The sequence below is a fragment of the Bacillus sp. R86525 genome (assembly GCF_042466195.1).
Lineage (GTDB): Bacteria > Bacillota > Bacilli > Bacillales > Bacillaceae_G > Bacillus_A > Bacillus_A nitratireducens.
Map to the genome: position 1 here is coordinate 5,053,014 of NZ_JAXHPX010000007.1, position 41,987 is coordinate 5,095,000.

Annotated in this window: 39 protein-coding genes, 2 rRNA genes and 2 riboswitches (2 of these 43 cut by a window edge); of the genes, 9 read left to right on the plus strand and 32 right to left on the minus strand. The window is 37.2% G+C overall.

Features of this window, described 5'->3' with window-relative positions:
- The 9 genes from SJY24_RS28610 to SJY24_RS28650 form a co-directional block, all read right to left on the minus strand.
- Window positions 1-500: the start of a sigma-54 interaction domain-containing protein gene (locus SJY24_RS28610; protein WP_377867066.1), read on the minus strand. Its footprint begins 883 nt before the window's first position; only the first 500 of its 1,383 coding nucleotides appear in the window; it begins with the start codon at window positions 498-500; its stop codon lies beyond the left edge, outside the window.
- Between the two features lie 115 nt (window positions 501-615).
- Window positions 616-1,980 carry a 4-aminobutyrate--2-oxoglutarate transaminase gene (gene gabT / locus SJY24_RS28615; protein WP_377867067.1) on the minus strand — a complete coding sequence of 455 codons (1,365 nt, stop codon included), beginning with the start codon at window positions 1,978-1,980 and terminating at the stop codon, window positions 616-618.
- A 154-nt stretch (window positions 1,981-2,134) separates the two neighbouring features.
- Window positions 2,135-2,881: an HAD family hydrolase gene (locus SJY24_RS28620; RefSeq protein ID WP_377867068.1), complete on the minus strand. Its 747-nt coding sequence runs from the start codon at window positions 2,879-2,881 to the stop codon at window positions 2,135-2,137.
- Window positions 2,882-3,028: 147 nt separating this feature from the next.
- Entirely contained in the window at window positions 3,029-4,159 is a 1,131-nt protein-coding gene (locus SJY24_RS28625) for an RNA-guided endonuclease InsQ/TnpB family protein (protein WP_377867069.1), read from the minus strand.
- Window positions 4,160-4,967: 808 nt separating this feature from the next.
- Complete coding sequence (locus tag SJY24_RS28630; RefSeq protein WP_000977668.1) at window positions 4,968-5,873, minus strand: diacylglycerol kinase; 906 nt, start codon at window positions 5,871-5,873, stop codon at window positions 4,968-4,970.
- A 510-nt stretch (window positions 5,874-6,383) separates the two neighbouring features.
- A complete protein-coding gene (gene gatB / locus SJY24_RS28635) occupies window positions 6,384-7,811 on the minus strand; it encodes an Asp-tRNA(Asn)/Glu-tRNA(Gln) amidotransferase subunit GatB (RefSeq protein ID WP_128856104.1) in 1,428 nt (475 codons plus the stop codon).
- Between the two features lie 14 nt (window positions 7,812-7,825).
- Window positions 7,826-9,283 (minus strand): Asp-tRNA(Asn)/Glu-tRNA(Gln) amidotransferase subunit GatA, encoded by a 1,458-nt coding sequence (gatA, locus tag SJY24_RS28640; protein ID WP_000051449.1) that lies wholly within the window; start codon window positions 9,281-9,283, stop codon window positions 7,826-7,828.
- Window positions 9,284-9,297: 14 nt separating this feature from the next.
- Window positions 9,298-9,588, minus strand: a complete 291-nt coding sequence (gene gatC / locus SJY24_RS28645; RefSeq protein ID WP_000086999.1) for an Asp-tRNA(Asn)/Glu-tRNA(Gln) amidotransferase subunit GatC — start codon at window positions 9,586-9,588, stop codon at window positions 9,298-9,300.
- Window positions 9,589-9,729: 141 nt separating this feature from the next.
- Window positions 9,730-9,966 carry a YiaA/YiaB family inner membrane protein gene (locus SJY24_RS28650; RefSeq protein WP_001254393.1) on the minus strand — a complete coding sequence of 79 codons (237 nt, stop codon included), beginning with the start codon at window positions 9,964-9,966 and terminating at the stop codon, window positions 9,730-9,732.
- Window positions 9,967-10,197: 231 nt separating this feature from the next.
- Between SJY24_RS28650 and SJY24_RS28655 the strand changes: the two genes are divergently transcribed.
- The 4 genes from SJY24_RS28655 to SJY24_RS28670 all read left to right on the plus strand — a co-directional run bounded on the left by SJY24_RS28655 (window position 10,198) and on the right by SJY24_RS28670 (window position 12,668).
- Window positions 10,198-10,680: a MarR family winged helix-turn-helix transcriptional regulator gene (locus SJY24_RS28655; RefSeq protein WP_000942491.1), complete on the plus strand. Its 483-nt coding sequence runs from the start codon at window positions 10,198-10,200 to the stop codon at window positions 10,678-10,680.
- Between the two features lie 76 nt (window positions 10,681-10,756).
- Window positions 10,757-11,938: an ArsA family ATPase gene (locus SJY24_RS28660; protein WP_377867070.1), complete on the plus strand. Its 1,182-nt coding sequence runs from the start codon at window positions 10,757-10,759 to the stop codon at window positions 11,936-11,938.
- Window positions 11,931-12,122: a DUF3926 domain-containing protein gene (locus SJY24_RS28665; RefSeq protein WP_002091335.1), complete on the plus strand. Its 192-nt coding sequence runs from the start codon at window positions 11,931-11,933 to the stop codon at window positions 12,120-12,122. The genes SJY24_RS28660 and SJY24_RS28665 overlap by 8 nt, the downstream gene beginning before the upstream one ends.
- Window positions 12,123-12,185: 63 nt before the next feature.
- The gene (locus SJY24_RS28670; RefSeq protein ID WP_377867072.1) at window positions 12,186-12,668 is read left to right on the plus strand and encodes an HXXEE domain-containing protein; all 483 of its coding nucleotides are present in this window, start codon (window positions 12,186-12,188) and stop codon (window positions 12,666-12,668) included.
- Between the two features lie 167 nt (window positions 12,669-12,835).
- Here the strand turns inward: SJY24_RS28670 and SJY24_RS28675 are convergent, their stop codons facing one another.
- From SJY24_RS28675 to SJY24_RS28685, 3 genes are read right to left on the minus strand one after another with little or no spacing between them, the layout of a single operon-like run.
- Entirely contained in the window at window positions 12,836-13,690 is an 855-nt protein-coding gene (locus tag SJY24_RS28675) for a MetQ/NlpA family ABC transporter substrate-binding protein (protein ID WP_377867073.1), read from the minus strand.
- A 21-nt stretch (window positions 13,691-13,711) separates the two neighbouring features.
- The gene (locus SJY24_RS28680; RefSeq protein ID WP_001261864.1) at window positions 13,712-14,377 is read right to left on the minus strand and encodes a methionine ABC transporter permease; all 666 of its coding nucleotides are present in this window, start codon (window positions 14,375-14,377) and stop codon (window positions 13,712-13,714) included.
- Entirely contained in the window at window positions 14,367-15,386 is a 1,020-nt protein-coding gene (locus SJY24_RS28685; RefSeq protein ID WP_377867074.1) for a methionine ABC transporter ATP-binding protein, read from the minus strand. The genes SJY24_RS28680 and SJY24_RS28685 overlap by 11 nt, the downstream gene beginning before the upstream one ends.
- 126 nt (window positions 15,387-15,512) lie before the next feature.
- A riboswitch (SAM riboswitch) is annotated at window positions 15,513-15,617 on the minus strand.
- A 242-nt stretch (window positions 15,618-15,859) separates the two neighbouring features.
- Between SJY24_RS28685 and SJY24_RS28690 the strand changes: the two genes are divergently transcribed.
- On the plus strand, window positions 15,860-16,405 hold the full coding sequence (locus SJY24_RS28690) for a cysteine hydrolase family protein (protein ID WP_377867076.1): 546 nt from the start codon (window positions 15,860-15,862) through the stop codon (window positions 16,403-16,405).
- Window positions 16,406-16,718: 313 nt separating this feature from the next.
- On the opposite strand, the gene pruA is transcribed toward SJY24_RS28690, so the two are convergent.
- The 6 genes from pruA to pcrB all read right to left on the minus strand — a co-directional run bounded on the left by pruA (window position 16,719) and on the right by pcrB (window position 25,468).
- Window positions 16,719-18,266 (minus strand): L-glutamate gamma-semialdehyde dehydrogenase, encoded by a 1,548-nt coding sequence (gene pruA / locus SJY24_RS28695; protein WP_000259543.1) that lies wholly within the window; start codon window positions 18,264-18,266, stop codon window positions 16,719-16,721.
- 152 nt (window positions 18,267-18,418) lie between these two features.
- Entirely contained in the window at window positions 18,419-19,189 is a 771-nt protein-coding gene (locus SJY24_RS28700) for a TSUP family transporter (RefSeq protein WP_071747201.1), read from the minus strand.
- A gap of 95 nt (window positions 19,190-19,284) precedes the next feature.
- Complete coding sequence (locus SJY24_RS28705; RefSeq protein WP_377867078.1) at window positions 19,285-20,481, minus strand: CamS family sex pheromone protein; 1,197 nt, start codon at window positions 20,479-20,481, stop codon at window positions 19,285-19,287.
- A 16-nt stretch (window positions 20,482-20,497) separates the two neighbouring features.
- Window positions 20,498-22,507 carry an NAD-dependent DNA ligase LigA gene (gene ligA, locus SJY24_RS28710; RefSeq protein ID WP_377867079.1) on the minus strand — a complete coding sequence of 670 codons (2,010 nt, stop codon included), beginning with the start codon at window positions 22,505-22,507 and terminating at the stop codon, window positions 20,498-20,500.
- A 15-nt stretch (window positions 22,508-22,522) separates the two neighbouring features.
- Complete coding sequence (pcrA, locus tag SJY24_RS28715) at window positions 22,523-24,766, minus strand: DNA helicase PcrA (RefSeq protein WP_128856113.1); 2,244 nt, start codon at window positions 24,764-24,766, stop codon at window positions 22,523-22,525.
- A 12-nt stretch (window positions 24,767-24,778) separates the two neighbouring features.
- The gene (gene pcrB / locus SJY24_RS28720; RefSeq protein WP_377867080.1) at window positions 24,779-25,468 is read right to left on the minus strand and encodes a heptaprenylglyceryl phosphate synthase; all 690 of its coding nucleotides are present in this window, start codon (window positions 25,466-25,468) and stop codon (window positions 24,779-24,781) included.
- A 296-nt stretch (window positions 25,469-25,764) separates the two neighbouring features.
- Here pcrB and SJY24_RS28725 point away from each other — a divergent pair, with 296 nt between their 5' ends.
- The 3 genes from SJY24_RS28725 to SJY24_RS28735 all read left to right on the plus strand — a co-directional run bounded on the left by SJY24_RS28725 (window position 25,765) and on the right by SJY24_RS28735 (window position 27,392).
- Window positions 25,765-26,142, plus strand: a complete 378-nt coding sequence (locus SJY24_RS28725; RefSeq protein WP_377867081.1) for a YgaP family membrane protein — start codon at window positions 25,765-25,767, stop codon at window positions 26,140-26,142.
- A 223-nt stretch (window positions 26,143-26,365) separates the two neighbouring features.
- On the plus strand, window positions 26,366-27,211 hold the full coding sequence (locus SJY24_RS28730) for an SPFH domain-containing protein (protein ID WP_000660693.1): 846 nt from the start codon (window positions 26,366-26,368) through the stop codon (window positions 27,209-27,211).
- A 16-nt stretch (window positions 27,212-27,227) separates the two neighbouring features.
- On the plus strand, window positions 27,228-27,392 hold the full coding sequence (locus SJY24_RS28735; protein ID WP_001085172.1) for a type II toxin-antitoxin system antitoxin: 165 nt from the start codon (window positions 27,228-27,230) through the stop codon (window positions 27,390-27,392).
- 34 nt (window positions 27,393-27,426) lie between these two features.
- Here SJY24_RS28735 and purD read toward each other — a convergent pair whose 3' ends face one another.
- The 12 genes from purD to purE all read right to left on the minus strand — a co-directional run bounded on the left by purD (window position 27,427) and on the right by purE (window position 40,639).
- Entirely contained in the window at window positions 27,427-28,698 is a 1,272-nt protein-coding gene (gene purD / locus SJY24_RS28740; protein ID WP_377867082.1) for a phosphoribosylamine--glycine ligase, read from the minus strand.
- 379 nt (window positions 28,699-29,077) lie between these two features.
- Window positions 29,078-30,613, minus strand: coding sequence for a bifunctional phosphoribosylaminoimidazolecarboxamide formyltransferase/IMP cyclohydrolase (gene purH / locus SJY24_RS28745; protein ID WP_377867083.1), 1,536 nt, complete (start codon window positions 30,611-30,613; stop codon window positions 29,078-29,080).
- Between the two features lie 24 nt (window positions 30,614-30,637).
- Entirely contained in the window at window positions 30,638-31,225 is a 588-nt protein-coding gene (gene purN / locus SJY24_RS28750) for a phosphoribosylglycinamide formyltransferase (protein WP_000088583.1), read from the minus strand.
- Window positions 31,222-32,262 carry a phosphoribosylformylglycinamidine cyclo-ligase gene (purM, locus tag SJY24_RS28755; protein ID WP_377824953.1) on the minus strand — a complete coding sequence of 347 codons (1,041 nt, stop codon included), beginning with the start codon at window positions 32,260-32,262 and terminating at the stop codon, window positions 31,222-31,224. The genes purN and purM overlap by 4 nt, the downstream gene beginning before the upstream one ends.
- Window positions 32,263-32,363: 101 nt before the next feature.
- Window positions 32,364-33,779 (minus strand): amidophosphoribosyltransferase, encoded by a 1,416-nt coding sequence (gene purF, locus SJY24_RS28760; protein ID WP_071747191.1) that lies wholly within the window; start codon window positions 33,777-33,779, stop codon window positions 32,364-32,366.
- Window positions 33,764-35,983 carry a phosphoribosylformylglycinamidine synthase II gene (purL, locus tag SJY24_RS28765; protein WP_000055548.1) on the minus strand — a complete coding sequence of 740 codons (2,220 nt, stop codon included), beginning with the start codon at window positions 35,981-35,983 and terminating at the stop codon, window positions 33,764-33,766. Before purL ends, purF begins: the two co-directional genes overlap by 16 nt.
- Window positions 35,967-36,650, minus strand: a complete 684-nt coding sequence (gene purQ, locus SJY24_RS28770) for a phosphoribosylformylglycinamidine synthase subunit PurQ (protein ID WP_000666771.1) — start codon at window positions 36,648-36,650, stop codon at window positions 35,967-35,969. Before purQ ends, purL begins: the two co-directional genes overlap by 17 nt.
- On the minus strand, window positions 36,647-36,901 hold the full coding sequence (gene purS / locus SJY24_RS28775; protein ID WP_000278821.1) for a phosphoribosylformylglycinamidine synthase subunit PurS: 255 nt from the start codon (window positions 36,899-36,901) through the stop codon (window positions 36,647-36,649). Before purS ends, purQ begins: the two co-directional genes overlap by 4 nt.
- On the minus strand, window positions 36,894-37,613 hold the full coding sequence (purC, locus tag SJY24_RS28780; protein WP_001170543.1) for a phosphoribosylaminoimidazolesuccinocarboxamide synthase: 720 nt from the start codon (window positions 37,611-37,613) through the stop codon (window positions 36,894-36,896). Before purC ends, purS begins: the two co-directional genes overlap by 8 nt.
- Before the next feature lie 88 nt (window positions 37,614-37,701).
- A complete protein-coding gene (gene purB / locus SJY24_RS28785; RefSeq protein WP_000610751.1) occupies window positions 37,702-39,009 on the minus strand; it encodes an adenylosuccinate lyase in 1,308 nt (435 codons plus the stop codon).
- On the minus strand, window positions 39,006-40,157 hold the full coding sequence (gene purK, locus SJY24_RS28790) for a 5-(carboxyamino)imidazole ribonucleotide synthase (protein ID WP_377867084.1): 1,152 nt from the start codon (window positions 40,155-40,157) through the stop codon (window positions 39,006-39,008). Before purK ends, purB begins: the two co-directional genes overlap by 4 nt.
- Window positions 40,154-40,639, minus strand: a complete 486-nt coding sequence (gene purE, locus SJY24_RS28795) for a 5-(carboxyamino)imidazole ribonucleotide mutase (protein WP_002010008.1) — start codon at window positions 40,637-40,639, stop codon at window positions 40,154-40,156. Before purE ends, purK begins: the two co-directional genes overlap by 4 nt.
- Before the next feature lie 110 nt (window positions 40,640-40,749).
- Window positions 40,750-40,851, minus strand: a riboswitch (purine riboswitch).
- A 272-nt stretch (window positions 40,852-41,123) separates the two neighbouring features.
- Between purE and SJY24_RS28800 the strand changes: the two genes are divergently transcribed.
- Window positions 41,124-41,405, plus strand: a complete 282-nt coding sequence (locus SJY24_RS28800) for a hypothetical protein (RefSeq protein WP_377867085.1) — start codon at window positions 41,124-41,126, stop codon at window positions 41,403-41,405.
- 43 nt (window positions 41,406-41,448) lie between these two features.
- On the opposite strand, the gene rrf is transcribed toward SJY24_RS28800, so the two are convergent.
- Both rrf and SJY24_RS28810 read right to left on the minus strand, forming a co-directional pair.
- Window positions 41,449-41,564, minus strand: a 5S ribosomal RNA gene (rrf, locus tag SJY24_RS28805).
- 49 nt (window positions 41,565-41,613) lie between these two features.
- Window positions 41,614-41,987: ribosomal RNA gene (locus SJY24_RS28810) — 23S ribosomal RNA — on the minus strand; it runs 2,548 nt beyond the window's last position.

The following is a 41,987-nucleotide window of genomic DNA, read 5'->3' on the forward strand; positions in this document are numbered from 1 at the left end:
ACGGAAACTTTTTTGATTGTTTCGACTATTTTTTGCATAGCAATACTTTTAAAAATAAGCCCTTCATGCTCATATGTTTCTCTTAATTCTTTCTTATATGTCTTTAACTGATTATCCATCTCCTCTACCTTCTTACGTAATTGGTAGAGTTCTGTAAGATCTCGGGAATAACTAATAACTCGTCTTAAATTACCTTGTTCATCAAATACTGGACGCGTGCGAACGTGTAAATATTCTCCTGATTTTGTTGTTTGAACAAGTTCAACTGGCCTTTTCTTTTCAATTACTTCTAGCGTTGCAGACGGATAAAAAATTCCTTCTTTCTGTAGTTCTTGTACATGCTTTCCTACTAATTCCTTAGCAGCGAGCTGGTAATGTCTTTCACACATACTATTTACACGTACAACGATTCCTTTATCATCTGTAACAAAAATTTCGTCAAATGCATATTCAAATACATCTTGTAAATCCATCAACACTCGTTCCTTTTCTGCAACCATCCTAGCCACTCCCTACTTCATATCCATCGATTCACTTTACTACCTTTATTATAAAGTGAATTTTCTGCGTTTTATATAGAGTAAGCTAGAATGTTTGCGATTTATAATTCAGTTTTTAAACACGAGCGATGTTTGCTTGCTCATAACAAGCTTGCAATGATTCTTCAACTATTGTTAAACCTTCCTCTAGCTGCTCATCTTTAATAACTAATGGCATTAACACGCGAATAACATTTCCATATGTTCCTGCTGATAGTAGAAGTAATCCGCGTTTATTTGCTTCCGCACATAAATTAGCTGCCAATGTTTTGTCAGGCGCTTTCGTCTTACGATCTTGAACGAGCTCAAATGCACACATTGCCCCTAAGCCGCGCACATCACCAATGCAATTATATTTATTTTTCATCTCTTCAAATCGGTTCATTACGACTTTTCCTAATTCTATCGCTCTATCATTTAATTTCTCTTTTTCAATTACATCAAGCACAGCTAATGCAGCCGCACATCCTAGTGGGCTTCCTGCATATGTTCCGCCCAGTTCTCCCGGTGCAGATTCATTCATAATTTCTTTACGCCCAATAACACCACTAATCGGTACACCAGCACCTAATGATTTAGATACCGTAATTAAATCTGGAACGACATCATAATGATCAATTGCAAAGTATTTTCCAGTACGACTAAATCCTGTTTGAATTTCATCCGCTACAAATAAAATACCGTGCTCTGAACAAATGCTGCGTACTTCTTGAACAAATTTCTTACTTGGAACGATAAATCCACCTTCCCCTTGAACAGGTTCCATTACAACGGCTGCAATTGTTTCTGGTGCTACTTCTGATATGAAGAAGTTTTTAAACTCTTCAATGATAAAATCATCATACTGCTCTTCTGTTAATCCTTCTGGACGACGGTATTCATATGGGAATGGCGCTTTATATACTTCTGGAGCAAATGGGCCAAATCCAAATTTATATGGTTTTACTTTACTTGTCATCGTCATTGTCATTAATGTACGCCCATGAAACCCTTTAGAAAATGCGATAATCCCAGGTCTCTTCGTATATTTACGAGCGATTTTCACCGCATTCTCAACTGCTTCTGCACCACTGTTTAAAAACAGGACTTGCTTATCAAAACTCCCTGGCGCTAATGCAGCAAGCTTTTCCGCTAATTCAATATACGGCTCATACATCATGACATTAAATCCCGTATGAATATATTGATCTACTTGTTTATGAAGCGCTTCTTTAACAGCTGGATGACAATGTCCTACGTTAATTGTCCCTATTGCTCCTGCAAAATCAATGTACTGATTACCATCAACATCTGTTACAAGAGCTCCATCTGCAGACTGTACAAATGTTGGAATCCCATTACTTACTCCTTTTGGTACTATATTTTGGCGGCGTTCTAATAAAGACGCTGCTTTCGGTCCTGGAATTTGTTCATTTACTTTAGCAAATTTTTTTGTGTTCATTGTGTACCCCATCCTTTTCTATACAATGTTTTCTCTTTATATTGCAAGATGTATGCCAACTTCCCCTTTCTAGTATTCATCCCATTCTCTTAATATCGCGGCATAAAAAATAAGTCTATAGAGACTCATAAAGAGTCTTTATAGACTTATCCGTTTATACATTAGACTTTGCTTGTTCCCAAATAAACTCACCTGAATGAGAAATAAAATCCCCAACAGATTGTACTACTAAATCCGCAAGTGGTTCTAAAGTTTGACGATCTCCTGTGCCAGACAGTACTCCAATTGCATAGCAATCGCCGCCATTTCTCGCTAAATATAAATCAGTTGGTGTATCTCCAACGATGGCTACTTCACATGCTTCTAAATGAAACTTCTCACAAAAAGATTCTACAATTCTTTTATCTGGTTTTTGTGCCGGAAACGTATCTGAAGCTACAACATAATCAAAAAAAGACTCTAATTGATACTGTTTTAAAAACAATTCTGTCGGTGCAAAATCATCAGCTGTAACAACACCTAAAATAAATCCTCTATCCTTTAAACCTTGTAAAATTCTCGGTAAATCCGCCGTCATTTTCATATAGGAACGATGCTCATACATAAGAGAAAACAACTTTTCACTTACCCATTCATGCATCTCCTCTTCCTTAGATGACGTAATATACTTACAAAGCCCCTTTGCAACATCAAGGCTCGTTCCAGCAGCTATTGCGCTACGAGGATGAACAAATGCCCCATCCACACCGATTTCTTTTAATAAAGCCTGCTGCATTGACTGTGGGAGTTGATATAATTTTATACATTCAGCGACAAGCTCTTCAGCCACTTTTATCCAAATTGAATGAAAATCCATTAATGTCCCGTCTTTATCAAATAATATTGCTTTTACCTTCTCCATAGCACCGATACGATAAACTTAACTAAATCTATACAATTCAATCAAATTTACACAAGTTAGTGCTTCATCGTGTTCTCGCAATCCCGAAGGGACGAGGGGTATAACACTCCACACGAGGCAGTATCGTTACCTCATATTATCAAGCTTTTATTTTACCCATCTTGATAAATTTATCGAAGCATTTAAATCTCTATCGTGATGGCTATTGCACCCAACACAACGCCACTCACGTATTTTTAAACTCCACTGTCCTTCTGTTTGAACTGAATGGTCGTATTTTACTCCGCAACATGAGAAAATCTTGCTTGAGGCGAACCATTTATCAGCTTTTACATACTCAATGCCATACTTCTCGCACTTGTATGACAAACATTGAAAGAAGAAGTTTAATTTTTGAAATGAAAATGCTTTCGATAGTTTTTTGTTTTTTAACAGGTTTGAGATGTGTAAGTCTTCCACAACAATTCTCATTGGTTTGGTTTTCACCAATTTAGCTGTTGCTTGATGGATATGGTTATTTCGGATATTCGTAATTTTCCTAGATAACCGCAGGTGCTCAGTTTTAGCTTTTTCATATCCGGCATAATGAATTTTTACACCTTTTTTAAATCTCCTAGACATATCTCTTTGCGCTGACTTTTTCCTTTTCAAAAGTTTTTTAACCTTAGCATCTTTGTTTATATTTCGTTCTTTCGTACCATTAGAAGCTACAAACAGCTCTTTTAAACCAACATCCACACCAATCGACTCATTGGTTAGTTCTTGGGATTCAAAATCTTCTTGGAACCCTACACTAATCCACCAGTGACGACCATCAAATGTAACTCTTGGATTGGATGGTTTTTTGTTTCTTGGTAGTTGTTGGCTTGTTTTCACTTCTCCAATAGACTGAATATCAACTACTTTCTTTCCTATAATCAGTCTTTCATAATTGGCATAAAATCCTTGAATTAAATCTTTTTTGGATTTATAAGAAGTGTGATAACCATTTTTGTACTTTTTGAACGAATGTTTCCTCGCCTTCTCAAAATCTTTTGAAGCCTGTTTGGGAACTTGTGCGTTGATGTCATTTAACCACTCGTATCTCTTTCGCTTCTTGATCTTTGTAAATCGTTTCTGTAAAGCTAACTGTGAAACAGATTTTCCAAATAGCTTATAGTATCTATCACTCATTCTTTTACAATAGTTATAAGCAAATCTTGCAGCACCGGCATGGTTTCTAAGCACTTTTTCTTGTTCAGGCGTTGGAATCAGTCTGACTTTCTTCGCCAATATCATCAGAATTTAACTCCTTTACTGTGCGATTATTCGGGCACTCACCTTTCAGATAATGAAAGATTTGTTCTTCTGAATAGTAGCGTGTTCCATCAGCATTCTCCTAAGACTACTAGGATACAAACCTGTTAATTCCGATACTTGACTAACTCGTGAAAATTTCATTATTATTCTCACCTCATTGAATTTACCATAATGCATAGGTTCGATAGATTCATTAAAGTTTGATAGATTTAATTAAATTTATCTCGTTCAACTAAGGGCGCAATTCCTTAGCCAGTTCTCTTATGAACTTCTCATGTTTTCACATGAGCGCAGACTATATGTTTATCTCTTTAGAGATAGAGGATTTTTCCATCACCATAGGCTTGTGATGTACTCTCGTCAGTTATACGAGATAGTCGTTGAACGTTCATCTTATCAATTTTGACTTAGACGATTCGATGCGGAAGACCCATTATTCTAGTGTTTAGGATTTAACCTTGCACGATCTGATTGATTTTTTCTGCTTTCGCGACATTCACGCTCGCTATTTCTAGCCACGTTGTAGTTCAATCAGCTTTAGGGATTGCCCGCAGTTAACCCTCACTACTAGCCAATCACTTGACTAGCAGGGCTTACTGATATATTTAATTAACTTTAGTTATAATTGGTTAAATAAATCGTAACAGTTAGTTACCCTACCTCTCGTTTCTTATCTCCTCCAGTGTATCAATAAAGTATGGATATAACATAAACGAATTGTAAAAATACCATAAAAATCAAACTAACTTCCAATTTACAATTCCTCTATATAATAAAAAAGATGCCCTTACAGGGCATCCTCTTGATGTTCGGGAACAAATAGTTCCAGACAATGATATATATTTTCGAATTCCATCGGTGCATCTCCACCATATTCACCATCTAAATTAATCATTAGTTTATCTGGTGAATGCACTTTAATTCGATTCGCTTGTGTATATAGCACTTTTGGATTGTTAATATGTTCCCCACGCTGCGCTTGTGTTGCTGCTTTAATTAAATCAGCGATAGAACCTTTTTTAAGCACTAATAAATCAAATAACCCATCATTAATAGACGCATATGGTGCTACCTTTTCAAATCCACCAACTGAACGAGTATTTGTAATTAAAAACATCGTAATTTCTTCTTGTAGTAACTTCCCATCATACTCGATTTCAACATATGTTGGATGTAATGATGGTAACATTTCGATTCCTTTTAAATAGTAAGCAAGTTGACCTAATACTGTTTTCAGCTTACTTGGTACTTCATATGTTAATTCTGTAATACGGCCGCCACCAGCGATATTAATGAAATATGTATCATTCGCTCTACCAAGATCTAACGGAACTGTTTTCCCTTCACAAATAATATCTGCAGCCTCTTCAATAGCACGAGGTACACCGATCGCACGCGCAAAATCATTTGTCGTTCCAACTGGAATAATTCCAAACTTTGGACGATGTTCATGTCCTACTAAACCGTTCACCACTTCATTTAATGTACCATCACCACCAGCTGCGATAACAACATCAAACTTACGATCCGCAGCTTGCCTCGCCGCCACAGTTGCATCTCCAGGACCAGTTGTCGCATGACAAGATGCTTCATATCCAGCTTGTTCTAATTTTTGTAATACTTCTGGTAAGCTCTTCTTAAATAACTCGCGTCCAGAAGTAGGGTTATAAATAATCCTTGCTCGCTTCATCATTTATTAGCACAGGAAATTTCTTTATGTATCGAAAAAGAACATACCGAACATCTATTCAGTATTCCCATGCCTACCTCCTCTCATCTTCCTATCCTTCTTTTATCTCGCTCAAACAGGCAGTAAGAACCCGATTCGTGTAGCCCATCAAAAGTAAATATTCATTTTCAATGGTTTTGTTTTATTTGACAAAAAAATTTATGTCCATCTATTTCCTCACAACAATTTACATATAACGAATAATAATTATCTATTATTTCATGAGATGAAAAAAACCTCTATGTCTAGATTTATCATTATTCCCACCTTTTTGCAACTATCATACCATAGTTGCTATACAAACATTTTTTCACCTTTGACAGTTAATCAAACGTTTATTTAAATTATTTTTCACCATTTAAACAAACGTTTGATTAACTCAGAAAAAACACCCAAATATGGGTGTTTTTTCTGTTTAATCTTTAAGAATCTATACTATTTTAGCGCTCGAAAATAAGCATTCCTCTTTTATTTTTATCGCTTATTAATCTCTTCAAGTAAGATTTTGTTAACAAGCGGTGGGTTGGCTTGTCCTTTTGTCGCTTTCATAATTTGACCAACTAAGAAGCCAATTGCACGGTCTTTACCGTTTTTAAAGTCTTCGATAGATTGCTCATTATTATCAAGAATTTCTGTTACAACCTTACGAAGTGTACCTTCGTCAGAAATTTGAACAAGACCTTTCGCTTTAACGATTTCTTCTGGGTCTCCACCTTTTTCAATTAATTCGTTAAATACTTTCTTCGCGATTTTAGAAGAAATTGTACCTTTTTCAATTAATTGAACCATTTTAGATAAACCAGCAGGCGTTAATGCAACGTCTTTTAATTCTTTTTGCTGTTTGTTTAAGTATGCAAGCACTTCACCCATTAACCAGTTTGATGTTAATTTCGCATCTGCTCCATCTTCAATTGCTGCTTCAAAGAAATCGGACATCTCTTTCGTTAATGTTAATACGTGTGCATCATAAGCTGGCAAGCCAATTTCTGCAACATAGCGAGCTTTACGTGCATCTGGAAGTTCTGGAATAGAAGCACGAATTTCTTCTTTCCACTCATCATCGATGTAAAGTTCAACTAAGTCTGGCTCTGGGAAGTAACGGTAATCGTCAGATCCTTCTTTTATACGCATTAAGATTGTTTTCTTCGTTGCTTCATCATAACGACGTGTTTCTTGTTGGATGATACCGCCAGATAATAATTCTTTTTCTTGGCGCACTTGCTCATGTTCAAGACCTTTTTGCACGTAAGTGAATGAGTTTAAGTTTTTCAGTTCTGCTTTTGTACCGAATTTCTCTTGTCCAACAGGACGAAGTGAAATATTCGCATCACAACGAAGAGAACCTTCTTCCATCTTACAATCAGATACGCCTGTATATTGAATGATTGATTTTAACTTCTCTAAGTATGCATATGCTTCTTCTGGAGTACGCATATCTGGCTCAGATACGATCTCGATTAAAGGCATACCTTGACGGTTGTAATCTACTAATGAACCGTCAGCTGTATGCGTTGATTTACCAGCATCTTCTTCTAAATGAAGACGTGTAATACCGATACGTTTCTTTTTACCGTCTACTTCGATTTCAATCCAACCATTTTCACCAATTGGCTTATCAAATTGAGAGATTTGGTAAGCTTTCGGATTATCTGGGTAGAAATAGTTTTTACGGTCGAACTTCGTTTCCGTTGCGATTTCACAGTTTAATGCCATTGCAGCTTTCATTGCAAAGTTAACTGCTTCTTTATTTAAAGTAGGAAGTACCCCTGGGTATCCTAAGTCAATTACACTTGTTTGTGTATTTGGCTCCGCTCCGAATTCTGTTGGACTCGCAGAGAAAATTTTCGAATTTGTTTTTAACTCAACGTGAACCTCTAAACCAATAATTGTTTCTAAATTCATCTATGCTCGCCTCCTTACAGACTTGCTTTTTTTGTATGATAGTCTGTTGCTTGCTCAAACGCATGTGCAACGCGGTAAATTGTCGCTTCATCGAAGTGTTTACCAATGATTTGTAGACCAAGTGGCATGTTGTTAGCACCGAATCCACATGGGACAGAAATCGCTGGAACACCCGCTAAGTTTACTGGGATTGTTAAAATGTCATTTGCATACATTGTCATTGGATCGTCCACTTTTTCGCCCACTTTAAATGCCGGAGTTGGCGTTGTTGGTCCGATAATAACATCATAGTTAGCAAATACATTTTCAAAGTCGTTTTTAATTAATGTACGTACTTGTTGTGCTTTTTTGTAATATGCATCATAGTAACCAGAGCTAAGAGCAAATGTACCAAGCATAATACGACGTTTTACTTCATCTCCGAAACCTTCGCTACGTGTGTTTTTGTAAAGATCTAATAAGTTATTTACATTATCAGAACGAACACCGTAACGTACGCCATCAAAGCGTGAAAGGTTAGCAGATGCTTCAGAAGAAGATAATAAGTAATACGTTGCTAGAGCGTATTTAGAGTGTGGAAGAGATACTTCTTCCCAAGTTGCGCCCATACCTTCTAATACTTTTAACGCAGCTAGTACTGACTCACGAGCTTCTTCGCCAACACCTTCGCCTAAGTATTCTTTCGGTACAGCAATACGTAAACCTTTAACGTCGCCTGTTAAACCAGCTAAGTAGTTTCCTACTTCAACGTTTGCAGAAGTTGCATCCATACGGTCAATACCTGAAATAGCTTGTAATAAGTATGCATTGTCTTCTACTGTACGTGTAATCGGTCCGATTTGGTCAAGTGAAGATGCGAATGCTACTAATCCGTAACGAGATACACGTCCGTAAGTTGGTTTTAAACCTACAACGCCGCAATATGCAGCTGGCTGACGGATAGAACCACCCGTATCAGAACCTAGAGAGAATAATACTTCTCCTGCTGCTACAGCTGCTGCAGAACCACCACTAGATCCGCCTGGAACATAATCTAAGTTCCATGGGTTTTTCGTAGCGTAGAAACCTGAGTTTTCATTTGAAGAACCCATTGCGAACTCGTCCATATTTAATTTACCGATTGTAACTGTGTCAGCAGCTTTTAGCTTTTGTACAACTGTCGCATCGTAAATCGGATCGAAGTTTGCTAACATTTTGCTCGCACAAGTTGTACGAAGGCCGTTAGTTACAATGTTATCTTTTACACCGATTGGCATACCGAATAATAAACCATTATCCTCAGCACCAATTTTTGCGTCTAATTCTTTCGCTTTCGCACGGGCATTTTCTTCATCTAATGTAAGAAAAGCTTTTACGTTATCTTCAACATCCGCAATACGTTTGTAAGATTCTTCTACTAAATCCGTAACGGAAATTTCTTTGTTGTTTAACTTCTTATGTAACTCTGATACCGAATGATCAAATAATGACATCGAAATTCCCTCCTCTATTCTAATACTGCTGGAACACGGATTTGATTATCTTTGTGATCCGGTGCATTTTTTAATACTTCTTCTACTGGTAAACCTTTTTCTGGTACATCTTCACGCATAACATTTTTCATAGTTAATACGTGAGTTGTTGGTTTTACATCAGTTGTATCTAATTCATTTAACTGTTCTGCAAATGTAACAATTGCATCTAGTTGTTTTTGGAATTTTTCTGCTTCTTGATCAGTAATTGCAAGACGTGCTAAATGTGCTACGTGCTTTACATTCTCAACGGAAATTCTTGACACGGCTAGGCCACCTCCATAATATATCGTTCAATCTACAATACTATTGATGATACCAAATTTTCAGTACTTCAAGCAAGTCAACACACGGCACTTACGGTATTTTTACATAAAAAAAGAAAGGCAAATGCCTTTCTTTACGATTTACTCTTTATCTAACGGTTTATTTTTCGGAAATCTCTCGTTATCCTCTTCATTATCACGAATTGTTTTTTGTAATACAAAACAAGACATTGTTAAAAATAATGTTCCAATTAAATAGTATCCTTTTACACTAAGCGTTTCATCTAACGTATAAATCCCAATTAGCATACCGGAAAGCGCGCAAACAAATGAAGTCCATGCTAAAAACGTGAACGCTTGCGTATTTCGTCTTCTCATCGTTCTCCCCCTCGTTAGCTGTACACCCATTATAGATAAATATATTTATCATGATGGATTTTTATGTAAATTCTATTTTGCTATTTATAAATCTATCATAAAAAAATATTATTTTAAAGATAATTTTCTGCCTAATCTGAAAAAACAGTTAAAATGATTGACATTTATTTCAATTCCACATAAAATAAAAACAAATATTACGAACCTCGAAATATACGGGAGTGGAAATAATTGCTGCAATATGAACATTTTTTAGACTTACTGCTAGATAACGCCAAGAAACTTTTCTATCCTGAAGAATGGGTAAGCCTTGATTTAACACTTTCTAAAACAGAAGTATTTTGTTTACTTTGGATGGAGCGGAATACAGATATTACAATGACAAAAATCGCCGATCTTCTTGATATACCGATGAGTACAACGACAGGCGTTGTAAACCGTCTTGTAAAAAAGGGGTATATTGAGCGCTACCGGAATGAAAGCGATCGACGTATTGTATTAATTCGCTTAACAGAAAACGGCGTAATGCTCGTTCAAGAAGTAAAACAAAATGCAGCCCATTACTTTAGCCTAGTGACAGACGCATTGTCAGAAGAAGAAAAAGCATTCTTACTACAAATATTCCAAAAGATCATGAATCACATTGCTACGTCACAGCAAAAAACAGAAGAAAAGGTTTCTACACCTAAAATGAAAAACATTCCGATTGAATAAGACCCTAGTTGGGTTTTTATTCAATTAAATATTTCGACACTCGTAATATTCGATATTCGAAACAAAGGGGATATTAATGATGAGAATTATTCTGTATACAGGTAAAGGCGGCGTAGGAAAAACTAGCATTTCAGCAGCAACAGCAATCCAAAGTGCAAAACAAGGATTAAAAACATTGGTAATGAGTACAGATCCTGCTCATAGTTTAGGAGATTCATTTGGCATAAAACTATCTTCTGAGCCACTAGAAATTCGCGAAAACTTGTGGGCACAAGAAATTAACACCATTTATGAAATGGAAAAAGGCTGGGGGAAATTGCAGAAATATATTACACTACTCTTCACTTCCAAAGCAGCTGATGATATTACAACAGAAGAATTAACGATGTTCCCTGGTATGGAAGATTTAATTAGCTTACTTCGAGTACTCGATTACTATAAAAACAACACTTACGACGTCATCATTATTGATTGCGCACCGACTGGAGAAACTTTAGCAATGCTTAGCTTTCCAGACATGCTCGGCTGGTGGATGGAAAAACTCTTTCCTATTAAAAGGAAGATTTTAAAAGTTGTTCGTCCTGTAGCTCAACCACTTCTTGGTGTCCCCCTTCCAACCGATGATATTATGGACGAATTAACAAATACACTTGAACAGCTTGGAGAAATGAGAGATATTTTATCAAACCGAGAGGTAACAAGTATCCGCATCGTTGTAAATCCTGAAAAAATGGTCATTAAAGAAGCTCAGCGCAGCTTTACGTATTTAAATTTATACGATTATAACGTTGATGCCATTATGATTAACCGCGTCATCCCTAACACTGTTACCGACCCTTACTTTCAGGCATGGAAAGATACACAAAAGAAATATAAGGCGTTAATTAAAGATAGTTTTCAGCCACTTCCTATTTACGAAGCTCCGATGTTTGAACAAGAAGTTGTTGGTTTACCTATGTTAGAGCGTGTAGGAAATGCTTTATTTAAATCAGACCCTTCTCCTACTGAAGTGAAATTTAATGGCCGCACACAATATGTTAAAAAAGATGGCGATGAGTATATTTTCATTCTGTCAATTCCCTTCTCAAACAAAAGTGAACTTTCATTAAATCAAAAAGGTGATGAACTTATTATTCGAGCCGGCTCTATGAAGCGAAATATCACCTTGCCAAAAACATTAACGCACCTTTCTATTCAAGGAGCTAAGTTTGAAGATGATGTACTAAACATTCGGTTTGGAGGTGTAGTACATGCATGATGAATTACTAAGAAAGGTAATTCGTACAAAAATAAAAATCGGTATGCGTATATTAGAAGAGCTACCGAATCCGATTCAGCAATCAGCTAAGCACGCACTAAATATTTTGCAAGAGGAGCTCTCCTCTTATGCGGAAGAACAACCGCAACCTGAAAGTAATTTAAAAAGCATCATAATTGAATAACTATACCCTTGTAGAAAGCCTTTTCTTATAGGCTTTCTATCCTTTTATTGGAGCTGATATAAGTTGATAAAAACATCTTCAACAAGACATTTCACCACTAATATATTCTGGCTAATCCCCCTTCTATTCTTTTTTCATAACCTTGAAGAAGCTTTCCAAATGCCACAATATATTGCTAATCGATTTTCGATCCATTTCATAACTAACAAACAATTTTTCATTGCAATTTCCATATTAACAACCTTTGTTCTACTCATAGTCATTCTATACCAATTACAAATCTTATCTTCTATTTACTGGGTTATTTTTATTCAAGGAGCTATTTTCTTTAACGCTGTTCAGCATATTATTTTATTTGTTATTTATCGTTCTTATAATCCCGGAGTAATCTCAGCATCTATCATTATCCTATTTTCTCTTTTCTTATTTTCATCAAGGAAACTATTAATCCCTAAAAAGAAATTAGCAAGTACACTCATTTTTAGTTTAATCTCTTACCCAATCATAATTTGGATTTCCTTATTATTAGCTAGCTGCTTTAATTAAAAAAAGACCAGGAAAACTCCTGGTCCATCACTCTACTTAACAAACATTGGATTCTATGTTATACAAAATTGGAAGGTACAGAATTAGGGTTTTGTTTGTTAAGTAGATTATATGTTGAACGAGCTAACAGCGGAGGGGTTCCTACTGCTAGTCGTTAAACCCAATAATTATTTTGCGATTTTTGCAAGCTCATCCAGTGAAAGATCTACTGAAATTGAACCATCATTCGTTTCTTTCTTAATTGCATCTGTTACTTCTTTTGAATGATACAATTCAATTACTTTTTTCAGCGTTGGATCATCTTTGTCTTTCGTACGAGCTGCGAAAATATTAATATAAGGTTTCGCATTTTCATTCTTTGGATCTTCTAAGAAAATAGGATCCTTCGCTGGATCTAATCCAGCTTGACCAGCAACACCGTTATTAATAACTGAAGCTGCTACATCTTTTAATACACGAGGTGTTTGCTGTGCGATAACCGGTGTAACTTTTAGCTTCTTCGGATTTTCAGCGATACCGCTTGGATCCCCAAATAGACCAAAATCTTTCTTAAGCTTTAATAATCCAGCTGCATCAAGAAGTTTTAATGCACGTGCTTGGTTCGTTGGATCATTCGGAATAGCAATTTCCGAACCATCTGGGATTTCATTTGCTTTCTTATATTTTTCAGAGTATAAGCCCATCGGTGCAATTTGCGTTGTACCAACAGCTGTAATATCTAACTTATGCTCCTTTTTAAATTGCTCTAAGAAAGCAATGTGCTGGAATGAGTTTAGTTCAATATCTCCATCAGCTAACGCTTTGTTGGGCGTTGTGTAATCAGAGAACTCAACCAGTTTAATTTTAATCCCTTCTTTTTCAGCTTTTTTCTTTAAAATTTCCCAAGCGTCTCCATCTGTTCCAGTTACACCGACGCGAACTACTTTCTCTTTCGCTCCTGCACCTGTGTCTCCACCTGAGCAGCCGCTTAAAGCTGTAATTCCTACGATCGCTGATAATGCAAATGCTAAAATTTTCTTCATTTTCTTTTCCCCTCTTCCCTTTTATGATCTACGTAAAAAGACTTTTGCAAAGTAGTTTCCTAAATTTTGAGCTATTTGTACGAGAATAATAAGTAAAACAACCGTTACAAACATAACTGACGTATCAAAACGTTGATAACCATATGTCATTGCTAAGTCACCAAGACCGCCACCACCGACAAGCCCAGCAACTGCAGAAAATTCAATTAAACCAACTGTCATAAACGTAACACCCAAGATTAATGGCGCTAACGCTTCTGGCACAAGAATTTCAAAAACAATTCTAATTGGTGAAGCTCCCATTGCTTGCGCTGCTTCAATTACCCCTTTCGGAACAGAAACCAGATTTGTTTCAACCATTCTAGCAATACCAATTGATGCAACTAACGTCATTGGGAAGATTGCTGCTGCCGTTCCAATCGTCGTTCCGATAACACTTCTTGTTAGTGGGCTTAAAGCTACTAAAAAGATAATGAATGGAACCGGACGAATTGTATTAATTATGATATTAAGAATAGAAAAGACCCATTTATTTTCTAAAAAGTTTCCTTTTCTCGTCACATACAATAGTAAACCTAGAGGTATACCAAGAATTGTAGCGAATATAAGGGTTACAATTACCATTAAGAGGGTATCCCCCGTCGCATCTAATATGCGAGGCCAAAATATACTCCAATCAACTCGCATGAGCTTCTACCTCCTTCAGCTGCACTTGCAATCTTAGATGTTGTAATGCTTTTTGAATCTCTCTTTGTTCACCTTGTAGTTCTACTAGAAGATTTCCAAATAGAACATTTTGGAGTTCAATAATATTTCCGTAAAGAACATTTACATCAACGTTATAATTTTTCGCAATATATGATAGTACAGGCTGTCCTGTCTCCTCACCAGTAAACGTTAAGCGGTAAATCTGACCTCCGTTTTGAATTTTCGCTAGCACACTTTCTGGTAAGTGATCATTAATGACAGAGCGTACAAAATTTTGAGTTGTTTTCGTTTTTGGCTGTGTAAAAACGTCAAATAGTTTTCCTTCTTCAATAACTTTTCCCTTCTCCATAACAGCTACACGATGACAAATTTCCTTCACAACGTGCATTTCATGTGTAATAAGTAGAATCGTTAAATTGTACTCTCTATTTACTTTCTTTAATAAGTTCAGAATTTCTGTCGTTGTTTCTGGATCTAAAGCTGATGTTGCCTCATCACATATGAGAATATCCGGCGATGTCGCCAGTGCTCTTGCAATCCCAACGCGTTGCTTTTGTCCACCTGATAACTGTTCTGGATAATAGTTCGCTTTATCTTCTAGGCCAACAAATTTTAGTAATTCATTCACTCTTTCTTTTATTTCATCCTTTGGCAATTTCGCTAACTTTAATGGATACGCAATATTTCCAAATACAGTTCTTGAATTAAATAAATTAAAGCTTTGAAAAATCATTCCAATTCTTTTTCTTAGCTTTCTTAATTCTTTTGTTGTTAATGATGTAATATCTTTATCATCTATTGAAATCGTTCCCGCAGTTGGTCTTTCTAACATATTTACTAGACGTAATAATGTACTCTTTCCAGCACCACTAAATCCGATAATGCCAAAAATTTCTCCCTTTTCAACTGATAGCGTTACATCCTCAACCGCATGAACAGATTGCCCACCTGATTCATATACTTTACTCACATTGTTAAAAGATATCATTTTCTTCCCTCCTATATGCTGTAAAAACTTGAAGTAGAGCTTTCGAGGTAAAATAAAAAGTGCTCTCCTTCTTATCAGTAATAAAAGATAAGAAGGAGAGCACTTTTATATGTACTCATTCACATCTTCTCATCTTCCAAGCCTTTATAGGCTTGCTGGAGTTAGCACGGTATTAAAAAACCCGTTGCTGAGGTATCGTAGGGCCAGTCCCTCCACCTCTCTGGATAAGAGTGTATCGATTTAATTGTCGTTTAATTAAGTCTTATTATAGAACTCAGAATAATGAGAGTCAATACAATTTTTAGAAAAAACATTAATTATTTCTCTATTTAAATTTTTAAATAAGAAGTAACAATACAATAGTGATTTTTAAAGTTATGTAAAATCCTTCTCACTCATACTTTTAAAAAGGAGAATCTTCTCTACTCATTGAATAACATTATTTGAATATGAAATTGGAGGAAGATGAATATATGAAAACAGCCCTTTTGCTCGTCGATATTCAAAATGACTATTTTCCAAATGGAAAGATGGAATTACGTAACCCAGTAGAAGCAAGTGAATATGCTAATCAGCTACTGCAACATTTTAGAATAAGAAACGAACCTATTTTTCATATCCAGCATGTAGCTATAAAAGATAACGCTACTTTTTTCCTACCCAATACAGAAGGTGTCCATATTCACGAAAATGTCCGCCCACTTAGAGAGGAAACCGTTATCCTTAAACATTATCCAAATAGCTTCCGCGAAACTGATCTTCTAGAACAATTACAACGTTCAGGAATTGAGCACGTCGTAATATGCGGGATGATGACCCATATGTGTATTGATGCTACGGTAAGGGCTGCTTTTGATTTTGGCCTTCACTGTACCCTAATACACGATGCTTGTGCTACAAAAGATCTTTCATTTAAGAATGCTACTATCCCAGCTGTTTATATTCATAATACAATTTTGGCGAGTTTAAATGGAGCATACGCAAATGTAATGAGTACAGCAGAGTTTTTGGCGACGTAAAAAAAACACCCCTTTCAGTGAGCAAAACCGAAAGGAGTGTTCTCTTGTCTAACCATAGATTTTCTTTCAAATTGTATTATACAGGAAATTCTCAAAATGAATACTAAAAAATATGACTAATAAGTCAATTTTTCTCGCTGTTTTGTTTCTATTTGCATGTTTATCCCACTATTAATAGGGTTTAACTAATTCAAAAGAGGAAATAGTAATATTTGGTAATCTTTTCTTAATTGAAATTAACTAGCTTCTATTATAGAGAGTTTCTCAAAAAGAAAAGATCTTCACAGTCTGTGAAGATCTTTTCTACTATTTCTTATAAAGTTTCAGAAGTAGTTTTTGCTTGCATGTGAAGTGCTAAGTAATCAGGGCCACCAGCTTTAGAGTCTGTACCAGACATGTTAAAGCCACCGAATGGTTGGTAACCTACGATTGCACCAGTACATCCACGGTTGAAGTATAAGTTACCAACGTGGAAGTCTTCACGTGCTTTTTCAATATGGTCACGGTTGTTAGTAACAACTGCTCCTGTTAAACCGTATTCTGTATTGTTTGCAATTGCAAGTGCATGATCAAAGTCTTTTGCTTTACAGAATGCTACTACTGGTCCGAAGATTTCTTCTTTCATTAAGCGAGCATCTTCTGCAACGTCAGCAACGATTGTTGGTTGGATGAACCAGCCTTTAGAATCGTCTCCTTCGCCACCTGATACGATTTTACCTTCTTCTTTACCAATTGCAACATAGCTCATTACTTTATCGAATGCAGCTTGGTCATTAACAGGTCCCATGTTGATATCTTTTGCCTCTGGGTTACCTACTGTTAATTCTTTTGTTAATTCAACAGCACGATTTAATACGTGATCGTATACATCTTCGTGGATTACTGCACGAGAACATGCAGAACATTTTTGTCCTGAGAATCCGAATGCTGATGCAACGATAGATTTAGCTGCTAATTCAAGATCTGCTTCTTTATCAACAACGATTGTATCTTTACCGCCCATTTCAGCGATAACACGTTTTAACCAAATTTGGCCTGGGTTTACTTTCGCTGCACGCTCATAAATACGGATACCTACATCACGAGATCCAGTGAAGCTAACGAAACGTGTACGAGGGTGATCTACTAAGTAGTCACCAACTTCAGAACCATTACCTGGAACGAAGTTTACTACGCCAGCTGGTAAACCAGCTTCTTCTAATACTTCCATAAATTTCGCTGCTACTACAGGCGTTGTACTAGCTGGTTTTAGTAATACTGTGTTACCAGAAACTAAAGCAGCTGTTGTCATACCTGCCATAATTGCGAATGGGAAGTTCCAAGGAGAAATGATAACACCTACTCCTAATGGAATGTAAGAGAAACGATTATATTCAATTGGACGGCTTTCTACTGGAATACCGTCTTTTAATTTTAACATTTGACGAGCATAATATTCCATAAAGTCGATTGCTTCTGCTGTATCAGCATCTGCTTCATTCCATGGTTTACCTGCTTCTTTTACAAGAATAGCAGAGAACTCATGTTTTCTACGACGAACGATTGCTGCAGCACGGAATAAAATGTCTGCACGCATTTCTGGTTTTGACTTTCTCCAAGTTTGGAATGTTGCATCCGCTACTTGCATTGCTTTTTCAGCTAATTCACGGCTTGCTTTTGAAACGCGACCAACAAGTTCCTCTTTATTTGCAGGGTTTACAGAAACAATTTTGTCTTCTGTAGTGATTTTTTCTCCCCCGATAATTAATGGATAGTCTTGTCCAAGATAAGATTCTACTTTCTTTAAACCCTCTTCAAACGCTAATTTGTTAGCCTCTACTGAAAAATCTGTAAATGGCTCATGTTTGTATGCTACTACCATTTTTTTAGCCTCCCCTTAGAAAAACGTTTACATTTTACAACATTATTCTACACGATAATTTAGATTTATTCAAATATTCCTAGACTTATATTTTAAAAATTAATAAATTTTTAAAATATAATAAAAAAAGAGATTCATACATACGTATGAATCTACAAAATATGAGTATATTCCAAAACATTTTTCCCTATTAATAAAATAGTAACTAATAAAAATAAAGTCCTTACATATCCAACACCTTTTTGAACCGCAAACTTCGATCCAAAATAAGCACCTAAAATCATTGATAACCCCATAATAATACCGTATTCAAAATGAATCACATCTAAAAATAAAAAAGTAATTAAAGATACGATATTACTAACGAAATTCAAAAGTTTTCCAGATGCTGCCGCTTGAATAAAATCCAAACCAATTAATAAAAATGCAAAAATTAAAAAGGATCCTGTCCCCGGTCCAAAAAATCCATCATAAAACCCGATCATTAAAATAACAAAGAAAAACATTAATGTTTTTCCTTTTGTCATCTTTTTATAGGTAGATGCACTTCCCCAATCTTTTTTCGCAATAATATAAATGGCAATAAAAACCAACATCACAAGTACTAGTGGACGCAAAATATCAGGCGGAATAAACTTTACTACTAAAGCACCTGCAACTGCTCCAACAATAGTTAATGGGATTAACTTTCCTACAATTCGAAAATCAACCTTACCTGATCGAATAAAATAAATTGTACTCGTAAGCGTCCCCATCGTTGCAGCTAATTTATTTGTTGCGATTGCCGAAGCTGGTGATAACCCAACAAACATAAGTGCAGGAAGCGAAATTAACCCTCCTCCTCCAACAACCGAATCAATAAAAGCAGCTAAAAACCCGAATGCAATTAATAAAATAATGACTTGAAAGCTTAGTTCTTCCATGATCTTACCCCTTACCCCTTTATTTGTAACATTTAAAATTATAACAAAATTCCTCAAGAAAAAAAGCTGTTCCTTTATAGAAACAGCTTTCATCTTTAATCTAAAATTTTCACAAGTGGTTCATCTTGCTTCGCTTCACGTATAATAATTGCTTCTGGACGTTCCACTGATTTAATTGTCACTTGTACTCTCATATAATTTGGGAAGTATTCCATAACAAGTCCCGCTACATATTGTGTAAAGCCAATCACTTCAGCTTCCCCATTGAATTGGACAGGAATATCGAGCTTCATTTCTTTTAATTCATCGTCTCTATACATTCCAGTACCGATAACAGCTGTATAATCGCCTTGGAAATACTCACTTAATTTCGCTTTAAAATTTGACACCCTTGCAAGATCTTCACGTTTATTATCTGATTTTGCTTGTTCAGACGGGAACAGATAGTATTTCTCATTAATCGGCTTCCAATCCTCAACCGTTTCACTACCTTTTTCTACCTTAGCATAAGAAACAAAATTCCCTGGCACAAGTGAAGACTTGGGACCTTGACGATAAATTGCAAATGTAACCGGAACATCTTTTATTCCAGGCTTTTTTTGCTGCATGACTTTCAAGATTTCTTGTGCCATTTTTTTCCCTTCAGCTAACATCTTTTCTTGCTCGATTTTAGCCTCACGCGGATAACCATGCTCTTCCTCGTAATAATGAACCGAATTCATCGCTAATCCAACTACAACACCATCAGGCTCAGTACTTTTATTACCATTTTGTAAGTAATAGTCATGTTCTAAAATATTTGAGATATACATTGGATTTTTTGTATTTTTTGCTTCTAATAATTCTGATCCTTCACCTAAGGTCGGATTTAACCCTATATTTGGAAATTTAACTGCATCTTTTTTCAACTTATCCTCTAGCTCTTTTTGTTCAGCATCTGTACGCTTTCTTTTCACAAGCATTTGAATCGTTTGTGTGTCTAAAACGTCTCCACCTTTAAAGAAATAATCTTTCGTGCTAAATGATTCTTTCGCAATGCGCATTAGTCCCGTTTCAAATTCATCTATATCTAGACGATTGTTCAAACTTTGTCCAACTAAACCACGTGCATGACCTGGATCAAATGGAAATGTTGTCTTATAATATTCATCCGAAATGGAATATTTTGAGATAACAGCTTGCTCTTTCGCTTTCCCTGATTTCTCAACTGTTTTTTCATCTTTGTTAGAACCCATGCTACACCCACTTACAAGTAGGCTAAGACTTAATACCGCTAACGCTATTTTTTTCATCGTAAGTTTGCACCTCTTACTTATTCAGCTCTTGTAAGAACCTCTCTTCATTCCAAACTTCAACATTGTGCTTCTCTGCTTGTGCTAATTTCGAACCAGCAGCTTCACCAGCAACAAGTAAATCCGTACTTTTACTAACACTTCCTGTTACTTTTCCACCTAATGCCTCAATTTTCTTCTTCGCTTCACTGCGGCCCATAACTTCTAACTTCCCTGTTAAGACGACAGTTTTTCCTGCGAAGTACGATTCAACATTTTGTAAATCAGTAATTTTTATACCTTTGTATGCCATGTTCACGCCATACTCTTTAAATTGTTGTAATAGCTCTAATACGTCTTCATTATCGAAATACGTTACAACGGATTGAGCCATTTTTTCACCAATCTCATTAATTGTTTTTAGTTCTTCTTCCGTCGCTTTCACAAGCTCATCCATCGTTTCGAAATGCTCAGCAAATGTACGTGCCGCTTTCGCACCGACATGACGAATACCCAGACCGAATAATAATCGCTCTAATGAGTTTTCCTTAGAATTCTCAATTGCTTGGACTAAATTTGTTGCCGATTTTTCACCGAATCGTTCTAGCTGTAATAATTGCTCTTTCGTCAATGAATATAAATCAGCAAACGTACGAATATAATCCGCATCAAAGAGTTGTGTAATTACACGTTCTCCAAGTCCGTCAATATTCATTGCATTTCTTGAAACGAAATGAATTAATCCTTCACGAATTTGAGCTGGACAAGCCGGATTTATACATCGAAGTGCTACTTCTTCTTCTAAACGAACAAGTTCACTCTCACACGCTGGACAATGCGTTGGCATATGATATTCTTCTTCCTCACCAGTACGCTTATCAAAAATAACGTTCACAACTTCAGGAATGATATCTCCAGCTTTTTTCACAACAACGTAGTCACCGATTCGAATATCTTTTTCACGAATCAAATCTTCGTTATGTAAAGAAGCACGACGAACAATAGTTCCAGCTACTCGCACTGGCTCTAGCTCTGCAGTTGGTGTTACAACCCCTGTGCGGCCGACACTTAATTCAATCCCTGTTAATCTCGTAACAACTTCTTCAGCCGGGAATTTATAAGCAATCGCCCATCTTGGACTCTTTGCTGTAGTTCCTAAGCTTTCTTGAAGAGCAACATCGTCTACTTTTATAACGATTCCATCAATCTCATAATCAAGATGCGGGCGTTTTTCTTGCCATTCTTCTACATAGGCTATTATATCTTCGATTGTTTCACATGTACGACGATTTGGATTCGTCTTAAATCCAAGCTCACCTAAAAAATCCAGTGATTCACTATGAGATGGAATTGTTTTTTCTTCTACATTAGAAAGACCATACACAAACATAGATAAATTACGCTTCGCTGCAATTTTCGGATCAAGTTGACGTATCGAGCCTGCTGCCGCATTACGTGGATTTGCAAATACATCTTCACCATTTTGTTCTTTCTCTTCATTCAACTTAACGAATGAACGCTTCGGCATATAAGCCTCGCCTCGTGCTTCTAACGTTACTTCTTCATTTAAACGCAGCGGGATAGCTTTAATCGTTTTTAAGTTTTGGGTAATATCTTCACCCGTTATACCATCACCACGTGTTGCTCCTTGAATGAAGCGTCCTTTTTCATAATGAAGTGAAACAGCAAGTCCGTCAATTTTTAATTCGCATATATATCTTACATTCGCATCATCAATTCCTTGGCGTACTCGTCGGTCGAAATCACGTAAATCTCCTTCGTTAAATGCATTTCCTAAACTTAACATCGGTGACTTATGTGTTACTTTTTCAAATATATCAAGAACAGTCCCCCCAACGCGAATGGAGGGAGAGTCTTCACTCATAAACTCTGGGTTCTCTGCTTCTAATTTTATAAGCTCCTGCATATTACGGTCATACTCCGCATCAGAAACAGAAGGATTGTCTAATACGTGATATTGATAGTTAAATGTATTTAACAAATCACGTAGTTCTTCTATACGTTTTTTTGCTATCTCTTTTGACATATCCTCATTCCTTTCCTATTGTTTCGTCACAGGTGCAAATTTTGCTAATAAACGTTTAACACCAATTGGGCTTGGGAACGCAATATCTAATTCTTTTGCATCACCTTCACCTTTTACACTTACAACTGTACCGACTCCCCATTTTTGGTGGGAAGCTTTATCACCTACTGCCCAGCCAATTTGTTCGCCGCCCGTTGTCTTAGCTGCAGGACGTACGAAAGCTGAACGAGAACGTGTTGTAGTTGTACTTGTTGTTGTACTTTTCGTTCTTCCTTTTGCCCCAAACGAAGTTTCACGCTTCGGCGCTGTTTCATTTAATGATTCCACTAGTTCTGCCGGGATTTCTGTAATAAATCGAGATGATGCGTTCATACTTGTTCTACCAAATAAAGTACGCATTTGTGCATTGGATAAATATAATTCTTCTTCTGCACGAGTAATACCTACATAAGCAAGACGACGTTCTTCTTGCATTTCATCCTCTTCCATAAGAGAACGAGTATGCGGGAATATCCCTTCCTCTAAACCAACAATAAAGACAACCGGGAACTCTAATCCTTTTGCTGAGTGCATCGTCATTAAAATAACTTCTTCACCAGCAGTTGGATCTTCATCTACACGATCAATATCCGCAACAAGAGCTAAGTCTGTTAAGAATGCAACAAGGCTCTTATCTTCACTTTGAGATTCGAATGTTTGTGTAACAGATAGAAACTCGTCTAAGTTCTCTAGACGACCTTCTGCTTCTAAAGTACGCTCATTTTTCAGCATGTCGCGATAGCCTGTCTTTTCAATAACTTCTTCAACCAATTCTGTAACAGATAAATACTCTTGCATATTTACCCAGTTGTGTAATAAACCTGCGAATTCTTTTACTGCCTTTGTAATTTTCGCACTTACTCCAACATGTTCAATCTCATCGAATACAGCAGTTAATGAAATTCCATTTTGTACACCGTAATTAATAATTTTATCGATAGAAGTCGCACCAATTCCGCGCTTCGGCATGTTAATAATACGCGCGAAACTAATTTCATCATCTGGATTCCCAATTAATCGTAAGTACGCCAAAATATCTTTAATCTCTTTACGGTCGTAGAACTTCGTACCGCCGACAATTTTGTAAGGAATATTAGATTTCAGGAAAATCTCCTCGACCATACGAGACTGAGCATTTGTACGATATAACACTGCAAAATCAGTATATTTTCGTTTTCCCATTTGAATATCGTCACGAATTTTTTTCGCAACAAAATATGCTTCGTCTTTTTCCGTTGCTGCACGGTAATACGAGATTTTGCTTCCAACTTGATTGTCTGTCCATAATTTTTTCGGTTTACGGTTTGAATTTTTTTCAATAACAGCATTCGCTGCATTTAAAATATTTTGTGACGAGCGATAATTTTGTTCTAACAGAATAACTTGCGCATTCTCATAGTCTTTTTCGAATGACAAAATGTTAGAAATGTCAGCCCCGCGCCAGCGGTAAATAGACTGATCAGAATCACCTACAACGCATAAATTTTTAAAACGTGCTGCTAAATGTTTAACAAGAAGGTACTGCGCTTTGTTCGTATCTTGATACTCATCCACGTGAATATATTGGAACTTACGCTGATAAAACTCTAGTACTTCTGGAACACGTTCAAATAACTGAATCGTTGTCATAATTAAATCATCAAAGTCTAATGAATTATTTTTCAAAAGACGTTTTTGATATTCTGTATATACATCGCTCGTTAATTTTTCATATGGGTCAGCGATTGTAATTTTTTTCGCATATTTATCTGCAGATAACAATTCATTTTTCGCATTACTAATACCAGCTAAAATAGAGCGCGGCTCAAATTTCTTCGGATCAATATTGCGCTCTTTCATAATTTTTTTGACTACAGTTAACTGATCGCCTGAATCTAAGATTGTAAAGTTACGATTAATACCAATACGATCGATATCACGTCGTAAAATACGTACACACATAGAGTGGAACGTAGAAATCCAAATATCTTCTGCTTCTGGTCCGACAAGTGTATCAATACGCTCGCGCATTTCACGTGCTGCTTTATTTGTAAAGGTAATAGCTAGTACATTCCATGGCGCTACACCTTTTTCACCAAGTAAATACGCAATACGATGTGTTAACACACGTGTTTTACCACTACCTGCACCTGCCATTAATAGAAGTGGTCCATTCGTTGTTTGTACTGCTTTTTGTTGTTGCGGATTTAAACCATTTAATAACCTATCTGTCGTACTCATATACGCCTGCACCTACTCTCCTTTTACTGCTTTAACTGTTTTTAACGCGGATTTTATATCATCATAAATAATATTTCCAACAACTATTGTATCAGCATACTGCGCCATTTCTTTCGCTTGTTCTGCATTAGAAATACCGCCGCCATAATATAGCTTAGCTTGTTTCAATTCTGCTTTTACATTTTTAACAAGTCCAATGTCTCCATACGTACCGCTATATTCTAAATAAAATATCGGTAAACGTAATAACTTGTCTGCTAAACGCGCGTATGCAATCACATCATCTTCTGTTAAATCACATTTCGCATCTGTAAGCTGGGCTACTTTCGCTTCAGGGTTTAAAACACAATACCCTTCCATGAAAATTTCGTCCCAGTCCATAATATCCCCAAATTCTTTCAATGCCTCATGATGAACACCTGTTACCCATTCTACTTTTCGGCTATTTAAAACGCTTGGGATATAATAAAAATCAAATCCTGGTGTAATTGCTTCCACATCAGAAACCTCTAACACACAAGGAACTGCATACCTGCGAATGCTAACTAGCATGTGTAATACATTATCAATTGTTATACCATCACTTCCGCCTACAATAACAGCATCCGTTCCAGACTCACAAATCATTTCTAAATGTTCATCGCTTAGCTCCTTATTTGGATCTAGCTTAAATACATGTTTCCATTTGGAAATATCGTACATGAAAACACCCTTTCTTTTTTTCTAATCATATCTATATCTCTGCTCAAAAAAGCAGTTAGTTTTTATTAGGATTTTTGAAGTTTTTCTACTACATCTGTTCACAAAGGCGAGTCAAGTTTCGCGCTCCCTTTTATGCATTCTTTCATTATAACAAAAAAAGCTACTTACACACACGCCCATTCCAACATCTTTTTCAACGTTAAATGTTGGATTACATATCAAAAAACTTATACGGAATACTAACAAATGAAATAGTATTTCTATTTCGAAGTTCATCAAAAAGGAGTGTTTTTCTAATGAAGCAAAACATCGGTACAATTAGTGCACTAATTCGAATCACACTCGGACTTATCCTCTTCGGTTGTAGTACAGCTAAACTCGTACGTAAACCTTGGTGCACTTGGTCTAAAGTTTTACTATGGATTGGTGCCATGAAAATTGCAGAGGGCATCGTTCGTTTCTGCCCTATCGTTGAAGCATGTAAGTTTGGAAAATATATGAGTATGGGCGCATTTAAAATGCCTAGCATGAATTTTACTGAAAAAGGACATACTAAAGAAGAAGTGAATCAAACTTCCAGTCATGACAAACCAAAGTCAAATGGAAGTTATGATACTTCTGACAAAGAGATTGAGTCAGCGATTGAAGAATTAATCCTGGCAAAACCGCTTTGAATCATTTGTCACGATGCAAGATGCTCTCAAAGAGACTTAGCTGCTGCAGTGGGCGGTTAAGTCTTCTTTATTTTACCACAAAACAGAACGTACATTCTTATATTTTAGAGTTACATCCCTGAAACGTACATAAATCAATCAATAAAATTCAGAAAATTAGGTGTAAACCCCTTGCATAGAATGATATAAAAGTGATATCATTTTCATATCAGGAGGCGATCATATGAAAGAAAAACAAGTATTTTATGTTAATGGATTTCTCGGCGTTATCGGAATTTTAGTTTTAGCCGCTATCGGTGTATTTTGCCTTGTACAAGAAATGTTTGTAATAGCTATTTTAGTTCTCATATTAGCATCTGTTTTAGCTACAGGTATCGGTATCGTGCAACCGAATCAAGCGAAAGTTATTACGTTCTTCGGTAATTATTTAGGAACAATTCGTCAAAACGGTTTATTTTTAACAATTCCGTTTGCATTCCGTCAAACTGTATCTTTACGTGTTGAAAACTTTAATAGTAAGAAATTAAAAGTAAATGATATTGAGGGAAATCCAATTGAAATTGCAGCTGTTATCGTATATAAAGTGGTTGATTCTGCAAAAGCAATGTTTGGTGTTGAACATTACGATCGATTCGTAGAAATTCAAAGCGAAACAGCAATCCGCCACGTTGCAACAAAATATCCTTATGATAATTTCCAAGATGAAACTTGCATCACGTTACGAGGAAACACTGAAGAAATCTCTGAAGAATTAAAGCGTGAGCTAGAAGCACGCCTTGAAATTGCTGGTGTAGAAGTATTAGAAACTCGTTTAACGCATTTAGCTTACGCAACAGAAATTGCCCATGCAATGCTCCAACGTCAACAAGCAAAAGCAGTATTAGCTGCTAGAAAAGAGATTGTTGAAGGTGCTGTGAAGATGGCGAAAGATTCAATCCATATGTTAGATGAAGAAGGCGTACTGGAACTCGATGACGAGCGTAAAGCAAATATGGTGAACAATTTATTAGTTGCCATCGTTTCAGATAAAGGTGCGCAACCAGTTATTAATACAGGAAGCCTATACTAAAAGGTTGTAAATAATTATGGCTAAAAAGAAAAGCTTTCCATTACGTATTGATCCTGAATTACACGCAGTCATCGAAAAATGGGCGAATGATGAGTTTCGTAGCGTCAATGCACACATCGAGTATTTGCTTCGAGAAATGGCAAAGCAAAAAGGAAAATTGAAAAAAGATAAAGATGAATAAAAAATCCCGCTGAGAAATCAGCGGGATTTTTATATTAGCTTCTCGTCATCTCATGCCCAATTGCACGATATCCTATGTCACTTCGATAAAATAGACCATCACTCTCAATTTTACCGATTTCTTTATATACTTTGTCTTTCGCTGCTTGTAAACTATTCGCCTTACAAGCAACAAATAGTACACGACCACCGTTTGTTACAAAGTCACCATGTTTCATCGCTGTACCTGCATGGAACACAATCACATCTTGCAGCGCATCTAGTCCGCTAATAATATCACCTTTTTTATATGCTTCTGGGTATCCTTTAGAAGCCAGTACGATACCGATTACCGCTTCTTCTGACCATTGTAATTTTAATTCATTTTCATCTAATACAGCGTTACATACATCAACTAAATCATTTTCTAAGCGAGGTAATACAACTTCTGTTTCAGGATCACCAAAGCGTGCATTAAATTCAATTACCTTTGGACCATCATTTGTTAAAATAAGACCTGCGTATAAAATACCTGTAAACGAACGGTTTTCTGCAATCATCGCCTTGGCAGTTGGGTGTAATACTGTTTGAATCGCTTCTTGAACTGCTGATTCTGGAATTTGTGGTACTGGAGAATATGCACCCATTCCGCCTGTATTTGGACCTTTATCCCCATCAAAAGCGCGTTTATGATCTTGAGCAATTACCATCGGATGTACGATTGTTCCATTCACGAATGCCATTAATGAAAATTCTTGTCCATCTAGAAACTCTTCAATAACGACCTTCTTGCTTGCCTCACCGAATTTCACATCTTGCAGCATTTCTTTCACAGCTTGTAATGCATCTTCAAGCGTCATCGCTACTGTTACACCTTTACCAGCAGCTAAACCATCTGCCTTAATTACAATCGGTGCACCAACTTTTTGAATGTACTTTACTGCTTCTTCATAGTCTGTAAAAGTATGATATGCCGCAGTTGGAATATCATACTTTTTCATAAGCTCTTTTGTAAAAGCCTTACTACCTTCAATAACAGCAGCTGCTTTATTAGGACCAAATACACGAAGTCCCTCTTCCTTAAAACGATCCACGATTCCGTTCATAAGCGGAATTTCGGGTCCAACGAAAGTTAATTCAACATTCTTCTCTTTTGCAAATAAGACTAATGCATCGAAATCATTCTCATCAATATCAACTGGCGTTGCAACATCTCGCATACCTTCATTACCTGGCGCTACATATACTTTTTCTACCTTTTCAGATTGTGCAAATTTCCAAGCTAAAGCATGCTCACGCCCACCGCGGCCGATTACTAAAACATTCATATTTCATCCCCCAATAATTAAATAAGTACAAACTAGAAGCTATGCTCCTAGTTTGTTTTCATATCAATGTAAGTTTAAAAAGGAGGATCGAGAGAACCGAACAGGTCGAGGCGCATTCGCCAGGAGGACACGGAGTGTAGTTTTCCTACATGAGTACCGCACTGGCAATGCAACGACGACATGCGACAGTTATCTTGACCGGGCTTTTTAAACATCCGTATCAATAGAAGTTTAAAAGGGAGGATCGAGAGAACCGAGCAGGTCGAGGCGCATTCGCCAGGAGGACACGGAGTGTAGTTTTCCTACATGAGTACCCGCACTGGCAATGCAACGACGACATGCGACAGTTATCTTGACCGGACCTTTTAAACATCCTCTATTAGTGTTTGAAATGACGTACGCCAGTGAACACCATCGTAATCCCATACTTATCTGCCACTTTAATAGAATCTTCATCACGGATTGATCCGCCTGGTTGAATGATTGCTGTAATACCAGCTTTTGCTGCTTCTTCTACTGTATCTGGCATTGGGAAGAAAGCATCAGATGCAAGTGCGCTACCTTGTGCTTTTTCGCCAGCTTGTGTAATTGCGATTTTTGCAGAACCTACACGGTTCATCTGTCCCGCACCTACACCAACTGTCATGTTATCATTCGCTAAAACAATTGCATTTGATTTCACATGTTTTACAACTTTCCAAGCTAGTTTTAAATCTTTCCACTCTTGCTCTGATGGTTCACGTTTCGTTGGAATTGAAATCGTACTTTCATCTAATGATAACGTATCTTCCTCTTGAACAAGAAGTCCACCTTGTACAGAAGTTAGCTTTTTACTTGCGCTTGTTGCTTTTTCAATGTTTACAGTTAGTAAACGTAAATTTTTCTTACTTTGCAATACTTCTAAAGCTTCTTGTGAGAAAGAAGGTGCGATAACAATTTCTAAGAAAATTTCGTGTAACTTTTCTGCTGTGGCTTTATCAATTTCACGATTCGCTGCAATAATGCCTCCGAAGATTGATACTGGATCTGCTTCATAAGCGCGTGTGTATGCTTCATGAATATCAGTACCCACTCCAACGCCACATGGATTCATATGTTTTACCGCTACTACTGCTGGCTCTGTAAATTCTTTCACGATACTAAGTGCTGCATCTGCATCGTTAATATTGTTATAAGATAATTCTTTACCATGTAACTGTTCTGTGTATGCAACAGAAGAAGTTACAGCAAATGGTGCTTTATAGAAAGTTGCCTTTTGATGTGGGTTCTCACCATAACGTAAGTCTTGCTTTTTCTCAAATGTCACCGTTAATGTTTCTGGACTTTCTTCACCCATTTGTTCTGTTAAGTAGTTAGAAATTAACGCATCATATGCCGCTGTATGACGGAATACTTTCGCTGCTAATTTACGTTTCGTTTCTTCTTTGACTTCGCCGTTCTCTTTCAGTTCTGCTAATACAACATCGTAATCTACTGGATCTACAATTACCGATACAAATTTATGATTTTTCGCAGCAGAGCGAATCATTGTTGGGCCACCGATATCAATATTTTCAATTGCATCAGCAAATGTTACATCAGGCTTAGCGATCGTTTCTTTGAATGGGTATAAGTTAACAACAACAAAGTCAATTGGTTGAATGCCTAATTCATTCATTTGCGCTACATGCGTTTCATTATCACGAACCGCTAATAGACCACCATGAATATTTGGGTGTAATGTTTTTACACGTCCATCCATAATTTCCGGGAAACCAGTTACTTCAGAAATACCGATTACTTGTAAGCCATTTTCTTCTAGTAATTTTTTCGTACCACCTGTTGAAATAACTTCAATCCCTTGTTCTAGTAAACCTTTAACAAATTCTACTACTCCTGTTTTATCTGAAACACTTACTAATGCACGCTTTTTCATTTATCCTTCACCCCTGGTTGTATGTTAGTTAACAGTTGTTTCTTTCGCAGACTGAACAATTTGATTCACTGTATTTACGTATAATTTATGTTCAACTTGTTGAATTTTCTTTTGTAAGCTTTCTCTCGTATCCCCTTCAGAAACAACTACTGCTTCTTGCGCAATAATTGGACCTGTATCCATACCTGCATCTACATAATGAATTGTTACTCCAGTTACTTTCACACCTGCTTCTAACGCTTGACCGACAGCATCTTTACCCGGAAAACTCGGTAATAGTGATGGATGAATATTAATAATCTTCCCACCGTACGCTCCTAGTAAAGTCGGCCCAATTAAACGCATATATCCAGCTAAAATAACATAATCAATTTCATACTCTTCTAGCTTCTTTAATATTTCTTTTTCAAATGCCTCTTTTGACTCATATGCTTTCGCTGAAAAGGCGAAACACGGAATATGATGATAATGTGCCCGTCCAACAGCACGTGCTTCTGGTTTATCACATACTAATAAACTAATTTCTGCATCCAATCTTTTTTCTTCTACCGCATTAACGAGAGATTGAAAGTTAGATCCACTTCCAGAAGCAAAAACTGCTAATCTACTCATAGTGCTGTGCCCCCATTGAAAGTAACGCCAGCACCTTGTACAGTACGTCCAATAATACGCGCTGTTTCTCCTTGCTCTTCAAGAAGACGAACAACATCTTTTGCATCTTCTTCCTTCACCGCTACTACCATACCAATACCCATGTTAAAAATATTGAACATTTCTTTCTCTTCTAGTTTCCCAACTTCTTGAAGTAAACTGAAGATCGGCTGAATTTCCCAAGCTCCTAGCTCAATTTCAGCACCAATTCCTTCTGGCAACATACGTGGAATATTTTCAATGAATCCGCCACCTGTAATATGTGCCATACCGTATACTTCATGTTTCTTCAATAGTTCTAAAATAGGTTTGACATAAATTTTCGTTGGTTTTAATAATTCTTCACCAAGAGGTAGCTCTAAGCGTCCATAAATGCGCTCTAAAGATAGTTCTCCATCTTCTAGTAACACTTTTCGTACTAAAGAGTAACCATTACTATGAATACCGCTAGATGCTAGGCCAATTAATACGTGACCAGCTTCAATTTTTTCACCTGTTACAATTTTCTTTTTATCAACAATTCCAACTGTAAAACCAGCTAAATCGTATTCTTCCGTAGAATACATCCCTGGCATTTCAGCTGTTTCTCCACCAATTAATGCACAACCAGCTTGGCGACAGCCCTCTGATATACCTTTGACGATGTTTTCAATTTTACTAGGTTCAGCTTTACCACAAGCAATATAATCAAGGAAGAAAAGCGGTTCTGCTCCTTGGACCACAATATCATTTACACACATTGCTACTGCATCAATACCAATTGTGTCATGTTTATCTGCCATAAAAGCGAGCATCAATTTCGTTCCCACGCCATCTGTTCCAGATACTAGTACAGGTTCTTCTAATGCAAATTTTGATAGATCAAACATACCTCCAAAACCGCCTAAACCGCCTAGTACTTCTTTTCTCATTGTTGTTTGTACGTGTTTTTTCATGCGAGATACCGCTTCATATCCAGCTTCAATATCTACTCCTGCTTGCTTATATGCATTCGCCATCGTTATTTACACCTCGTCTTTTAATTTCTCCCCATCCAGGGCGGGCCGTTTTAAGAAAGAAGCTAGCTTCTACATCAAAGGAAGTAGAAGCTTTTTTCTTCTTATTTCATACTTTCTAAAAGCTCTTGCTCATAATCATAAAGAGCTGTTGGATAGTCACCATTGAAGTAAGCCATACATAGACCGCCATATTTCCCTTCATATGGACGTCCAATTGCATCTACTAGTCCATCTTCACTTAAAAATGTTAAAGAATCTGCTCCGATTATTTCACGAATTTCTTCTACCGTATTATTTGCTGCAATTAATTCTTTTCTCGTTTGAATATCAATGCCATAGAAACATGGATACTTAAGAGGTGGTGAAGCGATTCTTACATGAACTTCTGTCGCTCCAGCCTCACGAAGCATACGAACAATTCGTTTACTTGTTGTTCCTCTTACGATAGAATCGTCAATCATAACAACTCGTTTTCCTTCAACTACACCTCTTACTGCTGAAAGTTTCATCTTAACCCCTTGCTCTCGCAGTTCTTGAGAAGGTTGAATAAACGTACGTCCAACGTAACGATTTTTAATTAGTCCTAACTCATATGGAATGCCTGTCGCCTCCGCATAACCAATTGCTGCTGAAATACTAGAGTCTGGTACACCAGTAACAACATCAGCTTCAATAGGTGCTTCCGCCGCTAAACGTTTCCCCATGTTTTTACGTGCTGCATGAACGTTAATACCTGCAATATTAGAATCCGGACGTGCAAAGTAAATGTATTCCATACTACAAATTGCATGATCTACTTCATTTGTAAAACGATCTACGTGAATTCCTTCATCATTGATGATAAGTAATTCACCGGGTTCTACATCACGAATATACGTTGCACCTACTACATCAAAAGCACATGTTTCTGATGCTACAACGTAAGCATCCCCCATCTTTCCAATTGAAAGAGGACGGAATCCATTCGGATCTAGCGCAACAATCATTTCATTTCCAGTTAGTAAAAGGTATGCGAACGCACCTTTCACTTTATTTAGAGCTTCTTTTACACTTTCAATTAAAGAATCTTTCGTACTACGTTTAATGAGATGTAAAAGTACTTCTGTATCTGAACTAGTTTGAAAAATACTTCCTTCCGCCTCTAATTCACGGCGAAGCATTTTTGCGTTAATTAAATTTCCGTTATGAGCTAACGCCATACTATGATCGGAAAAGCGGAATAATAATGGTTGAACGTTAGCAACTTCACTTCCACCAGCCGTCGCATATCGTACGTGTCCAATTGCCGACTTTCCGTTTAATCCTTCTAGCTCACCTCTTGAAAACACTTCTGATATTAAACCTAACCCCTTGTGACCGACGATTTTTTCCCCATTATTTACGACGATGCCTGCGCCTTCTTGACCACGGTGCTGCAAACTGTGCAATCCATAGTACGAAACTTGTGCTGCATTTTCATGCCCCCAAATTCCGAAAACGCCACATTCTTCATTTAACCCCTTTATTTCAGCAAGCATGGGATTGCCCCTTTCCAAGCCTTTCTCATTTCATCTACATTTGCTGTAAGTAATACTTCATTTTCTTCATTATGAATTGTTACTTCATTTGTATTTGTTACTTCTCCAACTTGAATTGCTTCTACCACTTTCTCGAATGCTTCTTTATTTTCACGTTTTACAGTTATAACGAAGCGAGATTGTGACTCAGAGAATAATGCTGCTGTTGCTTCTCCATCTAATTTCACATTAGCACCTAAACCGTTAGCACCAATTGCACTTTCAGAAATTGCAACTGCTAAGCCACCTTCAGCAACATCATGTGCAGATTGAACAAGGCCAGCTTGAATTGCTTCTAATACTTGTTTTTGGCGTTTTAATTCTACATCTAGATCGATACTTGGTGATTGGCCGAAAATTTTGCCGTGGACCATTTTCTGTAATTCACTTCCACCAAACTCAGCTTTCGTCTCTCCGATTACGTAAACTAAATCGCCAGCTTGCTTAAACTCTTGTGTTGTTACATGTTTTAAATCGTGTACAAGTCCAACCATCCCAACTGTCGGTGTTGGATATACTGCTTCACCACTACGCTCGTTATACATTGATACGTTTCCGCCGATAACTGGCGTTTGTAATGTGCGACAAGCTTCACTCATACCATCTACTGATTTTTCAATTTGCCAGAAGATTTCTGGTTTTTCTGGATTACCGAAGTTTAAGCAATCTGTAATTGCAAGTGGCTCTCCTCCAGAACATACGATATTACGTGCTGCCTCTGCTACTGCAATTTTACCGCCCACTTCTGGATCTAAATAAATGTAGCGAGAGTTACAATCTGTCGTCATTGCTAATCCTTTTTCTGTACCGCGTACACGTACAACCGCTGCATCTGAACCTGGTGTAACAACTGTGCTTGTGCGAACTTGATAATCATATTGATCATAAACCCACTCTTTACTCGCAATCGTCGGTTGTTGTAATAAAGCGAATAACGTTTCTTTATAATTTTCTACTTTTGGTGTTTCCATTTTCATCTGCTGGAACTCAGCAAAGTATGCTGCTTCTTTTGATGGTTTATGATAAATTGGTGCTTCTTCTGCAAGAGCATCTGCTGGTACTTCAGCCACCTTTTCACCTTTATGGAATAAGCGAAGCATTTTGTCTTCCGTTACTTTCCCCATCGTAACTGCTGCAAGACCATACTTCTCAAATAAATCTACTATTTCTTGCTCTCTACCTTTTTTTATAACAATTAACATACGCTCTTGTGATTCAGATAGCATCATTTCATATGGTGTCATTCCTGTTTCACGCTGTGGTACATCATCTAAGTACATTTCAATACCCATACCTGCTTTACTTGCCATTTCTGCAGAAGATGACGTTAAACCAGCAGCTCCCATATCTTGAATTCCAACAAGTGCATCCGACTGAATAAGTTCTAAGCAAGCTTCAATAAGAAGTTTCTCCATAAATGGATCTCCTACTTGAACTGCCGGACGTTTCGCTTCTGAGCTTTCAGATAGCTCTTCAGATGCGAATGTTGCACCGTGAATACCATCACGACCAGTTGATGCTCCTACGTACATTACTGTATTACCAGCACCGTGCGCTTGCCCTTTTTTAATATCTTCATGGTTAATTAAACCTACGCACATTGCATTTACAAGTGGATTTCCTTCATAACATGGATCAAATTGTACTTCGCCGCCAACAGTAGGAATACCGATGCAGTTACCGTATCCTGCGATTCCTGCTACTACTTCTTCGAATAAATATTTCACACGTGGTGATTGTAATTCACCGAAGCGAAGTGAGTTTAATAGAGCTACTGGACGTGCTCCCATAGAGAATACGTCACGAATAATACCACCAACGCCTGTTGCTGCTCCTTGATATGGTTCAATAGCAGAAGGGTGGTTATGGCTTTCCATTTTAAATACAACCGCTTGATTATCACCGATGTCTACAATTCCAGCACCTTCTCCAGGTCCTTGCAGAACGCGCTCACCCGTCGTTGGGAATTTACGAAGTACTGGCTTCGAATTTTTATAACTACAATGTTCAGACCACATAACAGAGAATAATCCTGTTTCTGTATAATTTGGCAGACGGCCTAAAATCTTTTCAACCATGGCAAACTCTTCGTCTGTTAGCCCCATTTCCGCATATATGCGCTCTTCTTTAATTTGTGTTGGATTTGGTTCAAGCATTAACGACATATGTTTCCCTCCACTGTTTTAAGATAGATTGAAAGACTTTTAACCCTTCAGCACCACCAAGCAATTCATCTACAGCACGCTCTGGGTGTGGCATCATACCAAGTACATTTCCCTTTTCATTTACAATACCAGCAATATCTGAAACGCTACCGTTCGGATTTTCTACATAACGGAATGCGATTTGATTATTCTCTTCTAATTGTTTAAGAGTCGCTTCATCACAATAGTAATTCCCTTCACCATGTGCAATTGGAATATTGATTACTTCATCTTTTTCATATTGTGATGTAAACATCGTTTCATTATTTTCAACACGTAACTGAACAGTGCGACACATAAATTTTAAGTTTTCGTTTCTCATTAGTGCTCCTGGTAGTAATCCTGATTCAACAAGAATCTGGAATCCATTACACACTCCTAAAATTGGTTTTCCTTGCTCAGCAGCTTTTTGCACTGCTTTCATTGCGTTAGCAAAGCGAGAAATAGCACCACAACGTAAATAGTCACCGTAAGAGAATCCACCAGGTAGTAAAATTGCATCATATTCATCTAAATTCTCTCTATCGTGCCAAACGTAATCTACTTCTTCACCAAGCTCATCTTTAATTGCATGGAACATATCGACATCACAGTTCGAACCTGGGAATACTATGACTGCAAATTTCACTGTGCGACAACCTCCTCAACTTCATAACGGAAGTCTTCCATTACAACGTTTGTTAATAGTTTTTCACACATTTCTTTTACCTTTGCGTCAAGGTCAGATACTGATTTATCAATTGTTAACTCCATATATTTTCCGATTCGAACGTCTTGTACTTCTGTGAATGAAAGACTATGAAGCGCCCCTTTTACTGCTGTTCCTTGTGGATCTAATACGCTTTCTCTTAACGTTACATATACCTTAACTTTATACATGTGAAATTCCCCCTAAACGTTTTAAAATCTCTTCATAAGCTTCTGTTAAATTTCCAAGGTCTCGACGGAATACGTCTTTATCAAATTTTTCATTGCTCGTTTCATCCCATAAACGGCAAGTATCTGGTGAAATTTCATCCGCTAAAATGATTTCTCCTTCATCTGTTACACCAAACTCTAATTTAAAATCTACTAATCTTACACGACAGCTTGCGAAATGATCAATCAACACTTGATTGATTTGTAGAGCCATATCTCGTAATACGCTTACTTGCTCTGGTGATGCAACGTTTAATACACGAATATGATCTTCCGTTACAAGCGGATCTCCTAAATCATCATCTTTGAAGTAAAATTCTACGATTGGTTCTGCAAGTACAGTTCCCTCTTCCATTCCTAATCGTTTTGAAAGACTTCCTGCAATTACATTCCTTGTGACAACTTCTAGAGGAATAATACTCACTTTTTTAACAAGTTGCTCTGTTTCAGATAACTTCTCTACAAAATGTGTTTTTATTCCTACTTCTTGTAACTTTCTGAACAATAAAGTTGTAATCTCATTGTTCAAACGACCTTTTCCTGTAATCGTCTCTTTTTTCTCCCCATTGAAAGCAGTCGCACTATCTTTGTACTCTACCCAAACCATATCTGCTGATTCTGTACGATAAATTCTTTTTGCCTTACCTTCATACAGCAATTCTAGCTTTTGCATTTCGCAAGCCCCCTGTAGTTTGAAAAATGTGAATAATGTTTTTATAAAGAATGGCACAGAATGACTCTATTCTGTGCCATATGAAATTTTACGCTTCGTTTAACCCAAGGCGTTCAAAGATTGTATCAACGTGTTGCATATGATGCTCATAGTTGAAGCATTCATTAATTTCTTCTTGTGATAACTTGCTCGTAATACGCTCATCGGCTTCTACAAGCTCTTTAAATTGTACTTGTGTTTCCCAAGCTTCCATCGCTTTAGGCTGTACGATATCATAAGCTTCTTCACGTACCATACCTTTGTCGATTAATGTAAGCATTACGCGCTGAGAATAAATTAAGCCGTATGTTCTTGTCATATTGCGTTTCATATTCTCTGGGTATACAGTTAAGTTTTTAACGATATTACCAAAGCGATTTAACATGTAATTTAACGCGATTGTAGCATCTGGTAAAATTACGCGTTCTGCTGAAGAGTGAGAAATATCGCGCTCATGCCATAATGGAACATTCTCGTAAGCTGTCATCATATAACCGCGGATAACACGAGCTAAACCAGTCATATTTTCAGATCCAATTGGATTACGTTTATGTGGCATTGCAGAAGAACCTTTTTGGCCTTTTGCGAAAGCCTCTTCAACTTCACGTGTTTCACTCTTTTGTAAACCACGAATCTCAACTGCCATCTTTTCAATAGATGTTGCGATTAGTGCAAGTGTTGACATGTAATGAGCATGGCGATCACGTTGCAATGTTTGTGTAGAAATTGGTGCTGCTTCTAATCCTAAGTTTTCACAAACAAATTTTTCTACGAATGGATCAATATTCGCGTATGTACCAACCGCACCAGATAATTTACCAACGCGAACTGTATCAGCAGCTTGTTTGAAACGCTCTACGTTACGTTTCATTTCTTCATACCAAAGACCAAGTTTTAAACCAAATGTTGTTGGTTCTGCATGAACACCGTGTGTTCTTCCCATCATGATCGTGTATTTATGCTCTTTCGCTTTGTTAGCTAAAATGCTTACAAAGTTTTCTAAGTCTTTTAATATGATTTCATTCGCTTGTTTTAAGATGTAAGATAACGCTGTATCTACTACGTCTGTAGATGTTAAACCGTAATGAACCCATTTACGTTCCTCACCTAATGCTGGTGTTTCTGATACAGCGCGAGTGAATGCAACTACGTCATGACGTGTCTCTTTTTCAATTTCATAAATACGATCAATATCAAATGATGCATGCTCACGAATTTTTTTAACATCTTCTTTTGGAATGTCGCCAAGCTCAGCCCATGCTTCACAAGCTAAAATCTCAACTTCTAACCATGCCTTAAATTTGTTTTCTTCCGTCCAAATTGCACCCATTTCAGGGCGTGTATAACGATTAATCATCTTTTTCCCTCCAACAGTTGTTCTTGATGGTCCCAAATATGCAAACTCTTCGCTTTTTCTAGAGCGACTTCAATATTATCATTTAAAATATTAACATGCCCCATTTTTCGCTGCGCTTTTGCTTCTTCTTTTCCATACAAGTGTAAATAGCACCCGGTTAGTCTATTCACTTGTCCTAGGACCCCTTCTATATGTTCGCCTAAAATGTTTACCATGACAACTGGTTTTAACAAATTTGTTTCGCCAAGAGGTAAATTACAGATTGCTCGAATATGTTGACCAAATTGACTCGTTTCACATGCATCCTGTGTATAGTGTCCTGAATTGTGAGGTCTTGGTGCTAATTCATTAATGTAAATCTCACCGTCAGCTGTAGCAAACATCTCTACCGCTAGTGTTCCCACAAGTTCTAGTTCATCCGCGAGCACTTTTGCATAAGCAATTGCTTTTTGAGAAAGTTCTTCTGTAATGCGGGCTGGAACGATAGATTCATGCAAAATGTTATTTACATGAATATTTTCCGCTACCGGAAATACTTTCGTTTCACCACTTACACTACGAATCACAATAACTGATACTTCTTTTTCAAAAGGCACCCATTTCTCTAAAATACACTCTGCTGCATTCGCAAGCTCTCGCGCTTTATCAACGTCAGCCTCACCTCTTAAAACAACTTGACCTTTCCCATCATATCCGCCTGTCGTCGTTTTTAAGACGGAAGGATATGATAACTCAGTGATTGCTTCAGTAAGCTGATCTTGAGTTTGAACTAATCTATACGTTGCTACTGGTAGCCCAGCTTTCTCAATCGCATTCTTTTCTGTAAAACGATTTTGTGTTTTACTTAACAACTGACTGCCTTGCGGTAAGTAAGCATGCTTTTCAAGCCATTGTAAACATCTATAATCAATATTCTCAAATTCATATGTGACAACATCACTGATCTCTGCTAAATGCTGAATTGCTTTTAAATCGTCATATGGTGCAACAATTTCAATATCAGCAACTTGTGCACATGGTGAATGCTTTGTAGGATCTAAAACAGCAATTTTATATCCCATCTCCTTAGCTGCCAATGCCATCATTCTTCCTAGCTGGCCGCCTCCAATAATGCCGATTGTTTTTCCAGGTAAAATGATTCTCGTCATACTAGCTCACTACCTTCACGCACAGTTTTCTCAATAGCTTCTCGTCTCAACTCTAATGCATCATGTATATCATCATGAAATGATCCAAGTATTTGTGCAGCAAGTAATCCAGCATTCGTTGAACCAGCCTTACCAATTGCAACAGTTGCAACTGGAACCCCTCCTGGCATTTGGACGATGGATAATAATGAATCTAAGCCGTTTAACGCTTTTGATTGAACTGGAACTCCGATTACAGGAAGATTCGTCTTCGCTGCAACCATTCCTGGTAAATGCGCTGCTCCACCGGCTCCAGCAATAATAACTTTTAATCCACGTTCACGAGCTGTCTCTGCATATTCAAACATATAATCCGGAGTCCGATGAGCGGATACAACTTTTTTCTCATACGGTATATTTAATTCATCTAAAATGTCACAAGCATATTTCATTGTTTCCCAGTCTGACGTGCTTCCCATTATGACTCCAACTAGTGATTTCATATTAGAATCCCCCCGATTCAAATAAAAAAAGCCTGAAATAGAACAGTTTCTCTTTTACTATGAGAGAAAGCGCTCTACTCAGGCATACGTATCCCTTGTGAATAGAAAAATACCGAGTGACTTTCCCTCATAGTCTAACGAATAACGGTCGTTAGGTAGAGACTTGCAGGCCATATCCCCGCGATTATATGAGGTCTTATATATTATTGTTTCTATGGCTATATTAACAATATTTCATAAACAATGTCAACAAATAATCGAATGTTTTTTTATTAGCAATCGTTAACGTTCGTGTTTTAGTTATATTCAAAAGAAGAATTGCAACTATATGCAAGAAGAAAAGGGAATTAGAATATATATTTCTAGAGATCTATTTTATGTCTAATTGACTTCAGTATGTTTCAACCAAAGTATATATACTCTTGTATTCTATACATCAATAGAACTTACATTATAACCATTTAATTTCTAAGGAGGAATAACCGTGAAAAAAATAACTGTGCTATTATCCTATTTATGTTTCTATATCGCGATAATTGCTGTAATTATTGAATACTTATTTATATCATCCCATTTTTTCTACTCTCATTATTTTAGATATATACTTATGATAGAAATAATACTTCCTATCTTAGGTATTATTTTAGGAGCATTCGGAAAATCAGGAGCACAAAAAATCATTGCCATTATTTTAAACAGCCTCTATTTCATTCTTTTTTCTTCTTTAGCGTCATTCAATTTATGGATTTTGACATTTGGTAAATAAAAATAAACACAAAAAAACCTAAGTCGAAACGACTTAGGTTTTTGCTTGGCGACGTCCTACTCTCACAGGGACAAGGTCCCAACTACCATCGGCGCTAGAGAGCTTAACTTCCGTGTTCGGTATGGGAACGGGTGTGACCTCTCTGCCATCATCACCAAACTATGAAGGCATATTCCTTCAAAACTAGATAACATTTGCTACATATTATATGGTTAAGTCCTCGATCTATTAGTATTCGTCAGCTCCACATGTCACCATGCTTCCACCTCGAACCTATCAACCTGATCATCTTTCAGGGATCTTACTAGCTTACGCTATGGGAAATCTCATCTTGAGGGGGGCTTCATGCTTAGATGCTTTCAGCACTTATCCCTTCCGCACATAGCTACCCAGCTATGCCCTTGGCAGAACAACTGGTACACCAGCGGTGCGTCCATCCCGGTCCTCTCGTACTAAGGACAGCTCCTCTCAAATTTCCTACGCCCACGACGGATAGGGACCGAACTGTCTCACGACGTTCTGAACCCAGCTCGCGTACCGCTTTAATGGGCGAACAGCCCAACCCTTGGGACCGACTACAGC

Bases quoted from the DNA above. Each gene is read 5' to 3' on its own strand.
- gabT (WP_377867067.1), bottom strand. From the start codon at position 1,980: ATGAACACAAAAAAATTTGCTAAAGTAAATGAACAAATTCCAGGACCG.
- SJY24_RS28620 (WP_377867068.1), bottom strand. From the start codon at position 2,881: ATGGAGAAGGTAAAAGCAATATTATTTGATAAAGACGGGACATTAATG.
- SJY24_RS28625 (WP_377867069.1), bottom strand. From the start codon at position 4,159: ATGATATTGGCGAAGAAAGTCAGACTGATTCCAACGCCTGAACAAGAA.
- SJY24_RS28630 (WP_000977668.1), bottom strand. From the start codon at position 5,873: ATGATGAAGCGAGCAAGGATTATTTATAACCCTACTTCTGGACGCGAG.
- gatB (WP_128856104.1), bottom strand. From the start codon at position 7,811: ATGAATTTAGAAACAATTATTGGTTTAGAGGTTCACGTTGAGTTAAAA.
- gatA (WP_000051449.1), bottom strand. From the start codon at position 9,283: ATGTCATTATTTGATCATTCGGTATCAGAGTTACATAAGAAGTTAAAC.
- SJY24_RS28650 (WP_001254393.1), bottom strand. From the start codon at position 9,966: ATGAGAAGACGAAATACGCAAGCGTTCACGTTTTTAGCATGGACTTCA.
- SJY24_RS28660 (WP_377867070.1), top strand. From the start codon at position 10,757: ATGATGAGAATTATTCTGTATACAGGTAAAGGCGGCGTAGGAAAAACT.
- SJY24_RS28665 (WP_002091335.1), top strand. From the start codon at position 11,931: ATGCATGATGAATTACTAAGAAAGGTAATTCGTACAAAAATAAAAATC.
- SJY24_RS28675 (WP_377867073.1), bottom strand. From the start codon at position 13,690: ATGAAGAAAATTTTAGCATTTGCATTATCAGCGATCGTAGGAATTACA.
- SJY24_RS28680 (WP_001261864.1), bottom strand. From the start codon at position 14,377: ATGCGAGTTGATTGGAGTATATTTTGGCCTCGCATATTAGATGCGACG.
- SJY24_RS28685 (WP_377867074.1), bottom strand. From the start codon at position 15,386: ATGATATCTTTTAACAATGTGAGTAAAGTATATGAATCAGGTGGGCAA.
- SJY24_RS28690 (WP_377867076.1), top strand. From the start codon at position 15,860: ATGAAAACAGCCCTTTTGCTCGTCGATATTCAAAATGACTATTTTCCA.
- pruA (WP_000259543.1), bottom strand. From the start codon at position 18,266: ATGGTAGTAGCATACAAACATGAGCCATTTACAGATTTTTCAGTAGAG.
- SJY24_RS28700 (WP_071747201.1), bottom strand. From the start codon at position 19,189: ATGGAAGAACTAAGCTTTCAAGTCATTATTTTATTAATTGCATTCGGG.
- SJY24_RS28705 (WP_377867078.1), bottom strand. From the start codon at position 20,481: ATGAAAAAAATAGCGTTAGCGGTATTAAGTCTTAGCCTACTTGTAAGT.
- ligA (WP_377867079.1), bottom strand. From the start codon at position 22,507: ATGTCAAAAGAGATAGCAAAAAAACGTATAGAAGAACTACGTGATTTG.
- pcrA (WP_128856113.1), bottom strand. From the start codon at position 24,766: ATGAGTACGACAGATAGGTTATTAAATGGTTTAAATCCGCAACAACAA.
- pcrB (WP_377867080.1), bottom strand. From the start codon at position 25,468: ATGTACGATATTTCCAAATGGAAACATGTATTTAAGCTAGATCCAAAT.
- SJY24_RS28725 (WP_377867081.1), top strand. From the start codon at position 25,765: ATGAAGCAAAACATCGGTACAATTAGTGCACTAATTCGAATCACACTC.
- SJY24_RS28730 (WP_000660693.1), top strand. From the start codon at position 26,366: ATGAAAGAAAAACAAGTATTTTATGTTAATGGATTTCTCGGCGTTATC.
- SJY24_RS28735 (WP_001085172.1), top strand. From the start codon at position 27,228: ATGGCTAAAAAGAAAAGCTTTCCATTACGTATTGATCCTGAATTACAC.
- purD (WP_377867082.1), bottom strand. From the start codon at position 28,698: ATGAATGTTTTAGTAATCGGCCGCGGTGGGCGTGAGCATGCTTTAGCT.
- purH (WP_377867083.1), bottom strand. From the start codon at position 30,613: ATGAAAAAGCGTGCATTAGTAAGTGTTTCAGATAAAACAGGAGTAGTA.
- purN (WP_000088583.1), bottom strand. From the start codon at position 31,225: ATGAGTAGATTAGCAGTTTTTGCTTCTGGAAGTGGATCTAACTTTCAA.
- purM (WP_377824953.1), bottom strand. From the start codon at position 32,262: ATGGCGAATGCATATAAGCAAGCAGGAGTAGATATTGAAGCTGGATAT.
- purF (WP_071747191.1), bottom strand. From the start codon at position 33,779: ATGCTTGCTGAAATAAAGGGGTTAAATGAAGAATGTGGCGTTTTCGGA.
- purL (WP_000055548.1), bottom strand. From the start codon at position 35,983: ATGTCGTTAATGCTTGAACCAAATCCAACACAAATTAAAGAAGAGCGC.
- purS (WP_000278821.1), bottom strand. From the start codon at position 36,901: ATGTATAAAGTTAAGGTATATGTAACGTTAAGAGAAAGCGTATTAGAT.
- purC (WP_001170543.1), bottom strand. From the start codon at position 37,613: ATGCAAAAGCTAGAATTGCTGTATGAAGGTAAGGCAAAAAGAATTTAT.
- purB (WP_000610751.1), bottom strand. From the start codon at position 39,009: ATGATTAATCGTTATACACGCCCTGAAATGGGTGCAATTTGGACGGAA.
- purK (WP_377867084.1), bottom strand. From the start codon at position 40,157: ATGACGAGAATCATTTTACCTGGAAAAACAATCGGCATTATTGGAGGC.
- purE (WP_002010008.1), bottom strand. From the start codon at position 40,639: ATGAAATCACTAGTTGGAGTCATAATGGGAAGCACGTCAGACTGGGAA.